The organism is Methylomonas rosea (assembly GCF_024505055.1).
GTDB classification, from domain to species: Bacteria; Pseudomonadota; Gammaproteobacteria; order Methylococcales; family Methylomonadaceae; genus Methylomonas; species Methylomonas rosea.
In genome coordinates, this window is the sequence record NZ_JANIBL010000009.1 from 1 (window position 1) to 57,671 (window position 57,671).

Genomic DNA, 57,671 nt, shown 5'->3' on the forward strand with positions numbered 1-57,671 from the left:
AGTAGTTTCAATATTCGGCTTTACCACGTTTAAAGTCAAAATTTACATCCGAATTTTTACGTAAGATACCGAAAACTTAGTCAAGGGAACTTCTAAAGACTAAAGGCAACGCTTTTTCCAAGAAACCTGAAGGCCAGAGACTTCTTGGTGACTATGGCATAATTTGGCAGCGATGGCTTCTCGTCGCGACAAACAGGAAATACAAATGTATTCGTCAGACGATGAAATCGGCATTATTACTGCCTTTGTAGAGCAATTGGAAGAGCAGTCCATCCCGCGCGCGTTGGCCGTTAAAAAAAGAGTGGAAGACGGGGATACGCTGAACGAGATTGAAATCATGCATTTTGAACACATGCTTTCGGAAGCCAGCACCATGATGCCGCTCCTAAAGCATCACCCCGAATACCAAAAATTGATCGCTGAATTAGCCAATCTGTACAACGAAATTTCGGAACGTGCCTTAAATAACCAGATAAATGTCAAAACTTAAAAGCCCACACTCTAAGTCTGGATAAGGTGTCATTTAGGCGCCGGTTGTAGGCACAAAAAAGCCGGGCGTACCCGGCTTTATGGAATTGCAACGCTACAAATAGCTGCTATTCGAAAGAAATTTCTTCCAGGCTGGCTAAACAGCCTAGCCCTCTGGCAAATTCCTGTAATTCACTGGCCATATGAAAGTTGAGGATGGAGTTTGTCTTCAAATCGACAATCGCGTACTCGACAATCGGGTCGTTGCTCTGCAATCTGGGCTTGTACTTTAATAGTTTTTTTGACTCTTTAGCCAGCTTACGGTTAAGCCGAGCCGTTAGCGCGCGAATTGATACCAACTTTTTCATATCTAATCTCCATGCGTGAAAACAGAACTCGCAGTATAAGTGATTTTGACGGTTTTATGACAATGGCCGACAAAAACCCTGAGACTCTATGCACAATGTTTTGCCTTGTTCAATTTTACCAATGACAAGAATCCGGGGTGAAGATTAAACTGGCTAGCTTGAGCGCAGCATCGATAATATAAGTGCGATATCGTTAGTATTAAATTTGGCGGATTTGCTTCCGCGTTAACCATGAGGGCTGTCATGTCAGAGCAAACCAATGCCTATCAAACACCATCTACGCAAGGCGAGGCGAGAGCGTCTGTTCAGGTTTGGCTGACGAGCGCAGATCAGCAGGCGTTGTTTGACCGACAAGCCAGCTCTTTTGGTTTTACCGACAATACCGGCGATATGCCTGTAATAGCGATCAGTACCGAAGAAAGTTATCAACCCATCGAAGGCTTCGGCTTCTCCTTGACCGGCGGCAGCGCCATGCTGATTGCTGCGCTTCCCGACGCCGAAAGGCTGGCTTTATTGCGAGAATTATTTTTGCCGGAGGGCGACGGCATAGGTGTGAGCTGTTTACGCCTCAGCATTGGTGCGTCTGATTTGAGCGAGCGTTGCTTTAGTTATGACGATGTGCCGGATGGTCAGACGGACTTGGAGCTTGCGCAGTTTGATTTGAACGCCGGCGATATCGAGCTTATTCCGCTGCTGAAAGACATTCTGGCGCTCAACCCCACGCTCAAAATTATCGCTACCGCCTGGTCGGCACCGCGTTGGATGAAAACCAACCAAGCGTTTATCGGCGGCAAACTCAAGCCCGAATGTTATGCAGTCTACGCCGCTTACTTGGTCAAATACCTGCAAGCCATCCGCGATCGCGGCATCGTGATCCATGCTATCACCCCGCAAAACGAGCCGCTCAATCAAAAAAACGAACCCAGCATGGTGATGGAAGCGCCGGAGCAGGCCGCGTTTATTAAAAATCATCTCGGGCCGGCCTTGCGCGACGCGGGCTTGACCGACGTCGAGTTATTTTGTTGGGATCACAATTGCGATGTGCCGGAATACCCATTGGCGGTGTTCGCGGACGCCGACGCGCGTCAGTATCTCAGCGGCTCGGCCTGGCATCTGTACGGCGGCGATATTTCGGTGTTATCCAAAATGCATCAGGCGTACCCGGACATGAAACTGTATTTCACCGAACAATGGGTAGGCTCGGACGGCGAATTTGGCGGGGATTTAATGTGGCACGTGCGCCATGTGTTGATCGGCTCATTGCGAAACTGGAGCAGGGCGGTGCTGGAATGGAATTTGGCTTCGGACCCGTTTTGCGGGCCGCACACGCCGGGTGGCGAGGCCCGCTGCGTAGGCGCGTTGACGATAGCCGGCGATCAGGTTACGCGCAATGTTGCCTACTACGTGATTGCTCACGCCACGAAATTCGTCCGGCCCGGTTCTGTGAGAATTCACTCCAGCGATCCAAACGTTTTATCCAACGTGGCCTTTCTCACGCCCGCGGGTTCTATCGTGCTGATCGTGCTAAACGACACAGCCGAACCGCAAGCCTTTGCCATTCAATATCAAAATAAAAACGCGGTAGCCACTTTGCCGGCAAGGGCTGTGGCGACTTATGTTTGGGAAGCCTAACGAACCGTCATCCAAGCAACACATCGATCCGGCGATATTGATTTGATCGTAAGGCTTCTGCGGTCGCTCCCGAAATACTTGCGGTACTTACCGACTGCTTAGTGCCGTCCAGGCCGTATAACTGGTATTGAATCGGTTTGACCGCCTCCGGACCGAACGTGTCCCGGCGCTGGGGATTGAGGTAAACCAGCAAGGTCGAGCCGAACAGTGTGCAGGTCGCGCTACCGACGGGCAAATTCTCCTCCTGGGCAAACGGCGTGACGGATTGCTCGTCGGTGGTAAAAAACGCTGCAGCCAATACCGGTAACGGTTTAAATGCCAAGATGCCCGCTTCCAAAACAAACGGTGTCGGCCCCAGGAAGAGATGCGTCCACAGGTGCAAAAATTCCACGGTAGCGCCCGATAATCGGGCCACGCAGCCGCGTCCATGCTGGCGCGCGTCGATGGTAAAACCGCTGCTGACCAGAAAGCTGGAGTTTTCGATAGGGTTGCGTTTGTATTCGCTGGGCTCGTGAAAAGGCACGAGTAAGGTTTCGATGTGGGCATAAAATTCATCGATCAAACCAGCCCGGACCATCTCCAATACAAACTTATAGTGCATGTGTAAAAAGATCGAACCGTTCTCCAGCCAACCGTAGTTAAAAACCCCGATGCGGCCTAAGTCCAACGCATTGTCGCCCAAGGGTTCGTTGACCCGATACATACCCAGTTTGCCGTCGAACAATTCCGAGTTTCGCACGGCTTGATAAAGTGCTTGCGCCCGCACTGGATCGGCGATGCGCAAGGCATGGACAAAGCCTTCCAGGAATAAAGGCAGCTGTTTTTGCCGAAAATGGGTCACTTCCAAGCCACCGGTCTCCAGTGCCTGATACTGCTCAGCTTCATAAGCAAAATAGGTGACTATGCCTTTAGGTGTGCGGGCTTTGTCTATTGCGGTATGCAGATAATTTGTCACCAAGCCGAGGAAGCTTTGGATGTCGCCAAGCGGGAGTTCCTGTTCGGTACCGGCAAAGCCCATGAATACCTGTTCCCGATACGCTTCTTTCAGCGCGCCGCTTTCCTGCCAGAACAACTGTGGCGTCAAATCGGCGCGGCTTAACAGAACGTGTAACGAAGTCACAAACTGCGCTAACTCAACCGGTAACACGCAGGGGGCATCGACTTGGCTGAGCACTGAGCGAGTGAAATCCACCAAACGCTTCAGCTCTATGGTTTCGTTCACCGACGAGCCTAAAATGCCGGGCAAGCCGTTCAAGGCATCGCACCAGCCGGGTCGGTCCGCTTCCATTTCGATGCCCACACCGGCAGGATCGAGCGTAGCCAGTTTGTTGGCCACCAGCGTCAGAATCTTACCCAACAAACTGGTGTAAACAATCTCGCCGTGGCCGGCTTGCGAACGCACTTGATAGCGGCGCTGCTGGCGTGCGTCGATAAGGGCTTTTTTCTCAGGGCGATATTGCACCGCGTTGTATTGGCGCACGCCGTTTGCGGTAAGCACATACTTTTGCGCGCGTGGTGCCACAATGTGGGTGGGGTCAAAAAAGCTGTAGGTTTTGTCCTGAAATAAACCCGCCAGCCGATCCGGAAAAATCGCCGCGTAACTAAGCAATAAATCCACCAGATAGGTCCAATGATCCGACCAATAGCCACGGTCGAATTCGGCATCCTCTACTTCCTGGGCTTGGGTCAAAATTGCGGTCAGCATGGCTTCGGCATCGCTCGTCGTTCCGAGTGCTTCCACCAGTTCCGCATACTTAAATTCTCTGCGTAGCAAGGATTCCAGCGCTGGAAAATGCCGATAAAAATGCGCAAAATTGTCGGGCGCAGCCAAGGCAAACCGCGAGTTGCGCAAGGAGCAAGGGTTATAGCCGTCCGGCTGAATCAAATTGAAGAAATAGCGAATGTTTTTTGCATCCAGGGCCGGGTCGAAGAACAGGTCCATGCGCCGGTTTTGCAGCACATCGCGAAAGTCGCCGTTGCCTTCGGAATACGGTGTGTCTTGCAGTAAAAAATCGTTGTAATCCCGCTCCAGATCGCCGTGCTTGCGGCCAAACAAATATAAATACGCGCCGCCGGGGACTGGCATGGAAAATCCGCCGCGCAAGCCATTGTCCAGATAACACTGCCGGGCATGGGCATCAAACAGCGGTTTGGCGGTGGCGGTGAAGGCGCGTTGGCTGATGTTTGCCACCAAACGCCGATTGGCTTCACGTTTTGCTTCAAAATAGTCCGGTTGAGCGGCTTCGATGAGGAATTGTTCCAGAATCTCGCGTGAGCCGGCATGACCGTAAACGCCATAAAACACCCGGCTTTCGCCAGGTTGCAGTGTTAGCTTTAGATATTGAAATGCCGCCGGCGTCTGATTGCCTGTTACCTGATCAGCAAAGTCCAGCGGCTGTTCTGAAAAAAATTGTTCCGGTGCAGAAAAATCGCCGGCCAACCCAAAAATCCGTTCCGGATCGACGATGGCCTGATTGTATTCACCATCCAACACGCCGACGAAGAAATTGCCAGCAATCACCGGCTCAACTTGCGGGCTGTCAGTGGGCCAGACTTTCAAGCGGTAAAACGGTAGATTGTCCGTCACGCCCTCCACCCGCATAAACGCTTCCGAAGTGCGGCTCATGAATTTGAGTATCCATTGATTCATCGCATAAGGCAGCACTTGCGGCAAACCGTCGACGATCTCGATCTGTCTGGCTGTATCGGCGGTGTTTACGATCTCCACCCGACGCAGCAAACCGGCCACTGGCGCTTCAGCTAAGGTGAAGACATCGGCGCGCAAGCGCAAGCCGAGCTTGGGATTAATTTCCTCCACACCCACTTCGTGCGGCGTGACAAAAAGGCGCTGAGTAACCTCTGGCCCGGCACCGCGTTGAAACGGTTCATAATTGTGAGTTTGCTGACCAGAGGCAACTTTTAGAAAGGTGCGAAAACCCCGCGACGGCGTCAGTTGATAAGCCTTATCAGCCGGGAAAAACTCCAAAAACGCGCCGTCCTTATTCCGCACCCCAAAACTGGCGATAGCCTGCCCGCGATTCACATAAAACACCCAGGCCGGACGTCCGCGCGTGCCGGCAATCCCCGGCAGAAAACTGGCGAAAGGCGCACAGTCGTTGTATTGCTCAATGACGAAACAGTTTTCGCCGGCGTGGAAATAGTTAGGTTGGGTCAAGGTGGCGTCACCGAAGTCAAATTAAAAAGACTGCATATCCTGTGTTAGGTCGCTGGTTTGGAGCCGCATCATAGACAACAAATCATGTTTTCAGGAACCAAAAACACATGAAAAGAATAGGCTGGTTTGTGCAGATTGGCGTATGGTTTTGTTATAGGGCGTTTATTTGGGTCGGTCGAATTTTGTTTAGCGAAGGGTGTCCGGAGTTTTGACGGGCGCTATCATATGGGTCCGGTTGTAAGACTCGGTAACACAAGGCTGCTAAACGTGTTTCTAAAGTAGTGTTAAGCGCTTAGCAAAAAGTTATCGTGTAATGTGAGCCAAATCTACGGCCAATTTCACCGATGGCCTGTTTCAGTTCATCCGGCGTATAGGTTTTGAAAGGCAGCCATTCATATTTCATCTTATGCTACAGCAATTCGATTCGGTTCAACTCAGGACTGTAGGGAGGCAGAAAATAAAATCGCATGCCTTTCTCTTCCAAATAAATCCCAATTGCGAAAACCCGCCCGGCGCTAAGGCTATCGGGGACTAAAAATCTTCACTTCGCTAACGCTCCGTTTCCAAGATTTTCAGCCGTAGAAAATAATTTTAAATACAAAATGGCAGTGAGGGCTGGCTAGAGCAACGCGAAACCGAGCACTTGCAGTGAAATATCCAGGTTTCTTTACATTGAAACGGCTCGTTGGATTAGAAAATTTAAGCGCTTCCTAGCTGGGTTGCATTGTCATTCAATCCAGCCTACCACTGCAAGCCCATCTCCTGACTTGTTTGCGATTGAAGTCGATGGGTTTCGCGTTGCTCTACCGATCCTACAGTCCTAAATATACCCGTTCATGTAAATCGGCAAAATACCGGCCATCATCGTCTGAATGTCACGAGCCGCTATTGGCCAAGACTGATCTCAAGCTTATCCGCTGTCTCGGATGATTCCACCCAACCACCTCCCAAAGCCTTATAGACAGCGGTCAAGGCGGTAGCCGTGGCAGTTTCGCTTTGCGCCAGTTGGCTTTGATCCTGCAACAGGCGCAATTCGCTATCCAGCACGGTCAGAAAATCCGCGATGCCTTCTTGATAGCGCAGATGAGCCAGTTCCGAGGCTTTCTCGCTGGCCTGAGCCGCCGCCTGCAAAGAGCCGCGGCGGACGCGCTCTTGGCGGTAGTTGATCAGCGCGTTTTCGGTTTCTTCCAGGGCGTTGAGGACGGTTTGTTCATACTGCGCCAGACTGGCTTCGGCGCGGGCGTCAGCGGCTTTGATGCGGGCGTAAACCCGGCCTAAATCAAACGCCGCCCAGCTGATTTTCGGGCCAACCGAGTATGTTTCCGATCCCGGTGCGACTAGGCCGGACAGGGTGCTGGCTTCCAATGACAGACTGCCAACAAAGGTGACGCGAGGAAAAAGATCGGCGGTCGCCACGCCGATTCTGGCGGTCGCAGCGGCTAAGCTACGTTCGGCGATGCGAATATCCGGCCGGCGGCGCAACAGTTGTTCCGGGTTGCCGATCTGGATGGCATCCGGCGCTTTCGGTAAGGGTGCTGACTGCACCAAGGTTGTGGTCAAGGCGTTCGGCATTTGCCCGGTCAATACGCTGAGGCGATGGATGGCTTGCGCGATGGCGCTTTCCAGACGCGGAATCCCTGCTTTGGTGTTTTCCAACTGGGCCAGGGCTCTGGAGGTGTCCAGTTCTGTGCCGCGCCCGTTTTCCAGTTTGACTTGGGTCAGTTCCAGGGTTTGGGCCTGGTTGTCGGCATTCTTGCGGGCCACCGTCAGCTGGTTTTGCAGGCCGCGCAATTCAAAATAGTTCCGGGCCGCCTCGGCAATCAGGCTGATGCCGATGTCGCGCAGACTGGCTTCCTGCGCTTCGACTTCGTCGTTGCTCGCTTCAACATTGCGGCGCACCCTCCCGAAGAAATCGATTTCCCAGGAGGCATCGAAGCCGGTGTTATAGAGCTTCAATTCACGCGGAAACACTCCGGTGCGGTTATTAAATGCGCCGACGCTGCGTTTTTGTTCGGTGTAATTGGCATGCGAGGTGACGGTGGGTAACAGGTTTAGGCCGGTTTCCAAATACAAGGCGCGGGCTTCGGCCAGATTGGCGCGGGCGGCTTTCAGCTCGTAGTTGTGGTTTATGGTTTTGTCGATCAAAGCGGATAATTCTGGATCGTTAAATAACTTCCACCATTGCTCCTCGATGCCGCGCTCGGAGAATTCTGCAGGTTGGGCGTTGGCAAAACTCGCTGGCAAATCGGCAGTGGCCGGCAGTTCATAATCCGGGCCCACCGCGCAACCGCTTAATAGGAAACCGATCAAACCAAGCGCACCGAGGGAGGTGTACAGTTGTTTAAATTCGCGCTGACTCATTTGGGTGTGTCCATTGCAGATTGATGAGTAGTTAAATCGGTGGCTGTGGGTCGCAGGCGCTGGGCGATGGCTTGTACCACCACATAAAACACCGGCGTTAATAACAAGCCGAACAGCGTGACGCCGATCATGCCGCTGAACACCGCCGTACCTAGCAGACGCCGGGATTCGGCGCCGGCGCCTTGGGCAATCACCAAGGGGAATACGCCCATGATGAAGGCAAACGAGGTCATCAGAATCGGCCGCAAGCGAATCCGCGAGGCTTCCACCGCCGCTTCGAAGCGATTTAAGCCACTTTCCTGACGTTGCTTGGCAAATTCGACGATCAAAATCGCGTTCTTACTGGCTAATCCCACCAAGACGATGAAGCCGATTTGGGTGAAGATGTTGTTGTCCATATTGCTTAGCCACACCCCGGTCATCGACGACAAAATACACATCGGCACGATCAGGATCACCGCGAACGGCAGCGACCAGCTCTCGTATTGCGCGGCCAGGGCCAGGAACACGAAGATCACGCTGAGCGGAAACACCAGCATCGCCACGTTACCCGCCAAGACTTGCTGCAAACTCAATTCGGTCCATTCGAAATCAAAGCCCGGTGGCAATTCGGCGGACAGCAGCTTGCTCATGGTATCGATGGCTTGCCCGGAGCTGATGCCGGGTAGGGTGCTGCCGTTGATTTCCGCCGCCGGATACATGTTGTAGCGGGTGACTTTGTCGGGGCCGGCGATTTCTTTAACGTCACTGACTGCGCCCAGCGGCACCATCCCGCCTTGGCGGTTTTTGGTTTTCAGCTCGCTAATATCGCCCGGCAACATCCTGAATTGGGCGTCGGATTGTGCCACCACTTGGTAGGTACGGCCAAAGGCGTTGAAGTCGTTGACGTACAAAGAGCCTAGATAAATCTGCAAGGTATCGAACACGTCTTTCAACGGCACGTCCATAGCTTTAACCCGGGTTCTATCCACGTCCACAAACAGTTGCGGCACGCCGGATCTAAAGGTGCTGAACAAACCGACCAAGCCGGGTTCTTGATTGCCTTTACCCAGCATCTCATTGGCGACCCGCTGCAATTCGTCGATCCCGGCGTTGTTTCTATCTTCAATCTGCAATTTAAAGCCGCCCACCGAACTCATGCCGCGAATTGGTGGCGGTGCAAATACCGCGATGCGGGCATTGGGGATGATGCTCAGGCGTTGGGTGAGGTCTTTAACGATTTGGTCGGCATGTAGTTCAGGGTGACCAGCGCGCTCGTCAAATGCGCCTAAGCGGGCGAACATAGTGGCGACATTGGATTGGTTGGCACCGCTTAACACCGACCAGCCGGCGTAGGCGTTCACGTGCTGCACGCCTTTGGTATCCAGAATGATCTTGCTGGCTTGCTGCACCACATCCTGGGTGCGGGCCAGCGAGGCGGCATCGGGCAATTGCGCGTACAGGACCAGGTAGCCTTGATCCTGTTGCGGAATGAAACCGGTCGGTACTTTCTCGAAGGCCAGGAGATTCAAGCCGTTCAGGCCGACATACAGTACCAGCACCAAGGCGGTCATCCGGATCATGCGGCCGACCAAGCGCGAGTAGCCGATGCTGAAACGCTCGAAAAAGCGGTTAAACGCGCCGAAAAACCAACCAAACAGCTTGTCGAATACTTTGGTAAAGGCGTCTTTATTATCGTGAGCGCGATCCAGCAGCAAGGCGCATAAAGCTGGACTGAGGGTCAAGGAGTTAAACGCCGAAATGACCGTGGATACGGCAATGGTCAAGGCAAATTGTTTGTAAAACGCGCCGGACACGCCAGTGATAAAAGCCGTGGGTACGAATACCGCTACCAACACCAATGCGGTCGCGACCACCGGGCCCACCACTTCGGACATGGCCAGTCGTGTGGCTTCGCGGGCATGCATGCCTTCGGCGATATGCCGCTCGACGTTTTCCACCACGACGATGGCGTCGTCCACTACGATACCGATAGCCAATACCAAACCGAATAACGAGAGCGTGTTTAACGAGATGCCTAAGGCCGACATCACCGCAAAGGTGCCGATCAAGGACACCGGCACCGCCAGCAAAGGAATCACCGCTGCCCGCCAGTTTTGCAGGAACACGATCACGACCAATACCACCAGCAATAAGGCTTCGAACAGGGTTTCAACGACCGCATCGATGGATTGTTGTACGAACACCACGGTATCGTAAACCAATACGTAATCCAGGCCTTCCGGGAAGCGGGTCTTCAGTTTCTCCATCGCCTCGACCACGGCTTTTTTGGTGTCGATGGCATTGGAACCGGGTAGTTGGAAGATCGCCAGACCGACCGTCTGATCGCCGTCCAGATATAAGCCGGAGTTGTAATCTTTAGCGCCAAGTTCGATTCGCGCCACGTCTTTCAGGCGGGTAACTTGAGCGTTCTCGCCTTGCTTAATGACGATTTCGCCGAATTGCTCGGGCTCGGTCAAGCGACCCAGCGTACTGACGGTGTATTGATATTCGGCATTATTAGGCGAAGGTTGCTGGCCAACCACGCCGGCGGCGACTTGCACGTTTTGTTCGCGCACCGCGTTCACTACCTCGGCGGCGGTCAGATTGCGGGCGGCGATGGCTTCCGGGTTCAACCATAAGCGCATGCTGTAATCGCGGGCACCGAATAGCAGAATATCGCCGACGCCCGGTAAACGCGCCAAGGTGTCGCGGATTTGCAGCAAGGCATAGTTACTCATGTAAACGCTGTCGTAGCGTTTGTCCGGCGACACCAGGTTAACCACCAGGCTTAAATCCGGGCTGCGTTTTTTCACGCTCAGGCCTTGGCGACGCACTTCTTCCGGCAATTTCGGTTCGGCCAGTGCTACCCGGTTTTGTACCAAGACTTGGGCTTTATCCAGATTAGTGCCGGGCTTGAAGGTCACGGTCAAGGACATCGCGCCGCTATTGGTGGACTGCGAAGACATATACAGCATGTCTTCCACACCGTTTACTTCCTGCTCAATCGGCGTTGCTACGGTTTCGGCAACGACGCTGGCGTTAGCACCGGGATAGTTGGTATTGACAACCACGGTGGGAGGCGCAATTTCCGGGTACTGGGCAATGGGCAGTCCGATCAAGGCCAGACCGCCGACCAGCACGATGACAATCGACAAGACCGCCGCGAATATCGGCCGATCGATAAAAAAATGGCTGAATTTATCCATGGTTTATTGCGCTCCCTGCGCGCCGAGCGAGGTGCGTTCCGGATTGACTTTGGCGCCGGGTTTAAGCTTTTGCAAACCTTCCAATACCACCCAATCGCCGGCCTGCAAGCCACTGCGGATTACCCGCAACTCACCTATCCGCGCGCCCGGCGTGACTTGCCGGTATTCTGCTTGATTGTCCTGATTGATCACCCAGACAAAGCGTTGGGCCTGATCGGTGGCGATGGCGCGGTCGGGCAATAGCAGCGCCGGGTAAGAGGCCGAGGCTTGCACCCGCAAACGCGCGAAGAAGCCGGGGCTGAGCAACTCGTCTGGATTGGCAAATACGCCGCGCAAGCTTAGCGTGCCGGTGGCAGCATCCTCGCGCGGGGCGATGTAATCCAGTTTACCTTGATGTGGAAAATCGGTTTCGTCGGCGACCGCCAGCTCTACGGGAGTGCCTTTCAAATCAGCCGACGCTTTGCCGTGCTGCTGGGCGTGGCGGCGGTATTTCAATACTGATTGTTCGTCGGCATCGACGTACACATACACCGGGTCGGTGGAAACGATGTTGGTCAGCAGGGTGTCGTCCGCTTTCACCAAGTTGCCGGCGGTGATCATTTCTCGGCCGACGCGGCCGCTGATCGGCGCGCGGATTTCGGTGTATTCCAAATTGAGTTTGGCGGTGTAGACACTGGCTTCCGCAGATTCGACAGCGGCAGCCGCTTCGCGCAGGCCTTTATTGCGCATGTCGTATTCTTCTGCGGAAATGGCTTTGGCTTTGAACAGGTTTTCGGCGCGGCTCAGGTCGTTTTTCGCCAGTTCGCGTTTGGTTTTGGCGCGCTCCAACTCGGCTACGGCATAGTTAAGCTGAGCTTTCAGCGGTTTGGGGTCGATCTGAAACAGCAGATCGCCTTTTTTAACTTTGGCGCCGGCGGTGAAATTGACGGTGTCCAAATAGCCGCCGACGCGAGCGCGGATGTCCACGGAGTTGACCGCTTCGACCCGGCCGGTGTATTCGTCCCATTCGGTGGTTTCCTGGCTTAGGGGTTGAGCGATTTTTACATTGGGCGGCGGTGGTGCGGGTTGCGCACCTTCTGGATTACTGGAGGAACCGCAACCGACTAGTGCCAGTTGCATGGCGGTAACGACAACGCTGAGGCGGAGCAGGCGGCTTGAATAACCCTGTCTAGGAAAGTCCTGAAGAGTTTGCTCCGAACGGGAGCTTCTCCTGTTAATCGCAATCGTCATGCACCTATTTTTTGCCATTTCCGTAGAGTCCCAAATGTCATGTGAATAAAAATGGTAATATCCATTACCGTTTAGTCTAGGTTATCATCTTTGTTCGAGTCAATTTATTTCGCGAGTACGGCAGCATGATCAAATGTGGGCGTCCCTGTAAGGGCGATGAACAGCAAAGTCGGGATCGATTACTCGATGCGGCCTTGCAGCTTTTCCTGGAAAACGGTTACGGAAACCTGAGTATGGAAACCATCGCCCGCGATGCGCGAGTTTCACTGCGCACGATCTATAGCCAATTCGGTGGCAAGGCCGGCTTGTTCGGCGCTTTGATCAGGCGGTGCAGCGACCAGTTTATCGGCAGCCTGTCCGACGATTGCGAATTGGAAGAGGCTTTGACAATTTTTGCCCGGCAATTTTTGTTTCGTATTACCCGGCCCGATGTGTTGCGGATGCGGGCGATATTGATCGGCGAATCGCCGCGTTTCCCTGATCTGGCGACACAGTTTTACGAGCAAGGACCGCGCCGGACGCTGGGTTTGTTAGCGCAGTTTTTTATGCGCCAGCAACAGGCCGGCCGAATAATCGACATGGATCCGTATTTCCTTGCCGACCAATTCATTAGCGCGGTGCGTGGCGAACGCTTACAAAGGCTACAACTGGGTTTGGAGCCGACTCCCGACGAAGCCGAGATCGAAAGTTGGGTACGGCAGTCCGTTGGTTTGTTTTTGCAGGGATGTCAGCCAAGCTAATCCCGAGGAGAATAGCCAGGTCATCGCGGTGTTGGCTGACGCAATATACCGGTTTAACGGGTAGCTAAATGAAGTTTCCCCGGATCAATTCGGGGTTTATTCCCAAGGAGGGCTGGCGCTGGGCCTGGATAATACCTGGTTTTTCACCAGCCTTCGGGATTGCCCATGCGACATATCATTTTTTCACTCGGCTTTTTACTGCTTTCCTGGCAAGTTCATGCCCACGGTCCAACGCCGCAAAAAGCCAAGGAATCTGTGACTATTCAAGTGCCGCTCGCCAAGGTTTGGACCGAGTTGAAAAATTTCGACGACATTGCCAACTGGCATAGCGACTTGAAAAAAAGCACAGGCGACGGCAAGAATCAGTCCGGCGGTCTGCGCACTTTGACTTTTCAGAACGATGAAACCATCACCGAAGAGCTGGATTATTACAGCGAGCCGGAACACGAATATAGCTATAGGCTGAAAGCCGAAAATACCAAAGCGTTTCCCACCAGTTCGCACACTGTCGATGTTAAAGTCGCAGCAGGCGAGACTGCCGATAGCAGTGTGGTGACCATCAAAAGCCGCTTCTACCGAGGCGATACCGGCAACACGCCGCCGGACAATTTGAACGACGAAGCGGCGGTTAAAGCGATGACAAGTTTTTTCAAGAATGGCTTGAACGGCTTGAAAGCGAAGCTGGAGAAATAAATCTAAATTGATGAGCGTAAAAAAATCGCCCCTTTCGGGGCGATCTGCTGTCTGAGGTTTTACGGATTGGGTCCGTTGTGACAGCTAAAACAACTCACCTGATACCCGGCCGGCCAATTTTTGATACCAAACTCATCGGCATCAATGGTTTTCGCAACCTTTACCGCACTCAGCGGTGTGCCGGCGCTGGTAGTGCCGTGGCAATAACTACAGCTTGGCGTGCTGGCGGTACCGTTTTTATTGGCGTCTTCGTGTTGCTTGACCCAGGCGTCGCCAGTGGTATGCATGCCGTGCGGGCCGCCGTTTACCGTATTCGGAACCGTGGTATGGCAAGCCTTACATTCGGCTACCGTACCGGCGTGTCCTTGCACGGCAATGCTTTGCAGGTTTTCGTCGGCGTGCGAGGAGGGATATTCCGCGTGCGTCGAACCGTGGCAAGCCTCGCATTGCAAGCCGCCGTGGCCTTTACTGAAGCGATACAAGTTCAGACCTGGAACCGGCGTATTGGCGTTAGTAGCAAAAGTGTGATCACTGGGAACAATGGCTTTGCCATTGGCGTCGATGCCGGAGATCGCGCGTTTGCCGGGCGCGGCACTGTTATGGCAAGACTCGCAGGTCGGCTCGTTGAACCAGCCTTGCCGGGTCGGGCTACCGACCGCTTTCATATTGCCGTGACAGCTTTGGCAGCTGATTGACGGGTCGCCGCTTGCATCCGTGGCTGTAGCCATCGCACCGCGCAGACATTGCGTCACCGACCCCGGATGACATTGGTAACAGGCGCTACGGTTGTCCAGGCTATCGAGCGTCAACTGCGTGGCCGGATCTTTCACCTCGGCATGTTTTAAATGCAATGACTGGGTAAATGGCGCAATGCCGGCCATGCCGCCCATCACCGTGGTTTTGTTCTCCTTATCGAAATAGGCGTTGCTGGCATGGCAAGCTACGCACAAAACCGGTTGGCCAGCGTCAGCCGTGGTCAGTAAACCGCCGGATTTGTACCCTTTAGTATTCAGAGTGGTAAGCGCGTCGTTAAAGACTTTATTGGCAGCCTGTTTTTCATCATGCAGACGCAAAATATTGCGTTTCCAATCCTTGTCAGGGTCAGTATCGAACACCCAGCCGGCCAGAGGTTTAGCAGCAGTTTGCGCGGCATTGTTATTGGCGTCGGTGGATGCGTGGCAGCCTTTGCACGTCATTTCGTCGCTAACAGGCAACACGGTGGTGGCGCTGGCTAGCACTTTACCGCTGAGCGCATCCTTGGCGACTACCTTAACCGTCGGATAAAAGTTTTTTTGGCCCTGATCATCAAAAGGTGTGATCGGAATCCCTTCGGCTTCGAACCAGCCAAAGGCGGTGTTATAGGTCATTGGCGCAGGCGTTAATGACGGCGTCTTGTTGCCGGGCATCGGCTTACCGCTGGCCAGTCCGTCCAAGTTAACGCCGACATCCGGGGCCGGATTCAGGCCCACCAGTTCACCCACCCAAGACCAGAAATTGGTTTTGTTGGCGCTGCTGGTATTGATAGAGCCGCTACTGTCGGCGACAGCTTCATAAGTCAGCAATACATTGCTAGTCACCAACTTGCCGTTTTTATCTTTTAATTGCGCATGCAAGGTGTTGTAGGGCGGCAAGATGGCGAACACGGAAAAATCCAGACCATCCATGCAGTGCATGCCTAAGTCATTCCAGGCCAGTAAGGTGTATTCGCCGATGGCCGTGGTATTTAATACCGTCACCGCTACCGTTTTGGACGTCTTACTATCGCGGATGGTCACTGTCGCCGAGCCGGCCTTAATGCCTTTTACCGTAGCGAGATTATTGGCATAGCCGACGGTGGCGACTGAGTTGTCCGACGATTGGACACTGACGGTCCCAGAGGCGTTAGTGACAGTAATATTCGCACTGCCACCGACATTAAGCGCCAGCAGGGCGGGCGAAATCGTTAATAAGGACGCGGGGGCGCTGAGCACTTTGACTTCTACGCGTTTTGAGCTGCGCCTATCTTTTACCGTGACAGTCGCCGAACCGGCTTTTACGCCTTTGATGCTGGCGATGCCGCTAGCGTAACTGACTGTCGCCACGCTAGTGTTACTGGATTTGACGCTTATGCTTCCGGATGATTGAGTTACCGTGACCTTGGCCACTTCACCCACTAAGATTTCGACGGAATTGGGTTTGAGTTCCAGGGCGTGTGCATTGCTAAACCCGGATAAGCCCAGGAAAATCAGCAAAAACCGAAATATAAATAGATGTGCATTCATACTATCTCCCATGAATACGTTTTGATCGGATGGGTAACTGTTAATGAATTGCCCATATAAATGGAAGCAAACGGTCAACATCCGATACCGCGTCGCTCCTCGGTGGTGCTTTATTACTTTTTTTAATAAGGTTATTCAGTTTTCAGATTAACCAACCAAGATGAATTGAAGATGAAAATATAATGAAGTAATGATTAAGATCGGCGCAGCTTTATGGCCAATAAGGCTTAAATCACGCGTCTATATGCGGTGGTTGGGAGGGGGTAGCGATGCAACCGGGACTGTCGGCCGCAAGCGCCTTCATACAGAATTAAGGATGGATGCTCTCTGTTCTGTCCGGCTCATACATGCCGTTGCCGGTTTTGACGATACCCTGGCGACCGGCCAGTAGAGTCAATTCCGACATGGTTTTGACGTTCAGCTTTTCCTTGATCGCAGTGCTGTGGTTACACACTGTTTTATAGCTCAAACATAATTTCTCCGCCGCTTGACGGGTACTCAAGCCATTGGCGAGCAAGCAAAAAATATCGAATTCACGCGGCGACAAGGATTTAACCTTATAAGCCTCGTCCTGACCAATGGCCATGTTGACCGCTAATTGCTGCGCCAAAGCCGGCTCGATATACGTGCCGCCCTCGGCGAGCGTGCAGACTGCCGTGACCAAGGTGTCGGGCTCGTTATTCTTGGTGATATAGCCTTTAGCGCCGGCTTTAATAGCTCTGGTCACATACACCAGCTCGTTATGAATGCTGAATACCAAAATCTTGCAGTGGGGATAGCGGACTAATAAACGCCGCACCGACTCCAAGCCGCCCAAGCCGGGCATCGATAAATCCATCACCACCACATCCGGCGTCTGCTTGTCATATACCTGGCACGCGGTCTCGCCCCTATCGGCTTCGTAGACGGCGCCTATCCGTTCCGACAACGATAGATAAGTCTTGTAACCGGCTCTGACTACCGCGTGGTCGTCTACCAATAAAACGCTGATTTTATTCGCCACTAAATACGTGTCCTGCTTTGTTGGGAGGAAGAGCAAGAAACGCCTCGGCAGAGCCGGTGCTATCCATGGCTGGCGTTTCTTGCCCTGCCATGATGCCGATTTTTATGCCGGGAAACCATGGGAGCTTTTCCCGTTTTGTCGAGGAGTGCGGCTGCGGCGTACCGGGAAAACTTCCAGCGCTTTTTTCGCTGAATTCCCAGGCTATTCGTGGATTATTCCGTAACGCCCGATAGGCCGCCTTCTTTACCATTTGCGCCAGCATGGCCCGGTAGGTCTAAGTCAATATTGTGTGCGACTTGATCGAGATTGCTGATGTGAAAAGTGAAGGAGATTTCTGCCACAAAGCAAAATCTCGCGTCACGGATTGACGCCAAAATTAAGCGCAGCGTGTGATTGATTTTGCCCGGAAATGCCGATGGCGTATCCGCTTTTAACGGAAGGCTCCCCTAACCAACCGATTTGCCGGGCCATGCAACCTAATAAACAACATAGGAGGATTCATGCAAATTTCACGGTTTGCCAAGCAGGTATCGACCACGGCATTAGTAACGGCCGCGGCCTTGGCCGTGTCGCAATCGGCGCAAGCGAATAAAGAATTGGAACAGATGTCCAAGCAAAACACCAACTGGGTGATGCAGACCAAGGATTATGGTTCAACTCACTTTAGCGAAATGATCGACATCAACGCGAATAACGTCAAAAACCTGAAAGTGGCCTGGTCGTTTTCGACCGGCGTTCTGAACGGTCACGAGGGTGGCCCGTTGGTGGTAGACGGCATCATGTATGTGCATACCCCTTATCCTAACAACGTGTTCGCGATTAGCCTGGACGAGCCGGACAAAATCTTGTGGCAGTTCAAGCCCAAGCAAAATCCGGCAGCCCGGGCGGTAGCTTGCTGTGATGTGGTTAACCGCGGTTTGGCCTATGCACCGGCCGGCAAAGATTATCCGGCTACCATTTTCTTGAACCAGTTGGATGGCCATGTGGTGGCGATCAACGCCAAGACTGGGGAAGTGCTGTGGAAAATGGAAAACTCCGACATTGCCATGGGCTCCACTTTGACTATCGCCCCGTTCGTGGTGAAGGACAAAGTTATCGTCGGTACCTCCGGTGCCGAGCTGGGGGTGCGCGGTTACGCCACAGCCTACAACATCAAAGACGGCAAGCAGGCCTGGCGCGTGTATGCCACCGGTCCTGATGAAGACATCAAATTGTCTAAAGACTTTAATAGTGCCAACCCGCATTACGGCCAGTTCGGTCTGGGTCTGAAAACCTGGGAAGGCGACGCCTGGAAAATCGGCGGTGGCACCAACTGGGGTTGGTATGCTTACGATAGCGATTTAGAAATGTTGTACTACGGTTCCGGTAACCCGGCACCTTGGAACGAAACCATGCGTCCCGGCGACAACAAATGGACCATGACCATTTGGGGCCGCGACGTCAACACCGGTGAAGCCAAATTCGGTTACCAAAAAACCCCGCACGACGAATGGGACTACGCCGGCGTCAACTACATGGGTCTGTCCGAGCAAATGGTCGATGGCAAAATGACCAAACTGCTGACCCATCCGGACCGCAACGGCTTGGTATACACCTTGAACCGCGAAAACGGCAGTCTGGTTAACGCCTTCAAAATCGACGATACCGTCAACTGGGTGAAAAAGGTCGATCTGAAAACCGGTCTGCCAATCCGCGATCCGGAATATTCGACACACATGGATCATCAAGCCACCGGCATCTGTCCGTCGGCGATGGGCTACCACAACCAGGGTATCGAGTCTTACGACCCGAACAAAAAACTGTTTTTCATGGGCACCAACCATATCTGCATGGACTGGGAACCGTTTATGTTGCCCTACCGCGCAGGTCAGTTCTTCGTGGGCGCGACTTTAAACATGTATCCGGGGCCGAAAGGCACTTTGGGTCAGGTTAAAGCCATGAACTCGGTGACCGGCAAAATGGAATGGGAAGTTCAGGAGAAATTCGCGGTGTGGGGCGGTACTACCGCTACTGCCGGCGACCTGGTGTTCTACGGCACCCTGGACGGCTACATCAAAGCCCGGCATTCCAAAACCGGCGAAGAGCTGTGGAAGTTCAAACTGCCTTCCGGCGTTATCGGTCACCCGATCACCTATAAACACAACAACAAACAGTACGTGGCGATTTATTACGGTGTTGGCGGCTGGCCTGGCGTTGGTCTGGTATTTGACCTGGCTGATCCGACAGCCGGTCTGGGTGCGGTGGGTGCGTTCAAGGAATTGGCGCATTACACCCAAATGGGCGGCGGCGTGATGGTGTTCGCGCTGTAAGCGGAACTGGCGCGAAACTTCCTGGTTCCCACGCGCCGCGTGGGAACCCAGGTTAGCCGCGCTGCGGTGACGATGATCTGCCGCAGCGCGGCTACTACGGCGTTCCCACGCAGCGCCTGGGAACGAGGCAACTTTATTCTAATAATCACCATGAAAACAACGACACGAATTATCACCGCGTTGGCAATCGGCTTGGGTATGGTTTCCGTGCATGCCGAACAACCCACTTTGAAAGTCTGCACGGCCGAAAACGAGATGCCTTACTCCAATAAAAACGGCGAGGGCTTTGAAAACAAATTGGCGCAATACGTCGCCGAACAATTGGGTCGCAAACTGGAGACCGTGACCTGGACCGATCCGCGCTATTTCATTCGCGATTATGTCGATAAGGGCTTGTGCGATGTGGTGATGGGCGTCGATCAGGGCGATCCGCGCTTGGCTACCACCGCGCCTTATTATCGCTCGGGCTATGTTTTTATCAGCCGCAGCGACGACAAGTTGGACTTGCAGAACTGGGATAGCGAAGCGCTACGCAAAGCCAAACGGATTGCTTTTATACCGGGCACGCCCGCCGAAACCATGCTGCGGGCAATAGGCCGTTACAACGATATGTTCAATTATCAGCAAGAGCTGGCCGGTTTTAAATCCAAACGCAATCAATACGTCAAATACGAGAACGACAAGCTGGTTAACGAAGTGGCAACCGGTAAGGCCGAGATAGCGATCTTGTGGGGGCCGGCGGCGGCGAGGTACGTCAAGGCGTCCAGCACACCGTTGACCATGTCTGTGATCCCGGACAACAACAAGCGGGCCGATGGCGAGAAAGTCGGGTTTCACTACAGTACGTCGATTGGCGTGCGTAAGGGCGATACCGCTTTGCTGACCAAGTTGAACAAACTTATCAAAGACCAACAGGACGAAATCGAGGAGTTGCTGGAAGCGGACGGCATTCCGCTTTTGGATCAACCCGATACTGCTCTGTCCATGAACTAACAGGAAACATTCGAGAATGAAATTTACAACAGTTTTGAGCGGCGCGGTGCTGACGCTGGCAGTGTTGGCAGTGCCGACGGCCCAAGCCGATATTACGCTACGCCATGCCTTGACCGGCGAGACGCTAGATTTGAGTTTTGCCAAGAAAGGCGGCAACACCGATAAATTCAAGCAATTTATGCAGACCGGCAAAAACCCGTACAACGGCGATGCCGAAGCGGCGAAAAAAGGCGAAAGCCTGTATATGACTGGCTGCTCCGGCTGTCACGGTCATGAAGCGGAAGGTAAATTGGGGCCCGGTTTGGCCGACGACTACTGGACCTATCCGCGCGGCTTAACCGATCAAGGCTTGTTCGAAATCTTGTTCGGCGGCGCGAACGGCATGATGGGGCCGCAATACGTCAATTTCAGTACCGACGACATGCTGCACATTATGTCTTTCTTGCGCAGCATTTATAAAGGCGATCCGAAAAAAGCGGATTGGTTGAAATAACTTATGTCATTTGCATCCCTCTTTGAAAAAGAGGGGCAGGGGGAGATTTATAAAAAAATCCCCCTCTATCCCCCTTTGTTAAAGGGGGAAGAATAAGGTTACCCAATAATTATGAGGAGATCAACATGAACAAACTAATAATGTTAGGCGCAGTATTACTGGCTTTAGGACTGTCCGGCGCGGCAAAAGCCTACGACGGCACCAAATGCAAAGAAGCGGGTAACTGCTGGGAGCCGAAACCAGGCTATCCGGCGCAAGTGGCCGGCAGCAAATACGACCCTAAACACGATCCAAACGAATTGAACAAACAGGCCCAGTCGATCAAGGAAATGGAAGCGCGCAATGCCAAGCGCACCGAGATCATGGCGAAAACCGGCAAGTTTGTTTACGACGTGGAAGGTCAATAATCCATGGGTAGGCCAGGGTGCGCGCAGCGTTCCCTGGCAATTTCCCAGCAAAGCGAACCCTTAGGACGCCGCCAGGGACGGCGGTAACCTTTCTGTGGCTTCGATAACAGCTCTCAAGTTCACGACTCCGCTGAATCCGCGGAGATTTTTAAATATCTTCTCTTAATCACCGGCATTTAAGCAGCCATGACAAGCACGCAAACCCTCAGCGATTGGCGCACCAGTGCCTTGCAGTTGGAACAACAAATCAACCAGGTCGTCGTCGGCCAACAGGCTGCGGTGCGCAATCTTTTGATAGCGGTATTCGCCCGCGGCCATGTGTTGTTAGAAGGCCAGGTCGGGGTCGGTAAAACTACCTTATTACGGGCCGTCGCCCAAGGTTTAGGTGGCAAATACCAACGCATCGAAGGCACCATCGACCTGATGCCGGCTGATCTGATTTATTACACCTATCTGAACAGTGAGGGTCGCCCATGCGTCGATCCCGGTCCGCTAGTAAAGCAGGGCGAGCAATTGTCGGTATTTTTCTTTAACGAAATTAACCGCGCAAGGCCGCAAGTACACTCGCTGTTGCTACGGGTGATGGCCGAGCGCAGTATCGGCGCATTCAACCGCGAATACCGGATGCCGCATATCCAGGTGTTTGCCGATCGTAACCGGGTGGAAAAAGAAGAAACCTTCGAACTGCCGGCCGCCGCCCGCGACCGGTTTTTCATGGAGATCACTATCGACACGCCCAGTGACGACGCGGTGCTGGACGATCTGATGTTCAATCCGCGATACCACGATGTCGATGCCTTGATCGGCGAAATGTCCGCCAGCCAGATTCCTTATTATCAGCTCAACGACTGGGCCACCGCGATTCAGCAAAGCATCCAGCCAACAGCGGCTCTGCGCAAATATGCGCTGGATTTGTGGAAGGCCAGCGCCGATCCGCGCGCCTTCGGTATCAAGTTGCACGAGGTGGAAATGGATCAAATGCTACAAGCCGGTGCCAGTCCGCGCGGCATCGGCTACATGATCCGCGCCGCCAAAGTGCGGGCTTGGCTGGAAAACCGCGACAGCCTGTTGCCGGAAGATCTCCAGGCGGTCTACGCGGTGACGATGTCGCACCGGATATTTCTGAATTCGATGTACGGTTATCGTAAAGACGAACTGATTCCCACCCTGATAGACAGCATCCTCAACCAAATCGCCGCACCGTAACACCCATGAATATTAAAGCGACTCTGCACGCCATGCTGCCGCATGCCGGCCTTGGCCATTTATTGGAAACCTATTTAACTTGGTCTGGCGTCGGCTTTATCTGCTCGTTTATCGCCAGCAGTCTGGATAAACATGCTGAGGTGGCTTACGCCGCTTACTACACCAGCGCCTTGAACGATGCGGTGGGTTTTAAGTTCTGGATCTTATTGGCGGTGGTCGGCACTTTACTGTTTTGTCTGAGCCTGCCGGTGTTATATCTATCGTTGCATTTTCCGGCTTTAAGCGATTTCAGCCGGCGTTTGCGACGGTTTACCTACACCTTCTTTCTGGTGGCCTTCGACGAGGGCGGCTTAATGATCGGTATTCTGACCGCCAATTTTATCGACACCAGTGAGCGCATCTCGCTGTTGGCTAACAAATCGTTTTTGTTCAGCGATGTCGGTTTTTTTACAATTCTGGCTTTATGCCTACTCAACTCCCTGCTGTGGCTGTTCGGCGAAGCCATCCATAGTCGAAATCCGCAAACATATTCGGGCGTAGTAGCGTTGCTAATGAAGGTGCCGCTGAGATTTTCCATTCCTGGGTACATCGTGGTCACGGCCGTACTGGCTAACTTGGTCGTCAGTCAATAGACAATGGCACGCTAAGACCATGTCGGCTCACACCCAACCCTTCCAATACCGACTGCCGCGTCCGGTAGTTGGCGTGTTTCCCGGCGCGCATCCCGGACAAATGGTCGGCAACGGCCAGTTGTTCAAGCGCCATGACACCTTGATCGCCCGCCCGGACCCCAGACGCATCGATTTGCGCGCCAGTTTGCTCGACCCGTTCGGCAATTATCAAGTGCGGGTGCAGCAGCAACACAGCGCGGTCGATGTGTTTTTGCTGGCTGATTTGTCGGCTTCCATGGGTTTCGTCGGCAACCACGACAAGCGCCGGGTGGTGGCCGATATGTTGTTGTCCATTGCCGCGTCGGCCTTGGAGTACGGCGATAATGTGGGCTTTATCGCTTGTAACCAGCAGGTTTTAACCGATTGTTATTTGCCTGCCGGTAAACATATGGGCCGAATTCAAGCCCTGGCCAAACGCCTGGAACAACTTGCGTCGCAGCCGGGGGCGACCGGTTTGTTGCAAGCCCAACGCTATTTGCCCAATCATCGGGCCTTGGTGTTTTTGGTCTCGGACTTTCATGTTCCGCTGCCGCAGTTACAGGCTGTTTTACAACGCTTGAGTCGACACGATGTGATCCCGCTGGTGTTGTGGGATCAAGCCGAATACAGCCGCTTGCCGAATTGGGGGCTGTTCCAAGTTCAGGACCTGGAAACCGGCAAGCGCCGCACCTTGTGGTTGCGTCCGAGCTTGAAGCGCAAGATAGAACAGGCTTTTGCCCAGCGCCATAGCCAATTGCAACATCATTTTCGGGCATTTGGCTGCGAGCCGTTGTTTATCGAAAACGGCTACCGTTCTGAACAGCTAGCACAATATTTTTTAAAGAGGGCAGGGTGATGCAGGCGTTGCAGCGGACTCGCATTTGTGTGGCATCGGCAATGGTGGTGATACTGTTGTCAGCCTGTTCCGGCACGTCCAACCAGGCGTTACGCGATTTTCAACTGCAAACGCCGCGTCCGTTCGGTTATGTGATCGGCGATACCATACGCCACCGCATCTTGATCCAAATTCGCTCGGGCATGGCGCTAGAACGCAGCAGCCTACCGGGGCAAGGCCGACTCAATCGCTGGTTACAACTCAACGAAGTCAGCGTCACGGAACAGGACGGCAGCGACGGTAAGAAATACCAAATCGATTTTCTGTATCAACAATTTTACGCGCCGCTGGAGGTGAAGGAACTGAGCATACCTGGTTTTATGTTGCGTTTTCAGCAACACGGGCAAACTCTGGAGCAGCCGGTCGCGCCCTGGCCGTTTACCGTGGCGCCGCTGCGGGAATTAGTGGTCAGGCAGGATCAGCACGGCGAATATATGCGCCCGGATCAAGCGCCAACCTTGCTGGACGACAAGGAAATTGTCCAACGCTTATTGATGGCCTTGACCGTGGCTACGGGCATCGCGGTACGGCTAGCCTGGCTCTATGGCTACTTGCCCGGATTGCCGCAACGTAGCGTGTTCAAGCGCGCGCAGCGCAAGTTGCAAAATCTTGGCCTACAACAACTGCCGCAAGCGCTCGGCGCGCTACACGCCGCGTTTAACGGTTTGCACGGTAAACCGGTGTTTTTGCATAAACTGGCCGAGTTTTATCAAAGCCACCCGGAATATCGCAGTGTCGCCGAGGAATTGGCCTGGTTTTTCGATTACTCCAACTGTTATTTTTTCGGTGACGCTTCGACAATGCCGCAAGAAAACGATCTGCAAAAAATTAAGACGCTGTGCCTGCATTGCCGGGAAATCGAGCGAGGCAGCCGATGAATCTGGGTTTGGAGTATCCCTGGGTCTTGGCGGGTTTATTGCTCTGTTTGTTGCCGATATTTAGGCTGGGAGCGGTTGCCAATCCCTATCCCTGGCAGGCTATCCTGCCGCCCGATCCTTTATCGCAAGCCATAAGCGGTTTGATTCGCTTGCTCGGCGTGCTGGCGATAGGCGGCTTAACCCTGGGTCTGGCCGGCGCGTATTTGCAAGAACAACAAGTCGAGCGCATCGGCCATGGTGCGCATATCGTCATGCTGTTGGATCGCAGTAACAGCATGGACAACACCTTCGCCGGCAAGGCGCCGGATGCTCAGGGCGAGGAATCCAAAGCCAATGCTGCTCGCCGCCTATTAAATCAGTTTGTCGATCACCGCCAGCATGATCTGATCGGTGTCGCCGAATACAGCACGTCGCCGCTATTCGTGCTGCCGCTCACCGAAAATAAAGCCGCCATTCATGCCGCGATAGACGCCACCGCCTTGCCGGCCTTGGCCTATACCAACGTCAGCAAGGGCTTGAGCATGGCTTTGGAGTTCTTCGATAGCCGGCCGGTGACCGGTTCGCGCATCGTGTTGTTGGTGTCGGACGGCGCGGCGGTGATCGATCCCGACAGCGAAGCCGCGTTGCGCGAGTTGTTCAAACAACGCCAAGTCAGTTTGTATTGGGTGTTTCTCCGCACCGCCAATAGCCCCGGTCTGTTCGAAATCCCGGACGATCCGCGCGACGACAATGCCCAGGCCATGCCGGAGCGTTATCTACATCTGTTTTTCAACAGTCTGCATATTCCCTACAAAGCCTACGAAGCCGAAACGCCCGGCGCGCTGCAACAGGCGGTAGACGACATCAACCGCCTGGAAAACCGGCCCTTGCATTATTTCGAACGGATTCCCAAACAGGATTTATCGACGCGCTGTTATGCCTTTGCGGCTGTCATGTTGCTGTTATTGCTGGGCGTGAAACTCTGCGAGGCCAGACCGTGATCCGCAAACTAAAACATTGGCTGCTATGGGCCACATTGGCGATAGCCTTATTGGTGACACTGACGCAATTGCTGCAACTGTATGGGCTTGCCGGTCAAAATCGGTTGATCGGCCAATTGCTGGCCGGCAAGGATGTTAGTGGCGACGATTTAGCGACTTCGGCCCCGGAAGTGCGCATGGCTAGGGCGGTATATTTAAGCCAACACCAGCGCTATGACGAAGCCTTGGCGACGCTGAACCTGTTATTGCAGCAATCCGGATCCGTGGCTCAGGCGCAAACCCGTTATAACCTAGGCAATCTGTATCTGCGGCAAGCCATGGAAAAAGCCCAGGCCGGCAATATCAACGAAGCGATGCCCCTGCTCGGTCTGGTCAAGCAAGCCTATCGAGAAGCCTTGACGTTGGACAGTGACTTCTGGGACGCCAAGTACAATTTGGAAGTGGCGATGCGGCTGTTGCCGGAGATGGACAGAATCACTAGCGGCGACGGGCAGGACGATCTGAATCAAAAGACCCAACTGTGGACCACCTTGCCGGGCTTCCCGCGTGGCTTGCCTTAACACCGTGGTAGGGTCGAATTTATTCGACCGAAGACTTCGACACAAGCCAACAGGCCGAATGAATTCGGCCCTACAAGCGCCATTCTCCCGGACCTACGAGCTCCCTAAATGACCATCACCCCCAATCTGAGGGATTACCGTTTCTGGCTGCTGGCGGCGGCGCTGCTGATCTTGTCGGCGGTGTTTTTCCATCCGCAAACCAGCGCGCAAGCGTCACTATATCGGCTGACATTCATTGTCGATATTACCCGCAGTATGAACACCGAGGATTACCAACTGGATCAGCAGCCGCTCGGCCGCTTGCAGTTTGTCAAACAGGCGCTGCGGCGGGAATTGCTGAAACTGCCTTGCGGGTCGCAAGTGGGCTTGGGCGTGTTCACCGAACGCCGTTCGACGCTGTTGTTCGAACCGATAGAAGTCTGCTCGGGTTTTGCCGAGATAGACGCGGCGATTGCGGCGCTGGACTGGCGCATGGCCTGGGCCGCCGATAGCCGCATCGCCAGCGGCTTATTAAGTACGCTGGAGATGTTGAAAGACAAAGACCAGACCCTGGTGTTTTTCAGCGACGGTCAGGAAGCGCCGCCGCCCAATCCGCGCTATAAGCTCGACCTGTCGGCAGTCAAGGATCAGGTAAAGGGAGTCATCGTCGGCGTCGGCGGCGAGCAACTGTCGCCTATCCCCAAGTTCGATGCTAAAGGCCAACGCCAGGGTTTTTATAAACCCGAAGATGTCCCACACCGCTCGTCCTTTGGCGAATCCGACTTGAATCCCGAAAAAATCCAGGGCTACAACGCCCGTAACGCGCCGTTCGGCAGCGACGCGGCGACCGGCGACGAACATATGAGCCGGCTGCACGAAAGCTATCTGCGCCAGCTGGCCGCCGAGAGCGGTTTGCAGTATCGGCGCTTGACCGATACCGACAGTCTCGATAATGCGCTGCAACAAGCCGAGTTCGCCAAGCCCGGTATACAAAATATCGATAGCAGTTGGCGATTTGCCGGCTTGGCTTTGCTGCTGTTGGCGGCCATCTACATCAGATAAATCAATCGCCGGCGACGGTGTCCACCAACAAAATCCGCTCGCTATCCAGGCGTAAAGACAGGGTTTTACAGAGCAAACTGGTCTCAAAATCCATGTAACGCTCAGACGTAACGATGCGGCCGCGATCATCGCAGTTTTCCAGCGCCAGCAATTGAAAGAAATACGGGCGCCAAGACCAGTTAAAGCCGATTTTGCGCGGATCGGTAAACCATTGGTTTTCCTTGAAATTAAAGTCCGGCGAAATCTGGTCGCCCTGGTTGTTGCACAGATAAAAACGAATCACGCCGCTATCGGTAAAGTTCCAGCTGACCAGTTCGTTCAGGTTGAAATCGTCCTGCAAGGTTTCGGCCAGCTTGTAAATCAGGGTTTTGGTGGTGTTGATGGCGCTGACTTTCTTTTGCACCTTGGCCAGAGTATTTTTCAAAAACTTACTGCGTAACGAAGCAATATGCTGTTCGTACAGCTCAGCCGGCTGAAAATCAGCTTCGGCTTTGGCAAACAAAAAACCCTGCATGAATTGCGCGCCGCAGTTCAAACTGAATAAAAACGCTTCGTCTGACTCTACGCCTTCGCAAATAATCCGGCAGCCGGTGCGTTTCCCCAAGCGCGAAATCATATGAATGATATCGCCGGCGATTCCACCCTTGGTCGCCAGCTTGAACAGCCGCATGTCGATTTTGATGATGTCGGGCTGAATGGCGATCACCCGTTCCAGCTGCGAGGAGCCGGCGCCGAAATCGCCGATAGCCACGCTCAAGCCGTGTTTGCGGTAGCGCTGCACGATTTGTTTTAACTTTTGCGGATCGACATGCGCGTTGGAAATTTCCACGATGATGCGCCGCCTGTCGATGTTCAGCTCGTCCAACATCCGTAGTGTGGGCAGGGTGCTCAACTGGCGCAGATTTTCTATCCAGGCCGCGGAAATATTCAGCGCCAGATAGCTTTGCGTATCGGCTAATGCCGAGAACTTTTCCAGGGCTTGCCACCGCACCTGCCTGTCCAGTTCTATACGGGTTTTGGCATCGACATCGGCCGAAGAGAATAGGGCGCCGGCGGAAACGACTTTGCCTTTGCCGTCGTATTGGCGGGCCAGGGCTTCGTAGCCGACGATTTTGCCGCTAGCCACCGAAATGATGGGTTGAAAGTATGGAAATAACTGTGTTTTAGCTTGCATCGTCCCTTGGGCTATCAATTTAACTGGGTTTGGGTAAAAACTCCTTCAGCTCCGCGACACAGGAACCGCAACCGCTGCCGGCGCTTAAACAGGCGCTGATGCCGGCGACGCTTTGGATTTGCTGGGCTTGCACCGCGTGTCTGATGGTTTTTTCGCCGACATTGAAACACGAACAGACGATTCGGCCAATATCGGCTTCACCTTTCGGCGGCTGGCCGCTCAGCAAACTCAAGCGCTCGGCTCTGCTTAGCTCTTTTTTTCCAAATAAACTGCCCAGCCAGCCCGGCTCCGGCAATTCGCAATCCGGGCCGATCAACAGGCAGGCTTGCAATTCGTGGTCCGGTAAATAAGCTGTGCGGTAATGGCCCGCTTGCTGATCGCTGTACTCCAGCCAGCAGTGGTCGTCTTCACGATGCTCGACGGCGGCGAGTAGATTGCGGCTCCATGCCCGCCAGTCTTTTCCGCGCTCGGTAGAAGCCAATTCGTAGCGAAAGTAGCGGTCGCCGCGCACGCTGACCTGATACTCGGCACCGGTGATTTGCAAGGGGCGACGCGACAAAATTGTGGCATACCATTGTGCCGGCCACGCTTTGATTTTCACCGGCGTTTGCTTGCTCTCCGGTTGCCCGGACTGCGGATCGACCACCGGATTGACCAGGGCGCCCATGCGGCCGTGACTGCTGAGTTGTGCGGTCCAGTGCATAGGCACGAACAGACTGCCCATTTGCTGACCGGAATTGAGCTCGACGCGCGCCAGCATACTGCCCCAAAGGCTTTGCACCTGCGCCAGACTGCGCGCGGCTAAACCTAAGCGTTCGGCATCGGCGGGGTGTATCTCCACGAAGGGTTCCGGGCGATGCGCGTTCAATTTGGCGGCAAGGCTGGTGCGGGTCATCGTGTGCCATTGGTCGCGCAAGCGGCCGGTATTCAGCGTAAACGGATAATCTGTATCCGGCGCATTCACCGGCGGACGCGGGATAATCGGGATGAAGCGGGCTTTACGATTGGCGGTGAAATATTGGCCGTCCGCGAACATTCTGGCCGTACCCGCGGTTTGCTGGTTTGTGACCGGCCACTGCACCGGTTGCAGTGCGTTATAGCTTGGCCCATCCAACTCGGCAAAGGCCGATAAATTGAAATCGCGTTGCTGATGCTCGGCATCGTTTTCGAAGGCCGACAGCGCGGCATGTTCGCGAAATACATCGGCACTGGATTGGTAATTAAAAGCGTCCTTAAACCCCATCCTTTGCCCGACTTGGCTGATGATCCACCAATCGTGTTTGGCCTCGCCGGATGCCGGAAATAAGGGACGTTGCCGGGAAATACGTCGTTCCAGATTAGTCACGGTGCCGTCTTTCTCGCTCCAGCCGGTGGCCGGCAACAGCACATGCGCCAGTTGGCTGGTATCGGTATTGGCGATGCAATCGGAAACCACCACCAGCTCGCAGTGCTGCAAGGCGCGTTTGACCTTGTCGGCATCCGGCATCGATACCACCGGATTAGTGGCCATGATCCACACCGCCTTGATTTGGCCGGCGGCGATGGCGTCGAACATGGCCACGGCTTTTAAGCCTTGTTTGTCGGCAATATTCGCGCTGCCCCAAAAACGGCCGACTCTATCGACGTGTTCCGGATTTTCCAGGTCCATGTGTGCGGCCAGTGTGTTCGCCAAACCGCCCACTTCCCGGCCACCCATCGCGTTGGGTTGGCCGGTGAAGGAAAAAGGCCCCATGCCGGGCTTGCCGATCCGGCCGGTAGCCAGGTGACAATTGATGATCGCATTGCATTTATCCGAGCCGGAGCTGGATTGATTGATGCCTTGCGAATAAACGGTGACGGTTTTTTCCGTGCTGGCAAACCAGTCGAACAGCGTGCTGACTGCTTCGGTAGTCAAGCCGCAGCCGGCGGCGACTTGTTCGATGCTGCCGGCGGTTGTCATCGCTTCGCTTAACGCCAGTTCGAAACCATCGGTATGCGTATCGACATAAGTTCGATCAATCCGGCTGTTTTGCTGTAAATAAGTCAGAATGCCGTTGAACAATAGCCCGTCCATGCCTGGCTTGACCGGCAGGTGTAAATCGGCAATGTCACAACTGGCGGTGGCGCGCGGATCGATCACCACGATTTTTAAATTCGGATTGTTTTCCTTGGCCTTGCGGATGCGCTGGAAGGCAATCGGATGGCACCAGGCGGCATTGGACCCGACCAGTAAAATCAATTCGGCCAGTTCCAGGTCTTCGTAATTGCAGGGCACGGTGTCGGCGCCGAAGGCCCGCTTGTATCCAACTACCGCCGACGACATGCACAAGCGGGAATTGGTGTCGATATTTGCAGTGCCGATGAAGCCTTTCATCAGCTTGTTGGCGACATAGTAATCCTCGGTCAGCAATTGGCCCGAGACATAAAATGCCACGGCTTCCGGTCCGTGTTGCGCGATAATTGCGTTAAAGCGTTCTGCGACATGGTTCAGCGCGCTATCCCAATTCACACGTTGGCCGTGGATGCTGGGGTACAGTAGGCGGTTTTCCAGAGACACGGTGTCGCCCAGCGTCGCGCCTTTTGAGCAAAGTTTGCCGAAATTGGCCGGGTGATTGCTGTCGCCCTTGATGCTGACACGGTGCGCCGAGCGGTCTTCAACCGTGGCTTCGATGCCGCAGCCGACGCCGCAATAAGGACAAGTGGTTTTGATGGTGTTCATGTGTCGATGAATTTAAGCCGCGCGTGCTAACGGGATTCGGCCGAACATCAAGCGGTCGCGGATCGCCGCAATCGGCGTGCTCTCTTTAACCAAATTCAGATACCAGGCGCTGTCGCTGGTGTCGCCGTATAAAATAACGCCGACGACGATGTCGCCGCGCAGCACGATTTTTTTATAGATGCCCAGCCCATGATCGATCAGCTGCAAAATCTGGCATTCGCTGTCGCCTTCGAAATCGCCTACCGAAAATAAGTCGATGCCGGTCACTTTCAACATCGTCGCGGATGACAAGGTTTTAAATTGGCTGTCGGCCTGGCCCGCCAGTTGTTGCGCGCAGACTTTGGCTTGTTCGTAGACCGGCGCGACCAAACCGAACAATTCGCCCCGGTGTTGCACGCATTCGCCGACTGAGAATATCGCCGGGTCGCTAGTGCGCATGCGGTCGTCCACTACGATGCCGTGCTGGCAATCCAGACCAATGCGTTTAGCCAGACTGATATTGGGCTTGATACCGGTGGACATAATCAGCATGTCGGCCGGTAAAACCTGGCCGTTACTCAGTTCTACCGCGCTGATATGCCGATCCCTGCTGTCTATGCGTTGGATAGTGGTGCCGAGATGAAACTGAATGCCTTTATCCGCCAATTGCCGCTGTAAAAACGCCGCAGCCTTGTGGTCCAATTGCCGGTTCAGCAAATGGTCGGCGCGATTGATCACGCTGACTTGCATACCGCGCTGCAATAAGCCGTTGGCGGCTTCGAGACCCAGTAAGCCGCCGCCCAGAATCACCGCATGGCGTTTGCTGGCGGCTTTTTTTATCATGGTCTCGACGTCGGCGATGTCTCTAAAGCCCAATACGCCCTCGACGTCACGGCCCGGTATATCCAGCATCAGCGGCAAGGAGCCGGTGGCGATCAACAGTTTGTCGTAAAACGCACAGGTGCCGTCGTGGGCAATCACGCAACGGCGTTCGCGATCTACATCGACAACCGCTTTGTCCGGTCCGCAATACAAGGTCACCCGATTTTTCAGATACCAGTCAAAATCGTGAATCATGATGTCGGCAACGCTTTTGGCGCCGAACAATACCGGCGTCAGCATGATCCGATTGTAATTGCCGTGCGGTTCGGCGCCGAACACGGTGATGTCGTAGCGGTCCGGCGCGGTTTGAATCAATTCGTCAACGGTGCGCATGCCGGCCATGCCGTTGCCTATCACTACCAGTTTGAGTTTCATGATGTTGTCGGTGGTTTTTGCGAAGATCGGTGGGAAATCAGACGCAAACTGTTCAAAACAGTTTGCGTCGCTGTTGCCTAGAAGCTGACGTTGCCTTGCATCCAAATCACTTGGGTGTCGGGGAACGCCGGGCTATCGCTATTAAAGTTCGCGTACTTGGCCAACAGTGAGTAGTGTTTGCCAAATTTCTTCACGGCCTGGAAATCCCATTCCTTACCGTATTCTATTTTGCCGGTATCGTCTTTAAAGTCGTGGTAGACGCCGGTAATGATCAAGCTGTCATTCATCGCTTTGTAGCTGGCGGTGGCGAATACGTCGCGGATACCATTAGCCGGCGTGGTTAGAAATAAATCGGCCCAACCCTGGAAAGCGTGATTGGTGCCCAACGGGGTTTGAAAAGCCTTGCCGGCGCCGTAGCCATTTAGCTGCTCCACGGCACCTGATACGGTCAGATTGTAAGCACTGGCCCCGGCCATCAGGTTTATGCGGTCAGCCTGATAGTGGTTGGGGTTGTCTCCGTAGTCCGATTGTTTGCTCCATTCGGCGGTGTAGATGGCGTTTACAGTGTCAAAAAACTGCGGCGATTTGCCGTCGAAGCGCAGACCGTAAGTTTGCGAGGAGTTAGCGTAGTTAGCGCGTTCGCGGTAATCCAGCCAATATCCGTAACCGATTAGGTTACCCCAGTCATTGATCTTGTAATTCAGATTTAAGAATGGAGCGTTTATTGAATGAGTTTCGCCGAATATGTTTTGGATGTGGTCGATATAGCCGACGTTTGCCGTCAGCCCGAACAAGGTCTGATTATTGTGGGTGATAAGAATCGAATCATAGGTCATTTCCATCTGCCGCCAGCCGACGTTGCCGATGAAGCGGTCGTCGTCCAGTTTGATGCGTTGCCGGCCGACTTTAATTAGGGTATCGGCAATCCCTTTGTAGCTTAACCAGAATTGATTAAGCTCGTTGCGCGACGGATCGGCAATCACGGCATAGTTACGGTCGCGGTTAGTGGTAGTGCCGCCGCGGTCGTAGTCGGCTTGTGCCGCATAGAGGCCTTCGTATTCCGCGTAACCTTGAAAATCATGGAAAACCGGGGTCAGGAAACCCAGCCGCAGACGCACAGTATTGGCGTTGGCGGTTTCCAGTGGTTGGCCGCCCAGGTTAGCGGGTTTGCGGGCTAAGGCGACGTTGGCGTCCTTATCCACATTCTCCCAGCGGTAGTTCAAATCCATTTTTACCGCGCCGTTGCTGCCGTAATGGTAGAAATTTAGCGCATCTTCCACCTCTTTGGTGATGTCGGCGGCGGCAGGCAGGCTGGCGAAGGTCAGCGATAATAGCGTTGCCGGCAACTTGCCGGATGGACGTTTGAGTTTTTGCGGCATAAGGCCCCCCTAGGGAAATAAGCGGTTTTAAATTAATGGGTGTGATCGCATTCGGACAGGAAGCTCAGCAGGCTTTCCCGGTATTTGTAGTAATCGGGATGCTCCAGCAGGGCTTTGCGGGTGCGCGGCCGGGGCAGGTCTATCTCCTGAATCTTGCCGATTTTGGCATGCGGGCCGTTGGTCATCATCACGACTCTGTCCGCCAGCAAAATTGCTTCGTCGACATCGTGCGTGACCACAATCGCGGTCACGTGGGTGCGTTCCCAGACTTCCATCAATACTTCCTGCAACTCCCAGCGTGTCAACGAATCCAGCATGCCGAACGGTTCGTCTAGCAACAGTAATTTGGGCGATAGGGCAAAGGCGCGGGCTATACCGACGCGTTGGCGCATGCCGTTGGACATGTCGGCGGCTTTTTTGAACATTGCGTCGGCCAGACCGACGCGAGTGAGATAATATTCAACGATGTCGTCGCGTTCATCTTGGCTGGCATGCGGATAGACTTTATCGACACCCAGCATCACGTTTTCGAAGGCGGTCAGCCAGGGAAACAGGCTGGGGGCTTGAAACACCACGCCGCGATCCGGGCCGGCGCCGTCGATTTCCCGGTTATCCAAGACAATGCCGCCTTCGGAAATCTCATTCAGACCTGCGGTCATCGACAACACCGTGGATTTACCGCAACCGGAGTGGCCGATAATGGAAATGAATTCGCCTTTCTTCATTTTCAAATCAAAGCCGTCTACCACTTTGACGGTGCTGTTGCCATCCGGAGTGGGGTAGATTTTCGACAGACCGGCAAATTCCAGGTAACGGGCTTTGCCCAGATCGCGGGCACTGGGTTTCAGTGCGGACGTATCCAATTTCCAATCGTTGCTGGTATTGGGACGTACATCCGGCAGTTTCAGTTTGTCGCCGGTGTCGGCTTGCGCTTTTTCCATGCCGATATTCATTAGATAGCGGGTGATTTCGGCGCGCAGGCGTTTAAATTCTTCGTTATGGTTCAGCGCGGTGCGGTCGCGCGGCCGTTCCAGATTGATCGTAAAGGCCGGGCCGAAGCTAGCGTCCGGACCGGGGTTGAGCGGAATCACCCGGTCGGCCATGTAAATGGCTTCGTCCACGTCGTTGGTAATCAGGATGACGGTCTTTTTATCCTGTTCCCAGATTTGCAGGATTTCATCTTGCAGATTGCCCCTGGTCAGTGCATCCAGGGCGCTTAGCGGTTCGTCCAGCAGCAAAATATCCGGATTGGCGGCCAGCGCGCGGGCCACGTTGACGCGTTGGCGCATGCCGCCGGACAGTTCGCCCGGCTTTTTGTCCATCGCCCGGCCCAGGTTCACCATTTTTACGTATTTCTCGGTGTGCGCGCGGCGTTGTTCCGGCGACCAGTCCTTGAAGATGGTATCCACCGCCAGCGCCACGTTTTGATAAACAGTCAACCAGGGCATCAAGGAATAGTTTTGAAATACCACGCCGCGATCCGGTCCGGGTTCGGTGATGGGCTGGCCCTGTTTTAATAGTTCGCCGCTATCGGCATGGATTAAACCGGCGATCATCGATACCAAGGTAGTTTTGCCGCTGCCGGAAAAACCGACGATGGCGATAAACTCGCCTTCGCGAATATCCAGATTAATGTCTCTCAGGATGGAGGTTTTATCTTTGCCTTCTCCGTAGGACTTAGAGACATTTTTTAACTCTACTAGCGGCTTATAGGCATCGTTGGCGGGAGCGGAAGACATGGCGGATTGTTTGTGCATGGAAAGTTCGATGATTTTTGCTTGGGCGGCGCTCATGACGGTATCCTCAGATTTTTTGGAACGAGAACAGGTTTTGTAAAGAGTGCATTACCCGGTCGAGAATGAAACCGATAATACCGATGGTAAATACCGCCACCATGATTCTGCTCAAGGAGTTGGAGCTGCCGTTCTGGAATTCGTCCCAGACGAATTTGCCTAAACCGGGGTTTTGCGCCAGCATCTCGGCAGCGATCAAGACCATCCAACCCACGCCCAAGGATAGGCGCATGCCGGTAAAGATATAAGGTAAAGCCGAGGGCAGAATGATGCGTTTGATTTGCGTGGCCCAATCCAGCCTTAGTACTTTGCCGACATTTACCAGGTCGCGGTCAATGGAGGACACGCCCACGGCGGTGTTGATCAGTGTTGGCCACAAGGAACATAAGGTCACGGTAATCGCCGAGGTGACGAAGGATTTGGCAAACCAGGAATCGTCGTCGGTAACATACATCGCACTCACCACCAGGGTGACGATGGGCAGCCAGGCCAGAGGCGATACCGGTTTGAAGATTTGGATCAGCGGATTGAACGCTGTATTCAGCACCGGACTCATTCCGCAAACGATGCCCAATGGCACGGCGATCAGCGTGGCGATGATAAAGCCGGCAAACACGGTACGCAGGCTGGTAAAAATTTGGTCCAGATAAGTCGGTTTGCCGGTGTAGGGGCGCGGCTTGATTTCGGCTTTGGGGTCTTCGGCCAGTTTTTCCTTATTGCGCAGTTCCTGACGTTGATAAAACTCGGCCATTTTGGTTTTTTCGGCATAGTGTTCGGTCACCAGGCCGCTCACTTCCGACCAGACCGCGACCGGACCGGGAATGGCGCCCAAGCTGGTATTGATGCGCGCGGCTGTTACACTCCAAAATCCCAGAAATAAGATGAAAGCGATGATGGGGACGCCCATGACCAGCCATAACTGGCGCATTTGTTGGGCAGGATTTTCACCGGCGGCTATTTTCACCAGGGGTACGAACCAGGTCAGGCCGGTGATGTTGAAGAATTTGATCAGTGTATTAGTCATGTCTTTACTCGCTTGTCTTAATGGTGTCGGTAAAAAAGATGCGTCCGTGCATCAACATACGATCCTTGTGTAGAGCACCCACCAGAGTTTCTTAGTCGACAATCTTGCCGCCGGAGACGGTTTGTTTGCCTTTCAAGCCAATCGGAAATTTGGCCAGATAATCGTTAGGTTTGTTGGCATCGAAGGGGATTTTGTCGATGAAAAAGTTTTGTGATGGCTTAATACCGGTATCGGCTGGAAAGTCTTCCGCTTTGGCTTTGCCTTCGGCGACCAATTCTTTCGCAGCAGCCAGATAGATGTCAGGGCGATAAACTTTTTTCGCGGTTTCCAGATACCAGTTGTCGGGTTTGTATTCGTTGATCATGCCCCAGCGGCGCAGCTGCGTTAGGTACCAGACCGCGCTGCTGTAAGAAGGGTAGCTGGCGCCGTGGCGGAAGAAGGTGTTGAAGTCGGGCAAGGCGCGTTTGTCGCCTTTTTCGTATTCAAAAGTACCGTTCATGCTGGCGGCCAATACATCGACATCTGCGCCTACATATTGTTTTTGCGAGAGCATTTCGATGGCTTCTTTACGATTTTTATTGTTTTCGGCGTCCAACCACATGGCGGCGCGAATCAAGGCTTTGGTGACAGCTAAGTGAGTATTGGGATACTTGTCTGCCCAGGCTTGGGTGACACCAAACACTTTTTCCGGGGTGTCTTTCCAGAGTTCTTCGTCCGTGATGACCGGCACGCCGATGCCTTTAAAGACGGCTTGTTGGTTCCAAGGCTCGCCCACGCAGTAGCCGTAAATAGTACCGGATTCCAATGTAGCCGGCATTTGCGGCGGCGGCGTTACAGCCAATAGTGCCTCGGCGTTGATTTGCCCGGACGTGTCTTGCGGCGGCGCGTAAAAACCGGGATTAATGCCGCCGGCGGCCAGCCAGTAACGCAGTTTCACGTTGTGGCTGCCGGGTGGAAAAGTCATGGCCATGTTGAACGGCTTGCCTTCCGCTTTAAACTTATCGACAACCGGTTTCAATGCATCCGCTTTAATCGGATGCACGGGCTTGCCGCCTTCCATGGCCACGTTGGCTTTCATTTGCTTCCAGATGTCGTTGGACACAGTAATGGCGTTGCCGTTAAAGCCCATGCTGAATGCAGAGACAATATCCGCCTTGGTGCCGTAGCCGGCGCTGTAACCCAAGGGTGCGGCTGCCAGCATGTGCGAGCCGTCCAGTTCGCCATTGATTACCCGGTCCATCACTACCTTCCAATTGGCTTGCGCCTCCAATTGGACGAACAGGCCTTCTTCCTCGAAAAAGCCTTTTTCAGCTGCCACCGCCAGCGGTGCCATGTCGGTCAGTTTAATAAAGCCGAATTTCAAGTCCTCTTTTTCCAGTTTGCCGGCGGCGTAACTGTGGTTGGAAAAGCCCAATACCGCCAGTGCGACGACCGAGCTTAGCGCGGCGGCTAGTGTCTTTGGGGTGAATATGCTGTTCTGTTTCATATCGTTTCCTGTCAATTGAGAAAAATTGGCCAAAAAAAAGGCGTCTATGTCCGACTTGCTTGCAAGCCGGACAGTAGACGCCTTTGTCTTTAGTGCTCAACAGTGAGCGGGGTTTTGGTTTACCACTCCTACACTGGAGTATTGCTTGTTACTTAGCAATGCTGATGCCAGTTTGATAATTTTTGTGATAGTTATTTATAAAAAACATTTATAAACAGTATGTTACGGCTATTTTTACTTGCACCTGTTTTTGGGGGACTTGGCGAGTGCATCTCGGCTAGGAAAAAAAGATGCACTCTATTGATTCGGAGGTGCTTTTTTTGCACATGCGTGGTGCATGGGGACTGGGGAGTTCTCTCGGCAGTGTGGTGAACGCCTTGGCTGTTGCCGGGAGTGCGCACATAGCCATTTTATGCGGCATAAATGCGCTGAAAAATCTCAATATGCCGATTGGCTGCACCATCAAGACAAACTTGTATAGCCCAAAGCGAATCATTCACGCCGGGTGCGAAACAGAGTACGATGCAGCGAGTTTTATGTTGACGGGTCAATCGAATTTACGCCGGGGCGGATTATGAAATACATCGTAAAACAAATTGCCGATGACTTTATCTTTGATGAAATGGAGCAGGCTAGGAAGCAGTTTGTCGAGGCGCTGAATTACACCATGGAAAGCGCCACGATTTTCTTCGATAAAAATCCTACCAACCCGCTGGATTTTTTTATTGCCTACGATTTTCAGCAAAAGCACGGCGACCCGGTGGTATACGGTTTCAATTTGCGGGATGAAATGATCCGGATTTTCAATTTGGACGACAACAAAACCCATTCGTCGCCATTGGCGTTGGCAATCAGCCAGCAGTTGAAAAAACTGGCTGAGGAACTTGAAGAACGTTACGACCCGGAACCGACCAAGACCATCGCCGAAACGCAAGAAAAAAAAAGACACGCAATATGCCAGTAGCATCAATCGGTCTTATCGCGATGTGCTTAGAGAAGCCATAGAAAAAGACCGGGCCGAGCAATTGCGGAAAACCGAGGCAGAGGCTTCCGCAACAGACGACGGCTACCAACGCCATACCATTTTATTGGGCAGCAAAAGCGCGGCCAAATCCTGAACTTAGCTAAGCCTATCGACGAAGTTATTCACTCCGCCCTTAAAGCCTCATTCCCGCGAAAGCGGAGTCTGTTAGGCCGAGCAGCGAATCCAATATAGCCGCTTGGCTCCTACGTTCGTGGGAGCGATGAAATTTAAGGGCCGAGTTAATAAAGTCGGCGGCTAAACATCCTGCTTGGATTCAAGACCGAATCGGCAGTTTGTAAACGGCTGAAAAACTCATTGCGGATGCGCCAATAGAGACGTACCCGCAGGATTAATGTCGGAATTGAAAGGTGTTTAAGCAAGCGTTTTGCGCTTTTGCATACCCAGTGCGCCCATCAAACCCGACAGGAATAGCCAAACCGCTGTGGGCACCGGCACCGCGTTTACTGTGTAACTATCCACGGTGAAACGAATTTGATCGTCGGCAAAATTAGCCAAACCGGGTACGTTAAAGTCCAACCAGCGCCAGTCGGGGCCGTTGATGGCGGATAAGGTAATAGCTGTCCAAGCATTTAAATCCGGCGGTGCGGTACCGTTCCACAATTGCCCGTCGGCATTGTCCTGTCTCAATCCGAATTGCATGTCGGGGTTCAGAAAGCCGTTCCAGTTGGTATTGGATGTACTTGCGCCGGTCACGGTAAAACCGTCGCCGGGTAAAGTGGCCAAGCCATTTTGTTGATCATCCTGTACCAACATGTTGACCGGAGACGACAGCGTTGCGCTAAAGCCGTTGCTGAAAGTATTTGCAAATTCAGTGACGACACCAGTGCCGACATCGTAAATGAAATAACCCGACATAGCGCTGCCGACCGCAACACCGTTTCCGGCCAATACGATCCCGATATCTGTGACCGAGCCGTTATAGTCGATACGAATTTCTTCGGCCTGGCTGGATAGCGGCAGCAAACCGGCGCTTGCCAGCAAAACATGGGCTAGTTTTGTTTTCATGATAACTCCTGAATAAAAAGTAGATTAGCTAAAGCCTTGTGGTACGGCCGGCTTTAAATGTTACCCACCTGTAGGTTGGTGGCTTGGTGGGTAACGACAATCTATCGGGAGTTGGCAAGACTGGCTGTGACAAATTCCACTGGCGGCGTGTGGACTTATCCTCATCTGAATGAGTGTTCGGAGTCCAATGATGTGTTGAACTTATACTGCCAACATCCAGCCGTTGGCATAAAAAACTTCAAACTCATTGAACATCACAAAGAATCTGCCGAATTTGATTTTGCCCGCCCCGGTTTCATTAAAGTCGGTTACGGTGCCGTCGCCATACCAATTACTGTGGATGACATCGCCGATTTGTATTTTTTCGTAGGTTTTCATAACACACCCCTTGTTATTTAATGACAAAGTTTAAGCAGCATAAAAAGTGCCAAAGCTGTTGAATTAAATTGGGTTTGTCCTATGTGGCCGCTAAGCCTTGTGGAATAAGGTGTGAGTGCTTAAAGGCCAATACTGGCAAAAACAGAAAGGCCGAATTCCCAGTTGAATCGTTACGGAAATTCGTCACCAATACGATATTTAGTAAATCCCGGGCGATTATTGGCCCCATGCCGCTTTCAAGCGCAGGATTTCCGGCATTATTTCCATAAACAAGGCCAGCAGGCGCGGATCGAAATGGCTGCCGGCCATGTTTTGCATGGATTTTAACGTCTCTTCCAGCGGCCACGGTTCTTTGTAGGGACGTTTCGTGGTCAACGCGTCGAACACATCGGCAATCGCCACTATTCTGGCCGACTCCGGAATCGCTTCGCCGGCCAAGCCCAAAGGGTAACCGCTGCCGTCCCATTTTTCGTGGTGATGACGAGCAATTTCCGCGGCCATTTTAAACACCGGATTGTCGCTTTTATTCAAGATGTCGTAGCCGATTTGCGAATGCGACTGCATGATGGGCCATTCCTCTTCGTTCAACGCCCGCGCCGCTTTCAGAATACCGTGCGGAATGCCGATTTTACCGGTGTCGTGCGTGGGGGAGGCCAATTCCATCATCGCCACTTGCGACGGCGACCAGCCGGCGGCGCGGGCCAGCGCCGCCGAATACGCAGCCATCCGCCAGATGTGGTCGCCAGTGTAAGGGTCATTATAGTGGCCCGCATCGCCTAGCATTTCGATGGCGGCGCGGGCAAGTTGGTCCAACTCGTCCACCCGTACCAGCGATAGATGAGTTTGCACCCGGCGCAGCACGATGGGGCCGGAGACCGGTTTTTGAATGTAATCGACCGCACCGACATCGAAACCGCGCGCCTCGTTTTCCATTTCTCCCATGGCGGTGACGAAAATTACCGGGATTTTCGCGGTCAGCGGATCGGCTTTTAAATGCGTACACACTTGGTAGCCATCCATGTTCGGCATCATGATGTCAAGCAGAATAATGTCCGGTTGATGCTCTTTGGCTGCCGCCAGGGCTTTTTCGCCGTTGATGGCAAACAGCAGTTGAAAGCGATCTTTGAGGATCTGCTGGAGTACCTTTAAATTATTCGGTTCGTCGTCTACCAGCAGCACTTTATAGCTGTCTTTCATTGGGGCACTTCCTTAAGCGTGATCGCTAATTTATCCAATAAGAGTTTAACTTGAGTTTTCGCGGCATCGAAATCGAAACTATCGACCTCGAAGCGGACGGCTTTCAGCTCTGTTTCGTCGAGAAACGCGCTAAGCTGCTGTAAAATCGGTTCGACGTGGTCAGGATTCAATGCGTCCAGCGCGGTGTTCAATTGCTGTAACAGACTGCCGACCTGCTCGGCATCGAAGACTATTGCTGCGACAGCTACCGGTTTAGTCGGCAGTTTTAGCCGGCGTATCGCTTGGGAGGCGGCGTTTAACGCAGCGTCCAGCGTTTCGATCAGTTGCACAATATTTTGCGGATCGCCGGTTTTGAATTGCGCGTCGATGTCAGTGGCCAGACTGGCTATGGTAGAGAGCGCCAGATTACCGGCCACGCCCTTTAAAGCATGGGCGATGCGCCTGACCGCTTCCGGATTTTCCGGATGTTCTTGCAGATTGCGCAGCAATTTGACGCCGTCCGCGCCATGTTGTTCGGCGAAGTTTAATAAGGCATCGGCGTAAATCAAGGGGTCCAGCCAGGTTGCCAAGCCTTTTTCGTAATCCGCGACGCTGGCCAAGGGAGTAAAGTCCACGGCAATTTTGGGCGGTTCGGCGATGCTGAGGCCGGTATTGGCGATACCGTGGCCTTTGGGTACCAGTCTTTCCATCTGCGTCAATAAATCGTCGACATCGATAGGTTTGCCGACAATCGTGTCTATGCCGGCGTCCAGCGACTCACGGCGTTCGTGGCTTAGTACGCTGGCGGTCAAAGCCAGAATCGGGATATGGCCGCAGGGTTTTTCCAGTTCGCGAATTTGCCGGGTAGCGGCGATGCCGTCCAGCACCGGCATTTGCAGGTCCATCAGGATCAGGTCGTAGTCGCCGCTGCGAAAGGCATCCACCGCTTCCTGGCCGTTTTTGACCCAACTGACTTGATGGCCCTGCTGCTCCAGGCGCAGGCGCGCCAGCGTGGCATTGGCTTCTATGTCTTCGGCCAGCAATACCTTAAACCGGCGCGGCGAAAAATAGGCCACGGTGTGCACGGAGCTAACATCGTACAGGCAGTTTTCCGCGCTGGCCGATTCGGGCATATGCACGGTGAAATGAAACACCGAGCCGACACCTGCCTGGCTTTCCACCCAGATCCGGCCACCCATCATTTCGACAATTTGTTTGCTGATGGTGGTGCCCAGGCCGGTGCCGCCGAAGCGGCGGCTGGTGGTGGCATCGGCTTGCGAGAACGATTCGAAGATGTGTTCGGTTTGTTCCGGGGTCATGCCGATGCCGGTGTCGCTGATGGCAAAATGCAACATTTCGACGCCTTCCGCTCGCGTGATGGTAACCCCAATGCTGCCGGTATCGGTGAACTTTACCGAATTGCCGACCAGATTCAAAATCACTTGCCGCAAGCGGTTCGGGTCGCCGACGAAATGGGTGGGCAAGCCGGCTTCTATTGCCAAATCGATGCGCAAGCCTTTTTCGGCGGCGCGTAAACCCATGATCTGCAATGCCTCTTGCACCGCAAACGGCAGATTGAAGCACACCGACTCCAACTCCACCTTACCGGCTTCGATTTTAGAAAAGTCCAAAATATCGTTGATCACGCTCAGCAGATGCCGACCGGAACTGAGGATGGTCTTTATGTGGCCGCGCGTATCGCCCGCCAGGTTTTGATCTTGCAAGGCCACTTCGGCAAAGCCGATGACGGTATTCATAGGTGTACGGATTTCGTGGCTCATATTGGCCAGGAAATTGGCCTTGGCTTTGGCGGCCGCTTCCGCTGCTTCCTTGGCTAGTCTCAGTTCCTGTTCGGCTTGTTTTTGCAGGCTAATGTCGGAAATAAAGCCGACAAACATATGCCGACCCTCCGAGATGATGCCGTGGCCCACAGCTAGATTGGCCGGAAAGCGGCTGCCGTCCTTGCGTTGGGCGATGACTTCCCGCTCGATACCGAGAATTTTGGCCTGATTGGTAGCCAAAAAATGCTGGATGTAACTGTCGTGCGCCGAGGCATCCGGCTCCGGCATCAGTAGCGAGACATTTTTGCCGACGATTTCGGCGCTGCTCCAGCCGAACAGTTTTTCGGCGGCGGGATTGAACATCCGAATCAGACCGTAGCTGTCGATGGAAATCACGCCGTTTACCGCGGTTTGCACGATGGCTTTGACTTCCGTGGTGGCCATCGCCACCAGTTCTTCCAGATGCTCGCGGTATTTCAGCAACTCGGCTTCCGCCGCTTTGCGTTCGGTGATGTCGGTGATGGAACCGACCATCCGCACCGGCTTGCCGTCGGCATCGCGCAATGCGTCCCCGCGATCCAACACCCAGCGATAGCTGCCGTCTTTATGCCGCAAGCGCAGCTCGGTGGTGTAGCGCTCGTTATGCTCCAGATGTTTGCGAAACGCTTCGCTGGCGCGCGGTTTGTCCTCCGGGTGAATCAATTCGAAGAAAATGGATTCCACATTGGGTAATTCACCGTCGGCATAACCCAAGATTTTGTTCCAGCGCGGCGATAGATAATATTCGTGATGCACAATGTCCCAATCCCAAATGCCGTCGTTAACGGCACGCTCGGCCAGCATATACCGTTCCTCGCTGGTGCGCAGGGCTTGGGTACGTTCGGCAATTTTTGCTTCCAGATTGTGCTGGGCGTCTGCCAGCGCGTCGGTCATATGATTGAAGGAACTGGCCAATTCGGCAATTTCGTCGAGACCGCTGACGTCGGCGCGTACCGACAAATCGCCGTCGCGGATGCGTCTGGCGGTGCCGGTCAGTCGCGAAATAGGCCTGACGATACGTCTGGACAAGATGCTGGCAATGATCGTCGTCAGTACCACAAATACTAGAACGGTAATCAACATTTGTTTTTCCAGCGTCTGAATCGGGGCCAGCGCCTCGGCCTGTTCTATATGCGCCATGATGCAGCCGCCGCCGGTTTCCGGGATATAGCGAAAGCCATGAATAACCGGCCGCTCCCGGTAATCGCTGTCCATCATTTCTGCGTTTTGCCGGGCCAGGCAGCTTTGCATCGGTTGCGCAGAGATCGGATGACTATTGCCTTGCCGGCTGGCATACCGCGACGTGGTAACGAAAAATCCGGTAGCATCGGCCAGAAACGATTCGCCGGATTTACCCAGATCGGGGTGGGCCGCAAAAATGCTTTGAATCAGGCTAACCGGATAGCTAACCAACAATTGCCAAGGCAGTTTGGCATCTTTGGCAAGCACATAAAAAAAACGTGGCTGTTCCGGCACAGGTTTGCTGAAATCGGCTAATTGTCCGGGTTGAAAATCTTTTAGATTGGTCAGAGTTACGGGTTGCTCGCCGACGCTGACCGTGCCGGAGGTGGCGTCGCGCCGGAAAAAAACCGCACCGGCAGCGCCTTCGGTGAGTAAGTAATCGTTTAAAAAATCGGTGGCGCAAGCGTGGTTTAATTGATCGGCAGCCACGCATTTCATTAACACTTCGGCCAGGAAGGCGTGAGCGCGGGTGTCGGCACGTTCCAGTACCAGTTTAAGTTGTTCGTGGCGGCTTTCCGCCACGCGGCCGACAATCTTAAATCGATCTGTGCGGATATTGTCGATGGCAAACCGATAGGCCATATAACCGACCGATAAAGTCGGCAACAGGATCAACAGCAACAGTAGAGCAATCAGGCGTTTTTGCAGCATGTTGGGCCTCAAGGTTGGCAAGAAGGTCAGCCGACGTTATGCCATGGATGGTGGCGATGCGGCAATACCTCACGTCAATCGACACCTTCATGCAGCTAAGATTCCTTGGCGCAGGGAATTGTCAAACGGTGGAGGGAGGGAAGTCTGCGAACCGAAGAGCCAATTGTGATTAACCCTAAGCTCAAACCTCTTTTCCCCAAGGTGGTTGTCGTAAAAGCCAACACAGAACCCTCTACCTTTGGGAGAGGGCAGGGTGAGGGTATGCAGATCAATGCTTTATATCCCCTCACCCCAACCCTCTCCCGCGAGGAGAGGGAGATTTTACGACTGCCGATGCAGGTGGGAGACCTGTTGCCTGGATTCGCTCGGTGGTCTACCGGCGCTCACTTTGGTGGAAATGACAGCTTCAGGGAGTCTAAGAGTCAGGTGAAGCAGTCAAACTTATTTGCGTAAAGCATTAAAAAAACTACACTCGGGCGCGCCGCCGTTGTTCTCGAAAAACACAAAACAATCGTTAAACCATTTGACAAAGCGGTCGGCGTGTTCGGCGCTGCCGATCGGATATTGGCGCATTTTCCAGCGATTGCGGGCCGAGTCGTTACGATAGATGCCGCCGGCGTTGTAAGCGCATGCCACTTTCGGTGGATCGAAATGGGTTTGTTTCCATTGCCCGGCGATGTAGGCGGTGCCGGCCTGAATCGAATTGCTGGGGATTAATAACCAGGCTTTGTCGATGTCGTCTTTATTCAAGGCCGCCCGTGCGGTTGAAATTAAAGTTTGCATCAAGCCCGGCGAGATCCTATGCGGCGTGCGCACTTCGTCGATAAAGCCGGGTTCTTCGCGTACCGCGTTTTGATTGCCGGACGACTCGGTACAGATGGTGGCGATGATGAGTTCGACCGGCACATTCAGCTCTGTGGACCAATGCGTCAACGGGCTGTTGTACTGACTCCAGACTTTGGCAACTGTTTTCGGCTCACCGCCGCTACCTAATGGCGCAGTGTCGTTACCTATCAGTAAGCCGTTTGCGCTTAATTGCCAGGAGACACTGTCTTGATAGGCATGCCTGGCTTTTAATTTGTCGAGTAAATCTTGACCGATGATGGTACTGCCGGCGTCGTTGGCGGCGGGACGTTGGGTATTCGGGAAGCTGTCGTCCTGGAACAAACTACTCCAGGTTAACGGGCCAACGATGCCGTCGCTGTCCAAACCTCGACTGGATTGAAACGCCACGACAGCTGCGGAGGTTTTCGCACCGAATAGCCCGTCGGGCTGGCCGACACCGTTGATCTGCAAGCTTTTTAACCGCGTTTGTACTTCAAGAACATCGCGGCCGCGCAGCATAGGCAGTTGAAATTTAAGAGGGCGACTAAAGGCCATGTCCTGCTCCTATCTGCTAAAGGCTTATGGGCAGCCGGGAATTGACGCTTTGATCCCGGCGATGTCGTTTAACAAGCGCCGATGATGGTCGGCGTAGCGGCTTTGGGCGGCCTGCGCGGCGGCTTGGCTTTCATTTTGTTGTAAGTGCTTCAGCGCCTGGCAACTGCCTGTATCGTTGATTTGAAAACGAATCGCGGCCAGTTCGGCGTTGTGCAGAAAAAAGGTGGCGGCCGGTTTTAAATCGCCGGGGGCTTGCAGAAACTCGCGGGCACAAGTGTGCAGCTTTTGATTGTAAGGCGTGGCGGCAGCGGTGCTGGTTTGTTCGCTACGCAGTAAGCGCAACGACTCGCACCAGTTTTCGAAATACTGGGCACGTTTGCCGACTACGGCCTCGGCGTTGGCCCAGTCGCTTGTCAGGTGAATGCCTTGTTCGAGTTGCTCGGCGGCGCATTGGTAGTTTTTGACGCTGTCGGTGTTTTGTTTGGCTAGCCGGTAACAGGCATCGCCTTTTAACAAATGCAGCTGGTTACAGGCTGCGTCGTCGGCTTTGCAATCAACTTCTGCTGCGGCGATTTCCTGCCAATTGTTTGCAGCGGCAGCTTCTTTAAAGTTTTTCAATTGCCGGGTAGCGCAGCCGGAGACTGACAAAACCGTTATTAGCAAGGGCATGACGATTTTAAAGTTCGGCTTCATGATGCGTGGCCCTCCAGAATTTTGTTGATCATGCCGGCAACCGGCTTGTCCTCGGCTTGCAGCTTTTCCGTCACCACGATCAAACTATCCAGGTCTTTTAATGCATCCTGGTTTTGGTGCAGTTTGTCGACGGCTTGCAACACCGACTCGTAACCGCCGGTGTTACCGAACATGGCCGGGTCACGGGCCAGGATCAAGGATTTCAATTCGCGGTCGGCGGCGGCGCGATGGAATTCGTCCAGGCCTTCTTCAAATTGCGCTAAGGTTTTAAAGCCGCCCAGTTCGGCATATTTTTCGAATAATTCAGCCGAATCGGCATTGCCGATGAAATCGTTAACCGCGTCTTTCAGAAACTTGGGGTTTTCCATGTGCGCCTGGAAAGCGTCACGAAATGACGGACTTTGCCGCAACAACATGAAGCCGGTGTTATCGTCGACCGGTTCCAGCGTCAAACCGGCCGCCGGCGAGAAGGGCATGTGCAAAATCCGGGCTTTCCATTTTTGATAATAAATGCCGGTCAGTTTGACGGTACCGGCCACCACGGCCGCGATCAAGGCCGCCGGCGGCATGAAGGTGCCCAGCGTAGCACCGAAGGTTTTCACCGCGCTGCCGAGGATGTCTGTCAACGGTCCATCCTGTTCCAGCGTGTTTTGCGTGTCGGTGACCGCGTGCAGTGCATCTTCGATTTTGCCTTCGCCCATCAGGCCTTTGGCGACATTCACGCCTTTTTCGACTTTATTCGCCAGATCGACATATTTGCCGCCAATTTCCTTGGGCAGTAGACCGGCTACGCTACGGGCCATGTCGATGCCGGTACTGACGGTTTCCAGCATGGAACCGGTTTTGGATTGTTGTTGCTGACTGACGGCTTCATCGCGTTGGGTCGTGGCTTCGTGGGCTTGCTGCAAGGCGGCGCTTTCCGAATCGCGATTTTGCCCGCGGGCGCCGAAATAAAACCCGATGATGGTGCCGAGGATGCCGCCCAATACGTCCGGAAACTGGTTGTTGGGTAAGGCCAAAAATAGCATCGAAGCGGTGACGATCAACATCGCAATCACGCCGCGTATCGTCCCTTCCGGCAGACCGGCCGGGCTTTGGAAGAACAGCGCGAGTTGCTTTTCGCGGGTGCAGGTTTCCAAAAAGGTTTTTTGCAGATGCCGCAAATACAGTAAAAAGGCCAGTACAACCACCGCCAGGATGCCCAGCGTTATTAAAAAGTGAATGGACAGGGCGATGGGTTTGTCTTCGCCGTTAACGGCCGCGGTTTGCGCGGCAACGGTGAGCGGGAGCAGGCTCAGCCCGGCGTAAACCAGGGCTTTAAGTCGATACGTGGGTTTATGCATAAGTCCGCCTTTTTGGTAACGATCTGGTTGATCGATTAAGGTCTCTAGTTAGGCTTGCCGGGCGGATAATATACCCGCTATATCTGCCGGTCTAGTATTCGTTCTCTGCGACTACGGGCCGGTATTTTCGATCTGCGAATTATTCTATAGCTTCGGTCTCGCATGACTGTTGTACCGGTTTGTTGATACGAATCATCGGCGAAGTCCATATCGGATGTCGGCGTTCCTGGCGGTAATAGGTTTCGTAAAGCGCTTGATAAACCATTTCGGATGCGGCCCACCGTTCCTTGCAAAAACTGGCTAGCATTAATCCTGAAACACCGCCGCAGACCAAGCCCAGTAACATCAACTTTTCAATTAACAATACCAACGTAAAGATCGCCAATATCAAGGTCAAGCTGCGCGCCAGTTTGGATTGAATTTGCAGGGCTTCCACCTTGGCGACCACCGGATTATCGTTGTCCCGGAGCCTATCCAAGGCTTCGTGATATTTACTCAGCAAGGGGTCGTTCGTGGATAAAGCCAGATTTTGCGCGCGCCGGTACCAACTATCCGACTTCAGACGTTTGCGGTCTCGGTATAAATAATCGTAAGTGGTATTGAGTAAGTCGTGCGACAGGCGCTTGACGACGAGGGAGACTGCCAGCGTCAATACCAGAAAAATCAGTGCGCCGGCCGTGCTGGCAGCGAAAGGGTCGGGTAGACGAAGCAGGGCAGGATGAATTTGCTCTCGATAATTAAAAAACACTGCTACCAAAGCAGCGGATGGCAGAGCGATGCCGACTTGTTCGACCGGGTCTGTGAATAACTTGCCGATCAGTTCACTAAGCGGGTTTGACATTTTGTCCCTCCTTCTAAGTTGGGAAAAATGAGTTGCGGGACGCCGTGCGCCCGGGTTGCTTTGACCGTTGGTCATTAAATAGCAAACGCGACGAAACAGCAACTCAATTGATGAGGTGATTATGCCGAAATTCGGTTGTGTAGAGATGTACGAAAATACCGAAGGTTTGGATGCATTCTTCACTTGCTGAATACCAAAAAGTACTTGGATTTAGTAGGACTGACCTTAAATCTATTTTGGGAATGCTTCATTGTTACAGATACCTAAATTCTCGTCGCTCCCGCGAAAGCGGGGGCCTAGGGATAGTTAAAAAACTAGATTTGCAACCGAGGAATGACGAATTTTAAAAACGTTCCTGATTAGCAAACTGCTTCAGCTAATTCAAAGGCACGTCGCGTAAGTCGTCATTTCGGCAGGGATTGCCGAAATCCAGATTGCATGTATAGCTCGAAGCTCTCCATCCGTGGCGCTGGATGCCCGATCTTTTGCTCTGTGGGTATTCCGGCGAGCATGAAGGACTTTTTTGGTTTAGCTGAAGCGTTTTGCTAATCAGGAAAATGTTTCCGGCTCGATACATTTGATTGTGCGATAAAAGCAGGTAAAACTGGAGTACAGTAAATGAACAAAGGAACCTCAAAAAATGCGTTATGCCTGCCTTTGATGGCAAGCCGAAGTAACGGTTTTTGGAGTATCCCGATAACTACAAAAGGGGAGTGCGTCATGATAGACAAGCAAAAACTAACCGAACTTTATCAGGCTTTTGTCAAATTCTTATGCGTGGTTGGGGCCTGGCTTAAATCGACCTGGCAAGCGCAAGCCAAACCTAAACCGGGTGCCGACCAGCCCGACGGCAGCGAGCCGAAGCGTTCGCCGATATGGTTATACGTGCTTTTGGGGATTTTCGTACTGTCGCTATTCGCCGGCGGCGAACGCATCCAGGGCCAGGAAATACCCTATAGCCAGTTTCTTACCCTGGTTAACGACAATAAAGTCGAAAACGCCGTCGTCACTCAGCGTTTCATCAACGGCACATTAAAAGAAGAAGACAAGAAAATCGGCAAGCATTTCTTCACCGTGCCCTTGTGGGACGAGTCGTTGGTTAAAAACCTGCAAGAGCATAAAGTCGAATATGTGGTAAGAAGCGGCGACAACTGGCTGAGTAATTTACTGTTTAACTGGGTGATTCCCGTCGCGATCTTTGCCGGGCTGTGGATGTGGTTGCTGCCGAAAATGACCGGCGGCGCAGGTCGCGGCTTTTTGAACTTGGGTAATAAAATCCGTATCCAGCAGGAAACCTCCAAAACCACCTTCGACGACGTGGCTGGCGCGGAAAGCGCGAAGCAGGAATTGAAGGAAACCATCGAGTTTTTAAAATCCCCGGAAAAACTGCAAAAACTGGGCGGCCGCATGCCTAAAGGCGTGTTGCTAGTCGGCTCGCCGGGTACCGGTAAAACGCTGTTGGCCCGCGCGGTGTCTGGCGAAGCCGGGGTGCCGTTTTTTAACATCAGCGCCTCGGAATTTATCGAACTATTTGTCGGTATCGGCGCGGCGCGGGTGCGGGATTTGTTCGAGCAGGCCCGGCAAAAAGCCCCGTGCATTATCTTCATCGACGAACTGGATGCGATCGGCCGTTCTCGCGGCGGCCCGGCGATCATGGGCGGTAACGACGAGCGCGAGCAAACCCTGAATCAACTGCTCACCGAAATGGACGGCTTCGACGCCACCTCCGGCGTGGTGGTGATGGCCGCGACCAACCGTCCGGAAATCTTGGATAAGGCTTTGCTGCGCGCCGGTCGCTTCGATAGGCAAATCGTCGTCGACAAACCCGACCTGATCGACCGCGTGGCTATTCTGAAACTGCACAGCAAAGCCATGCAATTGGACAAAGACATAGACTTAAACACGGTTGCTAAACGCACCCCCGGTTTCGTTGGCGCCGATTTGTCCAACATCGCCAACGAAGCGGCGATTATGGCCGCGCGCAGCGGCCGCGACACCGTCAACATGGCCGATTTTGAAGCCGCCATCGACAGAGTGATGGCCGGTCCGGAAAAGAAAAACCGTATCCTCGGCCCGGACGAAAAGCGCCGGGTGGCTTATCACGAAGCCGGTCACGCCTTGGTTGCCGAAAACGTGCCGACCGGCCAACCGGTGCATAAAATCTCGATAATTCCGCGTGGCGTCTCCGCTCTGGGTTTTACCTTGCAGCTCCCGGTCGAGGAAAAATACCTGTCTACCGAAAACGAGCTGAAAGACCAGTTGGCTATTCTGCTCGGCGGTCGCGTCGCCGAACAACTGGCGCTGCAAAGCGTCTCCACCGGCGCCCAAAATGATCTTGAAAAAGCCAGCGAAATCGCCCGCAACATGGTCTGCTATTTGGGCATGAGCAAAAAGCTGGGTCCGCAAATCTACGGCCAACGCCAGCAACTGCAATTCCTGCCCGGCGATATGTCCGAACAACGCAACTACAGCGAAGAAACCGCGCGTGTCGTCGATGCGGAAATTAAGGGTTTAATCGAAGACGCCGAACGCCGCGCGCAAAAGATATTGAGCGAGAAACGCGGTTATCTGGATAAGTTGGCTGAGCTGTTGCAAGAGAAAGAGGTGATTCAGCGGGAGGAGATGGTAGCGTTGATTGGCGGTGGGAAGTAACCCCTAGTACTTGGCACCAGTGCTGTAACTAATAGATAGTCTTAAAGTCGACAATCCCTTCTCCCTCCGGGAGAAGGTTAGGATGAGGGTATATAAAACAAACTGCTCTGAGGGAGAGGAAATATTTTGGCAAGCCCTAAAACAAAAACGGTTGGGAATATTGACGAAACAGTTGACCCTTCCGATCAAAAATCTCCGCACTACACCAAGGCCTGCCCTTACCAATGTCTACCGACACTCGGGTAAAGCTCTCGTCGCCAATGAAGCCTTCGCCTTCGTAGCGGTATTCGATGCGGTCGCGGAGTCGGCGGCTACTGTCAGACCACTGCATAAATTCAAGCGTCTTGTCGCCATAAAAGTCGCTTTTGCTTTCGTGCGGGTAGGGCCAATAAAACGGTGATGATACCAGCGAGGTCAACAGAAATTGCTGATCCTGGTAGCAACGCATCCGCGCGAAACTGGAGTTGTGCACGTCGCCGGATAAAAACACCACGTCGCTAATGCCTTCCACTCGGATGAATTCCAGGATCATACTGCGTTCGTCGTCAAAGCCGGCCCATTTGTCCTCGCTGCCTTTGGCCGGCTTTGGGTCGGGGAAGAACGGTACGCTGGATACTACAAATTTCACCGGCGCATTGCGGTGTTGATGTAACCATTCCAAAAACGCATTGAGCTGCTCGCGGCCGAGCATGGTTTTACCTTCGATACTGGTGGCTTCACTAATCCGCAAGGTGCGGGTATCCATTACAAAAAACGGAAAGGGTCCCTTCTCGAAGTGATACCAAAACTGGCCATTGGGCGTGTCCGGGTTATGTAGGTGCTGATATGACGCATAGGCCCGCATCCGCGTCGCGAAAAAACCGCTGTTCTCGTCGCGCATCTGGTTTTTCGACCAGTCGTTACGAATTTCGTGATCGTCCAGGATCATGTAGGTCGGCACGCTGCTCATCAACTCGCGGATATTTGGCAGCTTGAACGACTTGCGATAAATCTCGCATAGCTCGTCGAAATTGGAATATTCGTGCAACTTATTCAACGGATCGGCATACACCTGATCGCCGACCGCCAAGAAGAAATCCAGTGGGTTCTGTTGATGCTGAGTGAAAATGGAACGGAAAGTCTTGTCGCCTTTTTCGGCATCGTTCAAAAACACGTTATCCCAATACAAATAGCGACAGGAACCGAACACAAAATTTAGCGTGGTATCGTCGCTGGGCCGGTGGGTTTTAAAAGTCGTGCCGACTTTTTCGGTGCTATTCACGACTGGTCCCTGCACCAAAACATCGGTAGCCGGCGCTTGTGCGTCACGCTTATAAACCAGCCCGCATTCCAATCGATAAACTGTATCGGCTTTTAAGCCATCGAATTTCACTACTCCGGTAAAATCGTAATAGTCCTTTAAAAAGCAATATTTCGACGCGACCAATTTGGCACCGTCGTACAGATCAAAAGCACCGTAACAAAACTCGCGACTGGCATGATTAGGGCCTTTCGCGCCGCGTATCCAGATTTTTACGGAAGTGTCGGTGGTGTGACCAATGATGGGGCCTAGGGTGATAGACATGCTGTTGCCTTACATTTTTTCGATTGGGACTGAACAGTCGGATATCCCTTCTGGCTCCAACAATTTTGAATTCGGGCCAACACGCAATATTCTAACTGCTCTGAGTGTTCCCAAAGTTTACCGTAGGAAATAGGAAACTCGCAGCGTTACATCTACGGATATTTGGTTTTTGGCAATTCGAAATGTGGGCCATCAATAAACGCTTTTTTCCCGGCTTTCTTCCGTCGAGCAACATAATCTGCTACTAAATCCGCCGGCGAGTCGGTTGTTTCTGTAAATGTAACATCCCAAGCGCCTCCCCAGCGTAACGGAATACCTAACTCGCTGGCGGCGATCCTAACTGCATCGGCAATTTTATAAATAGGTTCCCATTCCCAGCGTAACTTACCGTTTATATATGGCACTAAATCGACAGCATGTCCGGTGATATGTCTGGAATCCAATGTTTGAGATGCGCCCTGTCTGACCAACTCCTTTTGCTCCTCTAAGGTGCGAATACCATCGTGAACAGAAAAGTCTTGTACTGATAGTTCGATGGCTCGTTTTACAACCGCTACTAAATCTGTATGAACACCATCTAATTCTTTTAGCGATTTTTCACCCAATTTGAAACTACCCATTTTGTGGCTCCTTATTAAATCCGCAATTTTTGAAACGGTCATTTCCTATTTGTCAGGGTCATCAATTACATCGGTACCTGTAACGGTATCGTTTTTTGATTCAGTACTGACATCTGATTTGGTTGTTGAGCTTACTGAAGTTTTATCGTCCCATACTGCGCCAAATACATAGGACCCGATTACGCCTCCAGCAAGGAAAAAAGCAGATTCAGCGATTGTTTCCTGTAGTCTATTATCTCCTTTTCCGAAAAGTAGTAAATAAATTATACAAAACGCACAAAATGCGAGAGTCCAATAAATAATTCTTCTACGATGTGTCCAAGATCCGCCAAAATTGCGCGCTACTGCCCCGCCAATATTCAAATTCGACATTTTATTCTCCAATTTTTTAAGAGGCTACGGAATTCCAGAGCTCCGCTTCGGCAGTTCTTCTTCGTTTTAAACCAGCTAATTCTTTACCGCCAGATTTTGTCCAACGTAAAAGTTGAGAGGGTATTTGATTTGGTTCGCCCTGGTTTAATAGTTTCGTCAATGTTGAGTCTCTGAATGCGCCAATTCCAATATTGAATGCGAAGCTGACTAAGGCGCAGAAGCGTGTATCGCTAATCTGAACATGTATTGCGTCTTCAACGCCAGTAGAAAACTTTCTGACATCGTCTTGTAGCAAAATTTCTGCCTCGGCCTTTGTGATGCCATTGGGATAAATTGCACGGGCTATAGGTTTATTAGAAACACCTTTGACCATATTCCCGTTCGAGTCAATTACCACATGTCCCCAGCCAATCGTCCAGTAACCTGCCGGACATAGATAAGCATCTAAATTGACTGTTGATGGATCACCATCAGGTATGCCTTCAAACGATTTAATTAATTCAACTGCTTTGCTTATATCTCTAGCCATTTTTGCTCCTTAATATTTACAAGCGTAGGCCTACTGCTGGCGTCTTGGTTTGGCTTCCGACAAGCGAATACCACTAAAATATTCTTCAATTTTGATACCTCCATTCGCGCTAGATGACTTATTAGTCGTGAATGTATTGTGGTAGGTGGATACTCTATTTTTCTGCTCTAACTTCAAATAAATGATCTGACATGCGACCAAATCTCTGGGCAAAACTAAAGTTGGGTGCGCTCCCTTCTATTTCGTAGTATTTGCACTCGTCATATTGTTTTACTTGAATATTCTTGAAGTCACCTTTGGCGAACCAAGCCTTGGCAATTTCAGCTTCTTCGGTGCTGTCGCACACTATCACATATAGAGTTGTCATTATTTTTCCTTCTGATTGCTTCGTAAAGTGGCTATTTTTTTATATATATCATCAATATCTAGTTCATTTTTTTTTAAAATATCTATGAGTGTTTCAGCGGAATTTATCTTATCTATTTTATTTTCTATGCCAGTCCCAGATAACGCTGGTGCAAGTCTCTCTGTTTTCAGGGTTCCATCAGGAGCTAGGTAATCAATAATTTCCTTGCTTTTGAATTTGACATCGCCATCTTTTTGGATCACTGCTTTCATAGCTGAAGGGCTAACACTATTAACGGCCTTAGCTGCGCTGGAAGCAGTATTTTCGTTAGCTGCAGTAGCTATATACATGGCAACCGCGGCAGGACTATTTACAGCAGCCTTGCCAACCGCGAAGTTTTCTGAAACATTCATATCTAAAAATAAATTTTCAACTCCAGAACTCATTTTAATCCCACTTACTACTTCAGGAGTTATGTCTGCTTGATTTGACCTTTTATCGGTTTGGTCGGGAATGTTTTCATTTTTATCTTCGTTTTTCACTATTTTACCTGTAGGAATTGAATAGTATTGACTCCTGACATAACCAGCCTTAATTTCATATAGTTCTGTTTGAGGGTTTTCCGCAAGGAATAATCCGATACCAGTATTGATGCTGGAAACAATGTTTTCTCTATATACTGTTTGGCAAGCAGACCCTATGGTAAGTATAAAAAAGCAACATAGAAGTTGATTTGATATTTTTAAGTGTCTCATTTTGTATTCCTATTGGATGTATTTTTAATGATTGTGGTCTTTGATGTGTTTTATTTCCAGGCTAAATGGATCCGTCTTAATAGATGTTAAAATATTGATATCTAAACTTGGATCAATTTCCACTCGGTAACTCCTCACCAATCCGAGACTTATACCGTTGTCATATGTTAGGCCTGCCACAGCCAAATCGTTTGCTACCATGCCGTCTATTTTAGCCTCACTGAAATATCCCAAGCCTAATATTAAGTGATGTTTTGTTCCATTTTGGTCGATCCAAGCGCACCCAGTATCCAGAAAAATAAGAACACAGCAATATAATGCCCACCATATATCATTATATTTATGAATTATTTTAAACATAGAAGTTGTTGATTATATAGACACATTGGTATCCATCTCTCCACCTTAGGCAATGACTAAAAAACACTCAGTCATTCCATACAGGATATATTTATGAGGCTCCTTCCGTAGTCATTATCACTCCACGTTATTTCCCTGGAGTTTATTAAAAGCCCCTGCTCGCGAAATATTCGATCAGGCCGCCACCTGCATTGGCGGTGCATGAGCCTAAATCACCTTGATCTTCGATAGGCGAGCACCAAGACCGCAGGTCTACGGAAGCCGGTAATTGTTTGGGCGTGGCTTTTAAGGCTTCCGATTTGCTGAGTATTTTTTGGATCGTATCGCTTTCCGTTTGATAGTCGCGTATATCCGGTAAATCTGGCCGCCAGCCCAAGCTGTATCGATAGTTTCTGGCCATGGTTCGCATACTCATTGAATATTGAAATTCGCTGCTTTGACACCGCTTTTAGCTATGATCGGATTTTGCGGTAACTAACGGCTGTTATCCAGCTGCTTTCCGTACTAGTACAAACGTACTGTCTAATAACCCGGCTGTTTAGAGTTACAATCCAGCATCACGTTATCTTCGGTAAGCA

General features: G+C 52.6%; 50 protein-coding genes. 19 read left to right on the forward strand and 31 right to left on the reverse strand.

What is annotated here, in order from left to right:
• Window positions 1-172: 172 nt before the first annotated feature.
• Complete coding sequence (locus NP589_RS04240; protein ID WP_256605860.1) at window positions 173-490, forward strand: hypothetical protein; 318 nt, start codon at window positions 173-175, stop codon at window positions 488-490.
• Between the two features lie 106 nt (window positions 491-596).
• Here the strand turns inward: NP589_RS04240 and NP589_RS04245 are convergent, their stop codons facing one another.
• Window positions 597-836, reverse strand: a complete 240-nt coding sequence (locus NP589_RS04245) for a hypothetical protein (protein WP_064008860.1) — start codon at window positions 834-836, stop codon at window positions 597-599.
• A gap of 243 nt (window positions 837-1,079) precedes the next feature.
• Here NP589_RS04245 and NP589_RS04250 point away from each other — a divergent pair, with 243 nt between their 5' ends.
• Window positions 1,080-2,468: a glycoside hydrolase family 30 protein gene (locus tag NP589_RS04250; protein ID WP_256605861.1), complete on the forward strand. Its 1,389-nt coding sequence runs from the start codon at window positions 1,080-1,082 to the stop codon at window positions 2,466-2,468.
• A gap of 7 nt (window positions 2,469-2,475) precedes the next feature.
• Here NP589_RS04250 and NP589_RS04255 read toward each other — a convergent pair whose 3' ends face one another.
• The 4 genes from NP589_RS04255 to NP589_RS04270 form a co-directional block, all read right to left on the reverse strand.
• Window positions 2,476-5,598, reverse strand: coding sequence for a hypothetical protein (locus NP589_RS04255; protein ID WP_371929641.1), 3,123 nt, complete (start codon window positions 5,596-5,598; stop codon window positions 2,476-2,478).
• Window positions 5,599-6,528: 930 nt separating this feature from the next.
• Window positions 6,529-8,004, reverse strand: a complete 1,476-nt coding sequence (locus tag NP589_RS04260) for an efflux transporter outer membrane subunit (RefSeq protein WP_256605863.1) — start codon at window positions 8,002-8,004, stop codon at window positions 6,529-6,531.
• Window positions 8,001-11,192, reverse strand: a complete 3,192-nt coding sequence (locus NP589_RS04265; RefSeq protein ID WP_256605864.1) for an efflux RND transporter permease subunit — start codon at window positions 11,190-11,192, stop codon at window positions 8,001-8,003. Before NP589_RS04265 ends, NP589_RS04260 begins: the two co-directional genes overlap by 4 nt.
• A 3-nt stretch (window positions 11,193-11,195) precedes the next feature.
• A complete protein-coding gene (locus NP589_RS04270) occupies window positions 11,196-12,311 on the reverse strand; it encodes an efflux RND transporter periplasmic adaptor subunit (protein ID WP_256605865.1) in 1,116 nt (371 codons plus the stop codon).
• A 236-nt stretch (window positions 12,312-12,547) separates the two neighbouring features.
• Between NP589_RS04270 and NP589_RS04275 the strand changes: the two genes are divergently transcribed.
• On the forward strand, window positions 12,548-13,162 hold the full coding sequence (locus tag NP589_RS04275; RefSeq protein ID WP_256605866.1) for a TetR/AcrR family transcriptional regulator: 615 nt from the start codon (window positions 12,548-12,550) through the stop codon (window positions 13,160-13,162).
• Window positions 13,163-13,327: 165 nt separating this feature from the next.
• Entirely contained in the window at window positions 13,328-13,855 is a 528-nt protein-coding gene (locus tag NP589_RS04280; RefSeq protein WP_256605867.1) for an SRPBCC family protein, read from the forward strand.
• A gap of 59 nt (window positions 13,856-13,914) precedes the next feature.
• Here NP589_RS04280 and NP589_RS04285 read toward each other — a convergent pair whose 3' ends face one another.
• From NP589_RS04285 to NP589_RS04295, 3 genes are all read right to left on the reverse strand, one after another.
• A complete protein-coding gene (locus NP589_RS04285) occupies window positions 13,915-16,116 on the reverse strand; it encodes an Ig-like domain-containing protein (protein WP_256605868.1) in 2,202 nt (733 codons plus the stop codon).
• Between the two features lie 310 nt (window positions 16,117-16,426).
• Window positions 16,427-17,119 (reverse strand): response regulator, encoded by a 693-nt coding sequence (locus NP589_RS04290; RefSeq protein WP_256605869.1) that lies wholly within the window; start codon window positions 17,117-17,119, stop codon window positions 16,427-16,429.
• Window positions 17,109-17,381, reverse strand: a complete 273-nt coding sequence (locus NP589_RS04295; protein WP_256605870.1) for a hypothetical protein — start codon at window positions 17,379-17,381, stop codon at window positions 17,109-17,111. The genes NP589_RS04290 and NP589_RS04295 overlap by 11 nt, the downstream gene beginning before the upstream one ends.
• A 238-nt stretch (window positions 17,382-17,619) precedes the next feature.
• Between NP589_RS04295 and NP589_RS04300 the strand changes: the two genes are divergently transcribed.
• From NP589_RS04300 to NP589_RS04350, 11 genes are all read left to right on the forward strand, one after another.
• Window positions 17,620-19,428, forward strand: coding sequence for a methanol/ethanol family PQQ-dependent dehydrogenase (locus NP589_RS04300; RefSeq protein ID WP_256605871.1), 1,809 nt, complete (start codon window positions 17,620-17,622; stop codon window positions 19,426-19,428).
• 150 nt (window positions 19,429-19,578) lie between these two features.
• On the forward strand, window positions 19,579-20,421 hold the full coding sequence (gene moxJ, locus NP589_RS04305; protein WP_256605872.1) for a methanol oxidation system protein MoxJ: 843 nt from the start codon (window positions 19,579-19,581) through the stop codon (window positions 20,419-20,421).
• Window positions 20,422-20,437: 16 nt separating this feature from the next.
• A complete protein-coding gene (moxG, locus tag NP589_RS04310) occupies window positions 20,438-20,914 on the forward strand; it encodes a cytochrome c(L), periplasmic (protein WP_256605873.1) in 477 nt (158 codons plus the stop codon).
• 125 nt (window positions 20,915-21,039) lie between these two features.
• On the forward strand, window positions 21,040-21,321 hold the full coding sequence (locus tag NP589_RS04315; RefSeq protein ID WP_064035978.1) for a methanol dehydrogenase: 282 nt from the start codon (window positions 21,040-21,042) through the stop codon (window positions 21,319-21,321).
• Window positions 21,322-21,507: 186 nt separating this feature from the next.
• Complete coding sequence (locus NP589_RS04320) at window positions 21,508-22,527, forward strand: AAA family ATPase (protein WP_256605875.1); 1,020 nt, start codon at window positions 21,508-21,510, stop codon at window positions 22,525-22,527.
• A gap of 5 nt (window positions 22,528-22,532) precedes the next feature.
• Window positions 22,533-23,159, forward strand: coding sequence for an MxaP protein (locus NP589_RS04325; protein WP_256605876.1), 627 nt, complete (start codon window positions 22,533-22,535; stop codon window positions 23,157-23,159).
• A gap of 19 nt (window positions 23,160-23,178) precedes the next feature.
• A complete protein-coding gene (locus NP589_RS04330; RefSeq protein WP_256605877.1) occupies window positions 23,179-24,033 on the forward strand; it encodes a DUF58 domain-containing protein in 855 nt (284 codons plus the stop codon).
• On the forward strand, window positions 24,033-24,950 hold the full coding sequence (locus tag NP589_RS04335; protein WP_256605878.1) for a nonribosomal peptide synthetase MxaA: 918 nt from the start codon (window positions 24,033-24,035) through the stop codon (window positions 24,948-24,950). Before NP589_RS04330 ends, NP589_RS04335 begins: the two co-directional genes overlap by 1 nt.
• Window positions 24,947-25,930, forward strand: a complete 984-nt coding sequence (locus NP589_RS04340) for a vWA domain-containing protein (RefSeq protein WP_256605879.1) — start codon at window positions 24,947-24,949, stop codon at window positions 25,928-25,930. The genes NP589_RS04335 and NP589_RS04340 overlap by 4 nt, the downstream gene beginning before the upstream one ends.
• Window positions 25,927-26,490 (forward strand): MxaK protein, encoded by a 564-nt coding sequence (locus NP589_RS04345; protein ID WP_256605880.1) that lies wholly within the window; start codon window positions 25,927-25,929, stop codon window positions 26,488-26,490. The genes NP589_RS04340 and NP589_RS04345 overlap by 4 nt, the downstream gene beginning before the upstream one ends.
• Before the next feature lie 108 nt (window positions 26,491-26,598).
• Window positions 26,599-27,531: a vWA domain-containing protein gene (locus tag NP589_RS04350; protein WP_256605881.1), complete on the forward strand. Its 933-nt coding sequence runs from the start codon at window positions 26,599-26,601 to the stop codon at window positions 27,529-27,531.
• A gap of 1 nt (window position 27,532) precedes the next feature.
• Here the strand turns inward: NP589_RS04350 and NP589_RS04355 are convergent, their stop codons facing one another.
• The 7 genes from NP589_RS04355 to NP589_RS04385 form a co-directional block, all read right to left on the reverse strand.
• A complete protein-coding gene (locus tag NP589_RS04355; protein WP_256605882.1) occupies window positions 27,533-28,705 on the reverse strand; it encodes an EAL domain-containing protein in 1,173 nt (390 codons plus the stop codon).
• 19 nt (window positions 28,706-28,724) lie between these two features.
• Entirely contained in the window at window positions 28,725-31,403 is a 2,679-nt protein-coding gene (locus NP589_RS04360; RefSeq protein ID WP_256605883.1) for a nitrate reductase, read from the reverse strand.
• Window positions 31,404-31,415: 12 nt separating this feature from the next.
• Window positions 31,416-32,639 (reverse strand): NAD(P)/FAD-dependent oxidoreductase, encoded by a 1,224-nt coding sequence (locus NP589_RS04365; RefSeq protein WP_256605884.1) that lies wholly within the window; start codon window positions 32,637-32,639, stop codon window positions 31,416-31,418.
• 77 nt (window positions 32,640-32,716) lie between these two features.
• The gene (locus NP589_RS04370) at window positions 32,717-34,018 is read right to left on the reverse strand and encodes an alginate export family protein (protein WP_256605885.1); all 1,302 of its coding nucleotides are present in this window, start codon (window positions 34,016-34,018) and stop codon (window positions 32,717-32,719) included.
• A gap of 32 nt (window positions 34,019-34,050) precedes the next feature.
• Entirely contained in the window at window positions 34,051-35,811 is a 1,761-nt protein-coding gene (locus tag NP589_RS04375) for an ABC transporter ATP-binding protein (RefSeq protein ID WP_256605886.1), read from the reverse strand.
• Window positions 35,812-35,821: 10 nt separating this feature from the next.
• Window positions 35,822-36,835 carry an ABC transporter permease gene (locus NP589_RS04380; RefSeq protein WP_256605887.1) on the reverse strand — a complete coding sequence of 338 codons (1,014 nt, stop codon included), beginning with the start codon at window positions 36,833-36,835 and terminating at the stop codon, window positions 35,822-35,824.
• 91 nt (window positions 36,836-36,926) lie between these two features.
• Window positions 36,927-38,321, reverse strand: a complete 1,395-nt coding sequence (locus NP589_RS04385; protein ID WP_256605888.1) for a CmpA/NrtA family ABC transporter substrate-binding protein — start codon at window positions 38,319-38,321, stop codon at window positions 36,927-36,929.
• 290 nt (window positions 38,322-38,611) lie between these two features.
• Between NP589_RS04385 and NP589_RS04390 the strand changes: the two genes are divergently transcribed.
• Genes NP589_RS04390 through NP589_RS04400 form a run of 3 tightly spaced genes read left to right on the forward strand, consistent with a single transcriptional unit; the run spans window position 38,612 to window position 39,439 of the window.
• Window positions 38,612-38,899 (forward strand): hypothetical protein, encoded by a 288-nt coding sequence (locus NP589_RS04390; RefSeq protein WP_256605889.1) that lies wholly within the window; start codon window positions 38,612-38,614, stop codon window positions 38,897-38,899.
• Window positions 38,896-39,285, forward strand: a complete 390-nt coding sequence (locus NP589_RS04395; protein ID WP_256605890.1) for a hypothetical protein — start codon at window positions 38,896-38,898, stop codon at window positions 39,283-39,285. Before NP589_RS04390 ends, NP589_RS04395 begins: the two co-directional genes overlap by 4 nt.
• A gap of 22 nt (window positions 39,286-39,307) precedes the next feature.
• On the forward strand, window positions 39,308-39,439 hold the full coding sequence (locus tag NP589_RS04400; protein WP_256605891.1) for a hypothetical protein: 132 nt from the start codon (window positions 39,308-39,310) through the stop codon (window positions 39,437-39,439).
• A gap of 278 nt (window positions 39,440-39,717) precedes the next feature.
• Here NP589_RS04400 and NP589_RS04405 read toward each other — a convergent pair whose 3' ends face one another.
• The 8 genes from NP589_RS04405 to NP589_RS04440 form a co-directional block, all read right to left on the reverse strand.
• Window positions 39,718-40,371 carry a hypothetical protein gene (locus tag NP589_RS04405; protein ID WP_256605892.1) on the reverse strand — a complete coding sequence of 218 codons (654 nt, stop codon included), beginning with the start codon at window positions 40,369-40,371 and terminating at the stop codon, window positions 39,718-39,720.
• 201 nt (window positions 40,372-40,572) lie between these two features.
• Window positions 40,573-40,749 (reverse strand): hypothetical protein, encoded by a 177-nt coding sequence (locus NP589_RS04410; protein WP_256605893.1) that lies wholly within the window; start codon window positions 40,747-40,749, stop codon window positions 40,573-40,575.
• Window positions 40,750-40,965: 216 nt separating this feature from the next.
• Entirely contained in the window at window positions 40,966-41,946 is a 981-nt protein-coding gene (locus tag NP589_RS04415) for a response regulator (protein WP_064008910.1), read from the reverse strand.
• Window positions 41,943-45,638 carry a PAS domain S-box protein gene (locus NP589_RS04420; protein ID WP_256605895.1) on the reverse strand — a complete coding sequence of 1,232 codons (3,696 nt, stop codon included), beginning with the start codon at window positions 45,636-45,638 and terminating at the stop codon, window positions 41,943-41,945. Before NP589_RS04420 ends, NP589_RS04415 begins: the two co-directional genes overlap by 4 nt.
• Window positions 45,639-46,079: 441 nt before the next feature.
• Window positions 46,080-47,018: a peptidoglycan-binding protein gene (locus NP589_RS04425; protein WP_256605896.1), complete on the reverse strand. Its 939-nt coding sequence runs from the start codon at window positions 47,016-47,018 to the stop codon at window positions 46,080-46,082.
• 24 nt (window positions 47,019-47,042) lie between these two features.
• Window positions 47,043-47,711 carry a hypothetical protein gene (locus NP589_RS04430; RefSeq protein WP_256605897.1) on the reverse strand — a complete coding sequence of 223 codons (669 nt, stop codon included), beginning with the start codon at window positions 47,709-47,711 and terminating at the stop codon, window positions 47,043-47,045.
• A complete protein-coding gene (locus tag NP589_RS04435; protein ID WP_256605898.1) occupies window positions 47,708-49,054 on the reverse strand; it encodes a hypothetical protein in 1,347 nt (448 codons plus the stop codon). The genes NP589_RS04430 and NP589_RS04435 overlap by 4 nt, the downstream gene beginning before the upstream one ends.
• 139 nt (window positions 49,055-49,193) lie before the next feature.
• On the reverse strand, window positions 49,194-49,895 hold the full coding sequence (locus NP589_RS04440) for a hypothetical protein (RefSeq protein WP_256605899.1): 702 nt from the start codon (window positions 49,893-49,895) through the stop codon (window positions 49,194-49,196).
• A 720-nt stretch (window positions 49,896-50,615) separates the two neighbouring features.
• Here NP589_RS04440 and ftsH point away from each other — a divergent pair.
• Window positions 50,616-52,547 (forward strand): ATP-dependent zinc metalloprotease FtsH, encoded by a 1,932-nt coding sequence (ftsH, locus tag NP589_RS04445; protein ID WP_256605900.1) that lies wholly within the window; start codon window positions 50,616-50,618, stop codon window positions 52,545-52,547.
• A gap of 136 nt (window positions 52,548-52,683) precedes the next feature.
• Here ftsH and NP589_RS04450 read toward each other — a convergent pair whose 3' ends face one another.
• The 8 genes from NP589_RS04450 to NP589_RS04485 all read right to left on the reverse strand — a co-directional run bounded on the left by NP589_RS04450 (window position 52,684) and on the right by NP589_RS04485 (window position 57,508).
• Window positions 52,684-54,111: an alkaline phosphatase D family protein gene (locus NP589_RS04450; protein ID WP_256605901.1), complete on the reverse strand. Its 1,428-nt coding sequence runs from the start codon at window positions 54,109-54,111 to the stop codon at window positions 52,684-52,686.
• A gap of 152 nt (window positions 54,112-54,263) precedes the next feature.
• Window positions 54,264-54,731, reverse strand: a complete 468-nt coding sequence (locus NP589_RS04455; RefSeq protein ID WP_256605902.1) for a M15 family metallopeptidase — start codon at window positions 54,729-54,731, stop codon at window positions 54,264-54,266.
• 45 nt (window positions 54,732-54,776) lie between these two features.
• The gene (locus tag NP589_RS04460) at window positions 54,777-55,103 is read right to left on the reverse strand and encodes a hypothetical protein (RefSeq protein WP_256605903.1); all 327 of its coding nucleotides are present in this window, start codon (window positions 55,101-55,103) and stop codon (window positions 54,777-54,779) included.
• Between the two features lie 16 nt (window positions 55,104-55,119).
• A complete protein-coding gene (locus NP589_RS04465) occupies window positions 55,120-55,632 on the reverse strand; it encodes a lysozyme (protein WP_256605904.1) in 513 nt (170 codons plus the stop codon).
• 154 nt (window positions 55,633-55,786) lie between these two features.
• Window positions 55,787-55,999 carry a hypothetical protein gene (locus NP589_RS04470; protein ID WP_256605905.1) on the reverse strand — a complete coding sequence of 71 codons (213 nt, stop codon included), beginning with the start codon at window positions 55,997-55,999 and terminating at the stop codon, window positions 55,787-55,789.
• On the reverse strand, window positions 55,999-56,733 hold the full coding sequence (locus tag NP589_RS04475) for a hypothetical protein (protein ID WP_256605906.1): 735 nt from the start codon (window positions 56,731-56,733) through the stop codon (window positions 55,999-56,001). Before NP589_RS04475 ends, NP589_RS04470 begins: the two co-directional genes overlap by 1 nt.
• A gap of 24 nt (window positions 56,734-56,757) precedes the next feature.
• On the reverse strand, window positions 56,758-57,093 hold the full coding sequence (locus NP589_RS04480; RefSeq protein ID WP_256605907.1) for a hypothetical protein: 336 nt from the start codon (window positions 57,091-57,093) through the stop codon (window positions 56,758-56,760).
• 145 nt (window positions 57,094-57,238) lie between these two features.
• On the reverse strand, window positions 57,239-57,508 hold the full coding sequence (locus NP589_RS04485; RefSeq protein WP_256605908.1) for a hypothetical protein: 270 nt from the start codon (window positions 57,506-57,508) through the stop codon (window positions 57,239-57,241).
• Window positions 57,509-57,671 lie beyond the last annotated feature (163 nt).

Coding starts and splice junctions, on each gene's coding strand:
- NP589_RS04240 (WP_256605860.1), top strand. CDS start 173: ATGGCTTCTCGTCGCGACAAACAGGAAATACAAATGTATTCGTCAGAC.
- NP589_RS04245 (WP_064008860.1), bottom strand. CDS start 836: ATGAAAAAGTTGGTATCAATTCGCGCGCTAACGGCTCGGCTTAACCGT.
- NP589_RS04250 (WP_256605861.1), top strand. CDS start 1,080: ATGTCAGAGCAAACCAATGCCTATCAAACACCATCTACGCAAGGCGAG.
- NP589_RS04260 (WP_256605863.1), bottom strand. CDS start 8,004: ATGAGTCAGCGCGAATTTAAACAACTGTACACCTCCCTCGGTGCGCTT.
- NP589_RS04265 (WP_256605864.1), bottom strand. CDS start 11,192: ATGGATAAATTCAGCCATTTTTTTATCGATCGGCCGATATTCGCGGCG.
- NP589_RS04270 (WP_256605865.1), bottom strand. CDS start 12,311: ATGCAACTGGCACTAGTCGGTTGCGGTTCCTCCAGTAATCCAGAAGGT.
- NP589_RS04275 (WP_256605866.1), top strand. CDS start 12,548: ATGATCAAATGTGGGCGTCCCTGTAAGGGCGATGAACAGCAAAGTCGG.
- NP589_RS04280 (WP_256605867.1), top strand. CDS start 13,328: ATGCGACATATCATTTTTTCACTCGGCTTTTTACTGCTTTCCTGGCAA.
- NP589_RS04285 (WP_256605868.1), bottom strand. CDS start 16,116: ATGAATGCACATCTATTTATATTTCGGTTTTTGCTGATTTTCCTGGGC.
- NP589_RS04295 (WP_256605870.1), bottom strand. CDS start 17,381: ATGCTGGCGCAAATGGTAAAGAAGGCGGCCTATCGGGCGTTACGGAAT.
- NP589_RS04300 (WP_256605871.1), top strand. CDS start 17,620: ATGCAAATTTCACGGTTTGCCAAGCAGGTATCGACCACGGCATTAGTA.
- moxJ (WP_256605872.1), top strand. CDS start 19,579: ATGAAAACAACGACACGAATTATCACCGCGTTGGCAATCGGCTTGGGT.
- moxG (WP_256605873.1), top strand. CDS start 20,438: ATGAAATTTACAACAGTTTTGAGCGGCGCGGTGCTGACGCTGGCAGTG.
- NP589_RS04315 (WP_064035978.1), top strand. CDS start 21,040: ATGAACAAACTAATAATGTTAGGCGCAGTATTACTGGCTTTAGGACTG.
- NP589_RS04320 (WP_256605875.1), top strand. CDS start 21,508: ATGACAAGCACGCAAACCCTCAGCGATTGGCGCACCAGTGCCTTGCAG.
- NP589_RS04325 (WP_256605876.1), top strand. CDS start 22,533: ATGAATATTAAAGCGACTCTGCACGCCATGCTGCCGCATGCCGGCCTT.
- NP589_RS04330 (WP_256605877.1), top strand. CDS start 23,179: ATGTCGGCTCACACCCAACCCTTCCAATACCGACTGCCGCGTCCGGTA.
- NP589_RS04335 (WP_256605878.1), top strand. CDS start 24,033: ATGCAGGCGTTGCAGCGGACTCGCATTTGTGTGGCATCGGCAATGGTG.
- NP589_RS04340 (WP_256605879.1), top strand. CDS start 24,947: ATGAATCTGGGTTTGGAGTATCCCTGGGTCTTGGCGGGTTTATTGCTC.
- NP589_RS04350 (WP_256605881.1), top strand. CDS start 26,599: ATGACCATCACCCCCAATCTGAGGGATTACCGTTTCTGGCTGCTGGCG.
- NP589_RS04355 (WP_256605882.1), bottom strand. CDS start 28,705: ATGCAAGCTAAAACACAGTTATTTCCATACTTTCAACCCATCATTTCG.
- NP589_RS04360 (WP_256605883.1), bottom strand. CDS start 31,403: ATGAACACCATCAAAACCACTTGTCCTTATTGCGGCGTCGGCTGCGGC.
- NP589_RS04365 (WP_256605884.1), bottom strand. CDS start 32,639: ATGAAACTCAAACTGGTAGTGATAGGCAACGGCATGGCCGGCATGCGC.
- NP589_RS04370 (WP_256605885.1), bottom strand. CDS start 34,018: ATGCCGCAAAAACTCAAACGTCCATCCGGCAAGTTGCCGGCAACGCTA.
- NP589_RS04375 (WP_256605886.1), bottom strand. CDS start 35,811: ATGAGCGCCGCCCAAGCAAAAATCATCGAACTTTCCATGCACAAACAA.
- NP589_RS04380 (WP_256605887.1), bottom strand. CDS start 36,835: ATGACTAATACACTGATCAAATTCTTCAACATCACCGGCCTGACCTGG.
- NP589_RS04385 (WP_256605888.1), bottom strand. CDS start 38,321: ATGAAACAGAACAGCATATTCACCCCAAAGACACTAGCCGCCGCGCTA.
- NP589_RS04390 (WP_256605889.1), top strand. CDS start 38,612: ATGCACTCTATTGATTCGGAGGTGCTTTTTTTGCACATGCGTGGTGCA.
- NP589_RS04395 (WP_256605890.1), top strand. CDS start 38,896: ATGAAATACATCGTAAAACAAATTGCCGATGACTTTATCTTTGATGAA.
- NP589_RS04405 (WP_256605892.1), bottom strand. CDS start 40,371: ATGAAAACAAAACTAGCCCATGTTTTGCTGGCAAGCGCCGGTTTGCTG.
- NP589_RS04410 (WP_256605893.1), bottom strand. CDS start 40,749: ATGAAAACCTACGAAAAAATACAAATCGGCGATGTCATCCACAGTAAT.
- NP589_RS04415 (WP_064008910.1), bottom strand. CDS start 41,946: ATGAAAGACAGCTATAAAGTGCTGCTGGTAGACGACGAACCGAATAAT.
- NP589_RS04420 (WP_256605895.1), bottom strand. CDS start 45,638: ATGCTGCAAAAACGCCTGATTGCTCTACTGTTGCTGTTGATCCTGTTG.
- NP589_RS04425 (WP_256605896.1), bottom strand. CDS start 47,018: ATGGCCTTTAGTCGCCCTCTTAAATTTCAACTGCCTATGCTGCGCGGC.
- NP589_RS04430 (WP_256605897.1), bottom strand. CDS start 47,711: ATGAAGCCGAACTTTAAAATCGTCATGCCCTTGCTAATAACGGTTTTG.
- NP589_RS04435 (WP_256605898.1), bottom strand. CDS start 49,054: ATGCATAAACCCACGTATCGACTTAAAGCCCTGGTTTACGCCGGGCTG.
- NP589_RS04440 (WP_256605899.1), bottom strand. CDS start 49,895: ATGTCAAACCCGCTTAGTGAACTGATCGGCAAGTTATTCACAGACCCG.
- ftsH (WP_256605900.1), top strand. CDS start 50,616: ATGATAGACAAGCAAAAACTAACCGAACTTTATCAGGCTTTTGTCAAA.
- NP589_RS04450 (WP_256605901.1), bottom strand. CDS start 54,111: ATGTCTATCACCCTAGGCCCCATCATTGGTCACACCACCGACACTTCC.
- NP589_RS04455 (WP_256605902.1), bottom strand. CDS start 54,731: ATGGGTAGTTTCAAATTGGGTGAAAAATCGCTAAAAGAATTAGATGGT.
- NP589_RS04460 (WP_256605903.1), bottom strand. CDS start 55,103: ATGTCGAATTTGAATATTGGCGGGGCAGTAGCGCGCAATTTTGGCGGA.
- NP589_RS04465 (WP_256605904.1), bottom strand. CDS start 55,632: ATGGCTAGAGATATAAGCAAAGCAGTTGAATTAATTAAATCGTTTGAA.
- NP589_RS04470 (WP_256605905.1), bottom strand. CDS start 55,999: ATGACAACTCTATATGTGATAGTGTGCGACAGCACCGAAGAAGCTGAA.
- NP589_RS04475 (WP_256605906.1), bottom strand. CDS start 56,733: ATGAGACACTTAAAAATATCAAATCAACTTCTATGTTGCTTTTTTATA.
- NP589_RS04480 (WP_256605907.1), bottom strand. CDS start 57,093: ATGTTTAAAATAATTCATAAATATAATGATATATGGTGGGCATTATAT.
- NP589_RS04485 (WP_256605908.1), bottom strand. CDS start 57,508: ATGAGTATGCGAACCATGGCCAGAAACTATCGATACAGCTTGGGCTGG.